Source organism: Nitrosopumilus sp. b2 (genome assembly GCF_014078535.1).
GTDB lineage: Archaea > Thermoproteota > Nitrososphaeria > Nitrososphaerales > Nitrosopumilaceae > Nitrosopumilus > Nitrosopumilus piranensis.
The window spans coordinates 717,810-775,480 of record NZ_MU078702.1 but is presented as its reverse complement, the minus strand read 5'-3'; the positions used below and the strand labels follow the sequence as shown (position 1 = coordinate 775,480).

58 protein-coding genes, 1 tRNA gene and 1 pseudogene (1 of these 60 only partly in view) are annotated in these 57,671 nt (G+C 35.2%); 20 read left to right on the top strand and 40 right to left on the bottom strand.

The features are described 5' to 3' along the window. Nucleotides 1-234, top strand: partial view of a universal stress protein gene (locus tag C6989_RS04610; RefSeq protein WP_182126469.1) — the 3' portion only. Its footprint begins 195 nt before the window's first position; only the last 234 of its 429 coding nucleotides appear in the window; its start codon lies beyond the left edge, outside the window; it ends in the stop codon at nt 232-234. A gap of 243 nt (nt 235-477) precedes the next feature. On the opposite strand, the gene C6989_RS04605 is transcribed toward C6989_RS04610, so the two are convergent. Genes C6989_RS04605 through C6989_RS04595 form a run of 3 tightly spaced genes read right to left on the bottom strand, consistent with a single transcriptional unit; the run spans nt 478 to nt 2,906 of the window. Next, nucleotides 478-906 carry a hypothetical protein gene (locus tag C6989_RS04605; RefSeq protein ID WP_182126468.1) on the bottom strand — a complete coding sequence of 143 codons (429 nt, stop codon included), beginning with the start codon at nt 904-906 and terminating at the stop codon, nt 478-480. A gap of 15 nt (nt 907-921) precedes the next feature. Further along, nucleotides 922-1,350, bottom strand: coding sequence for a universal stress protein (locus tag C6989_RS04600; RefSeq protein WP_182126467.1), 429 nt, complete (start codon nt 1,348-1,350; stop codon nt 922-924). 5 nt (nt 1,351-1,355) lie between these two features. Then, nucleotides 1,356-2,906: a YncE family protein gene (locus tag C6989_RS04595; protein ID WP_182126466.1), complete on the bottom strand. Its 1,551-nt coding sequence runs from the start codon at nt 2,904-2,906 to the stop codon at nt 1,356-1,358. A gap of 163 nt (nt 2,907-3,069) precedes the next feature. On the opposite strand from C6989_RS04595, the gene C6989_RS04590 reads away from it, so the two are divergent. Together C6989_RS04590 and C6989_RS04585 are read left to right on the top strand one after the other, a co-directional pair. Beyond that, complete coding sequence (locus C6989_RS04590; RefSeq protein WP_182126465.1) at nt 3,070-3,684, top strand: cupredoxin domain-containing protein; 615 nt, start codon at nt 3,070-3,072, stop codon at nt 3,682-3,684. A gap of 361 nt (nt 3,685-4,045) precedes the next feature. Beyond that, nucleotides 4,046-4,924: a PEFG-CTERM sorting domain-containing protein gene (locus C6989_RS04585; protein ID WP_182126464.1), complete on the top strand. Its 879-nt coding sequence runs from the start codon at nt 4,046-4,048 to the stop codon at nt 4,922-4,924. A 78-nt stretch (nt 4,925-5,002) separates the two neighbouring features. Here C6989_RS04585 and C6989_RS10220 read toward each other — a convergent pair whose 3' ends face one another. After that, on the bottom strand, nt 5,003-5,125 hold the full coding sequence (locus C6989_RS10220) for a hypothetical protein (RefSeq protein WP_255464636.1): 123 nt from the start codon (nt 5,123-5,125) through the stop codon (nt 5,003-5,005). Between the two features lie 108 nt (nt 5,126-5,233). Between C6989_RS10220 and C6989_RS04580 the strand changes: the two genes are divergently transcribed. Next, entirely contained in the window at nt 5,234-5,953 is a 720-nt protein-coding gene (locus tag C6989_RS04580; RefSeq protein ID WP_182126463.1) for a proteasome assembly chaperone family protein, read from the top strand. Between the two features lie 48 nt (nt 5,954-6,001). Here C6989_RS04580 and C6989_RS04575 read toward each other — a convergent pair whose 3' ends face one another. Beyond that, on the bottom strand, nt 6,002-6,412 hold the full coding sequence (locus tag C6989_RS04575) for a cupredoxin domain-containing protein (RefSeq protein ID WP_255464653.1): 411 nt from the start codon (nt 6,410-6,412) through the stop codon (nt 6,002-6,004). A gap of 229 nt (nt 6,413-6,641) precedes the next feature. Here C6989_RS04575 and C6989_RS04570 point away from each other — a divergent pair, with 229 nt between their 5' ends. Then, nucleotides 6,642-7,847, top strand: coding sequence for a cation:proton antiporter (locus C6989_RS04570; RefSeq protein ID WP_182126461.1), 1,206 nt, complete (start codon nt 6,642-6,644; stop codon nt 7,845-7,847). 135 nt (nt 7,848-7,982) lie between these two features. Here C6989_RS04570 and C6989_RS04565 read toward each other — a convergent pair whose 3' ends face one another. The 9 genes from C6989_RS04565 to C6989_RS04525 all read right to left on the bottom strand — a co-directional run bounded on the left by C6989_RS04565 (nt 7,983) and on the right by C6989_RS04525 (nt 15,683). Continuing rightward, entirely contained in the window at nt 7,983-8,162 is a 180-nt protein-coding gene (locus C6989_RS04565) for a hypothetical protein (protein WP_182126460.1), read from the bottom strand. A gap of 113 nt (nt 8,163-8,275) precedes the next feature. Next, nucleotides 8,276-8,698, bottom strand: coding sequence for an MreC domain-containing protein (locus C6989_RS04560; RefSeq protein ID WP_182126459.1), 423 nt, complete (start codon nt 8,696-8,698; stop codon nt 8,276-8,278). Between the two features lie 127 nt (nt 8,699-8,825). After that, a complete protein-coding gene (locus tag C6989_RS04555; RefSeq protein WP_182126458.1) occupies nt 8,826-9,101 on the bottom strand; it encodes a hypothetical protein in 276 nt (91 codons plus the stop codon). 521 nt (nt 9,102-9,622) lie between these two features. Then, on the bottom strand, nt 9,623-10,288 hold the full coding sequence (locus tag C6989_RS04550) for a hypothetical protein (RefSeq protein WP_182126457.1): 666 nt from the start codon (nt 10,286-10,288) through the stop codon (nt 9,623-9,625). Next, complete coding sequence (locus C6989_RS04545; protein WP_182126456.1) at nt 10,285-10,899, bottom strand: hypothetical protein; 615 nt, start codon at nt 10,897-10,899, stop codon at nt 10,285-10,287. The genes C6989_RS04550 and C6989_RS04545 overlap by 4 nt, the downstream gene beginning before the upstream one ends. A 3-nt stretch (nt 10,900-10,902) precedes the next feature. After that, nucleotides 10,903-12,126 carry a hypothetical protein gene (locus tag C6989_RS04540; protein WP_182126455.1) on the bottom strand — a complete coding sequence of 408 codons (1,224 nt, stop codon included), beginning with the start codon at nt 12,124-12,126 and terminating at the stop codon, nt 10,903-10,905. Further along, complete coding sequence (locus C6989_RS04535; RefSeq protein ID WP_182126454.1) at nt 12,123-13,484, bottom strand: hypothetical protein; 1,362 nt, start codon at nt 13,482-13,484, stop codon at nt 12,123-12,125. The genes C6989_RS04540 and C6989_RS04535 overlap by 4 nt, the downstream gene beginning before the upstream one ends. Nucleotides 13,485-13,578: 94 nt before the next feature. Continuing rightward, nucleotides 13,579-14,634 carry a hypothetical protein gene (locus C6989_RS04530; protein ID WP_182126453.1) on the bottom strand — a complete coding sequence of 352 codons (1,056 nt, stop codon included), beginning with the start codon at nt 14,632-14,634 and terminating at the stop codon, nt 13,579-13,581. Nucleotides 14,635-14,831: 197 nt separating this feature from the next. Then, a complete protein-coding gene (locus C6989_RS04525) occupies nt 14,832-15,683 on the bottom strand; it encodes an ArsR/SmtB family transcription factor (RefSeq protein ID WP_182126452.1) in 852 nt (283 codons plus the stop codon). Nucleotides 15,684-15,772: 89 nt separating this feature from the next. Between C6989_RS04525 and C6989_RS04520 the strand changes: the two genes are divergently transcribed. The 3 genes from C6989_RS04520 to C6989_RS04510 all read left to right on the top strand — a co-directional run bounded on the left by C6989_RS04520 (nt 15,773) and on the right by C6989_RS04510 (nt 19,182). Continuing rightward, complete coding sequence (locus C6989_RS04520) at nt 15,773-16,222, top strand: hypothetical protein (RefSeq protein ID WP_237087719.1); 450 nt, start codon at nt 15,773-15,775, stop codon at nt 16,220-16,222. A 50-nt stretch (nt 16,223-16,272) separates the two neighbouring features. Beyond that, nucleotides 16,273-18,798 carry a sialidase family protein gene (locus tag C6989_RS04515; RefSeq protein WP_182126451.1) on the top strand — a complete coding sequence of 842 codons (2,526 nt, stop codon included), beginning with the start codon at nt 16,273-16,275 and terminating at the stop codon, nt 18,796-18,798. Nucleotides 18,799-18,987: 189 nt separating this feature from the next. Further along, entirely contained in the window at nt 18,988-19,182 is a 195-nt protein-coding gene (locus tag C6989_RS04510; protein ID WP_148702911.1) for a cupin domain-containing protein, read from the top strand. 1 nt (nt 19,183) lies between these two features. Here the strand turns inward: C6989_RS04510 and C6989_RS04505 are convergent, their stop codons facing one another. Then, complete coding sequence (locus C6989_RS04505; protein WP_182126450.1) at nt 19,184-20,323, bottom strand: glycosyltransferase; 1,140 nt, start codon at nt 20,321-20,323, stop codon at nt 19,184-19,186. Between the two features lie 82 nt (nt 20,324-20,405). On the opposite strand from C6989_RS04505, the gene C6989_RS04500 reads away from it, so the two are divergent. Beyond that, nucleotides 20,406-21,941, top strand: a complete 1,536-nt coding sequence (locus tag C6989_RS04500) for an ArnT family glycosyltransferase (RefSeq protein WP_182126449.1) — start codon at nt 20,406-20,408, stop codon at nt 21,939-21,941. Nucleotides 21,942-22,209: 268 nt separating this feature from the next. Here C6989_RS04500 and C6989_RS04495 read toward each other — a convergent pair whose 3' ends face one another. The 3 genes from C6989_RS04495 to C6989_RS04485 form a co-directional block, all read right to left on the bottom strand. After that, complete coding sequence (locus tag C6989_RS04495) at nt 22,210-22,605, bottom strand: histone (RefSeq protein WP_182126448.1); 396 nt, start codon at nt 22,603-22,605, stop codon at nt 22,210-22,212. Between the two features lie 466 nt (nt 22,606-23,071). Next, the gene (locus C6989_RS04490) at nt 23,072-24,793 is read right to left on the bottom strand and encodes a cache domain-containing protein (protein ID WP_182126447.1); all 1,722 of its coding nucleotides are present in this window, start codon (nt 24,791-24,793) and stop codon (nt 23,072-23,074) included. Between the two features lie 44 nt (nt 24,794-24,837). Further along, nucleotides 24,838-26,715 carry a DUF4377 domain-containing protein gene (locus tag C6989_RS04485; RefSeq protein WP_182126446.1) on the bottom strand — a complete coding sequence of 626 codons (1,878 nt, stop codon included), beginning with the start codon at nt 26,713-26,715 and terminating at the stop codon, nt 24,838-24,840. Nucleotides 26,716-27,838: 1,123 nt separating this feature from the next. On the opposite strand from C6989_RS04485, the gene C6989_RS04480 reads away from it, so the two are divergent. Further along, nucleotides 27,839-28,372: a hypothetical protein gene (locus tag C6989_RS04480; protein WP_148702905.1), complete on the top strand. Its 534-nt coding sequence runs from the start codon at nt 27,839-27,841 to the stop codon at nt 28,370-28,372. Between the two features lie 48 nt (nt 28,373-28,420). Here C6989_RS04480 and C6989_RS04475 read toward each other — a convergent pair whose 3' ends face one another. From C6989_RS04475 to C6989_RS04460, 5 genes are all read right to left on the bottom strand, one after another. Then, nucleotides 28,421-28,630, bottom strand: a complete 210-nt coding sequence (locus tag C6989_RS04475; RefSeq protein WP_148702904.1) for a hypothetical protein — start codon at nt 28,628-28,630, stop codon at nt 28,421-28,423. Nucleotides 28,631-28,965: 335 nt separating this feature from the next. Continuing rightward, the gene (locus C6989_RS04470) at nt 28,966-29,217 is read right to left on the bottom strand and encodes a hypothetical protein (RefSeq protein ID WP_182126445.1); all 252 of its coding nucleotides are present in this window, start codon (nt 29,215-29,217) and stop codon (nt 28,966-28,968) included. A 137-nt stretch (nt 29,218-29,354) separates the two neighbouring features. After that, nucleotides 29,355-29,453: an excalibur calcium-binding domain-containing protein gene (locus C6989_RS10115; protein ID WP_255464635.1), complete on the bottom strand. Its 99-nt coding sequence runs from the start codon at nt 29,451-29,453 to the stop codon at nt 29,355-29,357. A 227-nt stretch (nt 29,454-29,680) separates the two neighbouring features. Further along, complete coding sequence (locus C6989_RS04465; RefSeq protein ID WP_148702902.1) at nt 29,681-29,863, bottom strand: hypothetical protein; 183 nt, start codon at nt 29,861-29,863, stop codon at nt 29,681-29,683. 34 nt (nt 29,864-29,897) lie between these two features. Then, nucleotides 29,898-30,500, bottom strand: coding sequence for a nitroreductase family protein (locus C6989_RS04460; protein WP_182126443.1), 603 nt, complete (start codon nt 30,498-30,500; stop codon nt 29,898-29,900). Between the two features lie 299 nt (nt 30,501-30,799). Here C6989_RS04460 and C6989_RS04455 point away from each other — a divergent pair, with 299 nt between their 5' ends. Further along, nucleotides 30,800-31,813, top strand: coding sequence for an NAD(P)/FAD-dependent oxidoreductase (locus C6989_RS04455; protein WP_182126442.1), 1,014 nt, complete (start codon nt 30,800-30,802; stop codon nt 31,811-31,813). Here the strand turns inward: C6989_RS04455 and C6989_RS10215 are convergent. Further along, nucleotides 31,810-32,079, bottom strand: a pseudogene (locus tag C6989_RS10215) (peptidase); the annotation flags it as partial. The gene C6989_RS04455 and the pseudogene C6989_RS10215 sit on opposite strands and share 4 nt — an antisense overlap. A gap of 499 nt (nt 32,080-32,578) precedes the next feature. Beyond that, nucleotides 32,579-33,283, bottom strand: coding sequence for a YkgJ family cysteine cluster protein (locus C6989_RS04445; RefSeq protein WP_148702898.1), 705 nt, complete (start codon nt 33,281-33,283; stop codon nt 32,579-32,581). 31 nt (nt 33,284-33,314) lie between these two features. Between C6989_RS04445 and C6989_RS04440 the strand changes: the two genes are divergently transcribed. Continuing rightward, complete coding sequence (locus tag C6989_RS04440; protein WP_148702897.1) at nt 33,315-33,635, top strand: hypothetical protein; 321 nt, start codon at nt 33,315-33,317, stop codon at nt 33,633-33,635. 46 nt (nt 33,636-33,681) lie between these two features. Next, nucleotides 33,682-33,772, top strand: a tRNA-Gln gene (locus C6989_RS04435). 20 nt (nt 33,773-33,792) lie between these two features. Here the strand turns inward: C6989_RS04435 and C6989_RS04430 are convergent. The 10 genes from C6989_RS04430 to C6989_RS04385 form a co-directional block, all read right to left on the bottom strand. Continuing rightward, a complete protein-coding gene (locus C6989_RS04430) occupies nt 33,793-34,392 on the bottom strand; it encodes a 30S ribosomal protein S7 (RefSeq protein ID WP_148702896.1) in 600 nt (199 codons plus the stop codon). 2 nt (nt 34,393-34,394) lie between these two features. Continuing rightward, a complete protein-coding gene (locus C6989_RS04425) occupies nt 34,395-34,832 on the bottom strand; it encodes a 30S ribosomal protein S12 (RefSeq protein WP_012214737.1) in 438 nt (145 codons plus the stop codon). A gap of 3 nt (nt 34,833-34,835) precedes the next feature. Then, on the bottom strand, nt 34,836-35,300 hold the full coding sequence (locus C6989_RS04420) for a NusA-like transcription termination signal-binding factor (RefSeq protein WP_182126440.1): 465 nt from the start codon (nt 35,298-35,300) through the stop codon (nt 34,836-34,838). Between the two features lie 54 nt (nt 35,301-35,354). Then, entirely contained in the window at nt 35,355-35,678 is a 324-nt protein-coding gene (locus C6989_RS04415; RefSeq protein WP_148702894.1) for a ribosomal L7Ae/L30e/S12e/Gadd45 family protein, read from the bottom strand. Between the two features lie 74 nt (nt 35,679-35,752). Beyond that, complete coding sequence (locus tag C6989_RS04410) at nt 35,753-37,393, bottom strand: tetratricopeptide repeat protein (protein WP_255464634.1); 1,641 nt, start codon at nt 37,391-37,393, stop codon at nt 35,753-35,755. An 81-nt stretch (nt 37,394-37,474) separates the two neighbouring features. Then, the gene (locus C6989_RS04405) at nt 37,475-38,653 is read right to left on the bottom strand and encodes a hypothetical protein (protein WP_182126439.1); all 1,179 of its coding nucleotides are present in this window, start codon (nt 38,651-38,653) and stop codon (nt 37,475-37,477) included. Between the two features lie 37 nt (nt 38,654-38,690). After that, nucleotides 38,691-38,924, bottom strand: a complete 234-nt coding sequence (locus C6989_RS04400) for an LSm family protein (protein ID WP_182126438.1) — start codon at nt 38,922-38,924, stop codon at nt 38,691-38,693. Between the two features lie 13 nt (nt 38,925-38,937). Continuing rightward, entirely contained in the window at nt 38,938-42,729 is a 3,792-nt protein-coding gene (locus C6989_RS04395) for a DNA-directed RNA polymerase subunit A' (RefSeq protein ID WP_182126437.1), read from the bottom strand. Then, nucleotides 42,729-46,076 (bottom strand): DNA-directed RNA polymerase subunit B, encoded by a 3,348-nt coding sequence (locus C6989_RS04390; RefSeq protein WP_182126436.1) that lies wholly within the window; start codon nt 46,074-46,076, stop codon nt 42,729-42,731. Before C6989_RS04390 ends, C6989_RS04395 begins: the two co-directional genes overlap by 1 nt. Then, nucleotides 46,077-46,328, bottom strand: coding sequence for a DNA-directed RNA polymerase subunit H (locus C6989_RS04385; protein ID WP_148702889.1), 252 nt, complete (start codon nt 46,326-46,328; stop codon nt 46,077-46,079). It abuts the gene before it with no gap. 180 nt (nt 46,329-46,508) lie between these two features. Here C6989_RS04385 and C6989_RS04380 point away from each other — a divergent pair, with 180 nt between their 5' ends. From C6989_RS04380 to C6989_RS04365, 4 genes are all read left to right on the top strand, one after another. Then, nucleotides 46,509-47,345 (top strand): PEFG-CTERM sorting domain-containing protein, encoded by an 837-nt coding sequence (locus C6989_RS04380; protein WP_148702888.1) that lies wholly within the window; start codon nt 46,509-46,511, stop codon nt 47,343-47,345. A gap of 107 nt (nt 47,346-47,452) precedes the next feature. Further along, nucleotides 47,453-48,313, top strand: coding sequence for a PEFG-CTERM sorting domain-containing protein (locus C6989_RS04375; RefSeq protein ID WP_182126435.1), 861 nt, complete (start codon nt 47,453-47,455; stop codon nt 48,311-48,313). Nucleotides 48,314-48,435: 122 nt separating this feature from the next. Further along, complete coding sequence (locus C6989_RS04370; protein WP_182126434.1) at nt 48,436-49,257, top strand: PEFG-CTERM sorting domain-containing protein; 822 nt, start codon at nt 48,436-48,438, stop codon at nt 49,255-49,257. A gap of 69 nt (nt 49,258-49,326) precedes the next feature. After that, a complete protein-coding gene (locus tag C6989_RS04365) occupies nt 49,327-50,130 on the top strand; it encodes a PEFG-CTERM sorting domain-containing protein (protein ID WP_182126433.1) in 804 nt (267 codons plus the stop codon). On the opposite strand, the gene C6989_RS04360 is transcribed toward C6989_RS04365, so the two are convergent. Genes C6989_RS04360 through larC form a run of 3 tightly spaced genes read right to left on the bottom strand, consistent with a single transcriptional unit; the run spans nt 50,127 to nt 53,308 of the window. Beyond that, on the bottom strand, nt 50,127-51,293 hold the full coding sequence (locus C6989_RS04360) for a cysteine desulfurase family protein (protein WP_182126432.1): 1,167 nt from the start codon (nt 51,291-51,293) through the stop codon (nt 50,127-50,129). The two genes, C6989_RS04365 and C6989_RS04360, sit on opposite strands and share 4 nt — an antisense overlap. After that, the gene (gene larE / locus C6989_RS04355) at nt 51,290-52,087 is read right to left on the bottom strand and encodes an ATP-dependent sacrificial sulfur transferase LarE (protein ID WP_148702883.1); all 798 of its coding nucleotides are present in this window, start codon (nt 52,085-52,087) and stop codon (nt 51,290-51,292) included. The genes C6989_RS04360 and larE overlap by 4 nt, the downstream gene beginning before the upstream one ends. After that, nucleotides 52,088-53,308, bottom strand: coding sequence for a nickel pincer cofactor biosynthesis protein LarC (gene larC, locus C6989_RS04350; protein WP_182126431.1), 1,221 nt, complete (start codon nt 53,306-53,308; stop codon nt 52,088-52,090). A 90-nt stretch (nt 53,309-53,398) separates the two neighbouring features. Here larC and C6989_RS04345 point away from each other — a divergent pair, with 90 nt between their 5' ends. From C6989_RS04345 to C6989_RS04335, 3 genes are all read left to right on the top strand, one after another. Continuing rightward, nucleotides 53,399-54,313, top strand: a complete 915-nt coding sequence (locus C6989_RS04345; protein WP_182126430.1) for a malate dehydrogenase — start codon at nt 53,399-53,401, stop codon at nt 54,311-54,313. A 33-nt stretch (nt 54,314-54,346) separates the two neighbouring features. After that, complete coding sequence (gene larB, locus C6989_RS04340; RefSeq protein ID WP_148702880.1) at nt 54,347-55,123, top strand: nickel pincer cofactor biosynthesis protein LarB; 777 nt, start codon at nt 54,347-54,349, stop codon at nt 55,121-55,123. A 72-nt stretch (nt 55,124-55,195) separates the two neighbouring features. Continuing rightward, on the top strand, nt 55,196-56,776 hold the full coding sequence (locus C6989_RS04335; RefSeq protein WP_182126429.1) for a B12-binding domain-containing radical SAM protein: 1,581 nt from the start codon (nt 55,196-55,198) through the stop codon (nt 56,774-56,776). Here C6989_RS04335 and C6989_RS04330 read toward each other — a convergent pair. Next, nucleotides 56,771-57,094 (bottom strand): hypothetical protein, encoded by a 324-nt coding sequence (locus C6989_RS04330; RefSeq protein ID WP_182126428.1) that lies wholly within the window; start codon nt 57,092-57,094, stop codon nt 56,771-56,773. The two genes, C6989_RS04335 and C6989_RS04330, sit on opposite strands and share 6 nt — an antisense overlap. 48 nt (nt 57,095-57,142) lie before the next feature. Further along, a partial coding sequence (locus tag C6989_RS04325; RefSeq protein ID WP_342751987.1) for a CFI-box-CTERM domain-containing protein occupies nt 57,143-57,671 on the bottom strand: 529 nt, incomplete at its 5' end.

The following is a 57,671-nucleotide window of genomic DNA, read 5'->3' as shown; positions in this document are numbered from 1 at the left end:
AATAAATTTTTAGCAAAAGCTGAAACAGATGCTGCAAAAAATGGAATTTTACTGTACAAAAAAATACTTTATGGGGATGAAGGGCAAAAAATACTCAAATATGCACAATACAAAAACTTTGATCTAATCGTTATTGGTTCAAGAGGAATGAGTTCCATCAAGGAAGTTTTTCTTGGAAGTACCTCAAACTATTTGATTCATAAATCCAAAATACCTGTACTGTTAGTAAAGTAAGTTCAGTAAAATCAATTCCACTAAAACATCAACTGATAATTTAATTTTCTATCCAGAACGGATATGGAAATTAACACAACATTTGCATTCTTTTGTTAAATATTCATTTTCAATACAATGACCACATAGTCCGCATTCACAATGTATACTCATAATTACATTACACATTTTACAGATATAATGGATCTATATTTCTAAAATATTCAAAAAAATTGATTTTCAGGCATGATTTTCAAGCATGATTTAACAATTTGCAACATTGCATGTGATTTGATTTAGTTCATCCCATTGATTATCAATAATAGCAGAGATTATTTTTCCATCTACAACAGATATTGCAATTACATGTAAAGTAATATCTTCAGAAAGATCCAAATTTGTTCTATCGCCATAACCTATATGAAGTGTTTTGAATTGTCCTTTCAAAATATATTTTGATTCAGAGGCATTATCTGAAATTATTTTAATTTCTAAAGAATCAGAAATACCATCAAAAGCAAATGTAGGGCTAGTTACAATGAATTGTTGAGTCAAATCAATAATTTTCTGAGAATCATTTTTAGTTATGCCATTAAAATAATTTTGAGTTACCTCAGAATCATAAACAAAAACTGTTGTAACAATTGCAACAAGAACAATTCCTGCTACAATTATTACACCTTTAAAAAACATATAAAATCACATCAACTATTTTACTATAGTTACCGGAGCCTTTGCTTTGTGTAATACAAAATTAGAGGTACTGCCAAAGAATAGTTCTTTAGGAAATCCCATTCCACGCGAGCCTATTACAATTTGATCAATCTTGTTTGCAGGATTATTAGCAAATGTAGTTAAATCAATACCAGAAGTATGGCCAGCAATTACAATTCCTTCAAATTCAATTTTGTTTTTTTCTACTTTTTTCTTGGCAATATTCATTAACGCTTTTGCTTTCTGCTTCCATTTTTTCATTGGAAGTATAGGTGCACGAACAGCAGAAAAAGCACTAAAGCTAGTATCGCTATGGACACCAACAATAATAGTATCAGATTGTTTTGCAAACGAAATTGCTTTGTCTAATCCCCTAAGTGAATTTTTAGAACCATCTAAGCAAACCATAATTCTCTTACTCATATGATTTATTCCAGGATTACGCCCCATCCACGCTCAACTAGTTTCTTGGCAGTTGCTGGAAATGTACATGCAATTTTTCCTTTCATGCTTTCAATCCAGACTTTGCCTTCACAAACAATATCATAGCCTTTTGATAAGGATGGTTCTTCTGTAGGAGTGCCACTCATAGTTCCAAGGGATTCACGTGTCTCTATTGAGATTTTACTACCAGAGATTGTGAGAATTTCAGAGCCAGGCTTTACACTTAATGAAACAATTCTATCATTGTTGATTCCCTCTGATTCTTGATGTTCTACAATTGTTCCATCAATAGATACATCAAATGGTGTATCAGCATCTAGTAATTTTGAATCTAAGACATATCTAGGAATGTTAATGGTAAGTTTTCCACCATCATCAGTTCCAACATTCATTTTAAGTTCAGCATTTACAACATCTACAATAGGATTAGAAACAGCTACATCAATTCCATGAACATGAATCATTCCTGTAAGTGCAGTTGGAATTTGTAATGTCAATACGGGTAGATAAATTGAATAAGATATAGGACCCAGTGCAAGTACACTATCTTCAGATTTTAATGCAACATAGTAATTATGGGAATTTGAATCAACTGCAATATCCCAAGGATTAGAGTGTAAAGTTAGTTTAGATAAAATTTCATTTGTTTGACCATCAATCTTTACAATTTTGTTCTGTGTCAAGTAAGAAGCATATACCATATGATCTTCAGTATCAACTGCAATTGCCTTTGCCTTATCCCCCAATGGAATAGAATCAACAATTGCTTTTTCTAGAATATTAATTACAGTAATACATTCACATCCTCGATTTGTAACATATGCAAAGTGATGCAATGGATCAAGTTCTAATCCCCATGGACCTCCGGACATTTTGATGGTTTTTGCTACTTCGTGTATCGGCATCACAGAATATTCATCAGTTACATCTTCTAAGAAAGTAATTTCATTTCCAGCAAGACTCGCAACCATTACAGTATTACTAATTGGATCTGCTTTTACAGTAAAGGGGTGTCTTGGAACTGAGATACTTTGAGTAATTTCATCAGTTTTAGTGTCAATTATATGGATTGAATGAGTATTGTAGTCTGCTACGTACAATAACTCGTTAGTGGGGTTATAATCAAGTGACCATCCACCAGTTACAAAATGAACATCAGACCTGTGTCCATATGGCTGATTTGATGTTGTAGGATAATCGATTTCAGAATCAGGTAAAGGAATTGTTTTGATTATAAATTTTGAACTTAGCGCATAAACATCAATTCCTCCGCTCTCAAAAGGTGCAGCATAAATTTTGTTTTTATCTGGAACTGCTGCAACATCCATTATTCCAGAAGAAGATGTTGTAATAAAACCAATATTTTCATTTTTTTCAATATCAATTATGTCAATGTGTGGGTATTGAAAACTAGAGACATAAAGAAATTCATCAGTCATAGACATTCCCATTGGATCTTTAGATACAGGGATTTTTTCTAATACATGATGTGCAAATGCATTTTGGCTTATAGATAACGAGAAAATAACTGCCAAGGTCAGGATCATTAAAGGTAAAATCTTCACAAATTTGTTTAATCATAATATAATAAAAGAACAAAATATAATTATCAAAAGTGGTTTTGGACAAATCACAGTCATTTTCATTTTTGGTAATTAGATAATTACTTTAATGTGGCAAAAAATTAAATTTTTTCACATGACATCAATCGATAAAATGGCCATAGCTTGGTCACTTGGAATTGTTGCAATTTTTGTTGCTTTGGCAGCTTCAGGAGATTCCCTTCAAGGAATTGCAGACGTCAAGGCACCTGAACCAGTAGTACGGCCAGGAACAATAGAAGAACCAAGCTATGAAGAAACAAAGCCCAGAACAGATCCATTTGCAGATCTTGCTGCGGAAATAAAAGGACAAAGCAAAGAGACGACATCAGAATCAATGTCAAAACAAGACAAAGAACAGAAAATGATGAAAGAACAAGAAAAGATGAAAATGCAAGAACGAGAAAGTCCCAAGACTATTAATGTATCAATACCATCTGGAACAGCAGCACCAGGATGTGAAGAGACTAACGAATGTTACATTCCATATGAAGTTGAAATCACAGTAGGAGACACTGTTAGTTGGTCAAATGATGATACTGCAGCACATACAGTAACAAGCGGTACACCAACAGAGGGTCCTGATGGAGTATTTGATAGTAGTTTGGTTATGGCCGGAGCAATCTATGAGTTTACATTTGAACAAAAAGGAAATTATGATTACTTCTGCATGGTTCATCCTTGGATGACTGGAATTGTTCAAGTAAACTAATTTTTTATTTTTAATATTCATTCTTGAAAAACAAGATCAGGTATTAAATAAAAATAGAAATAACACATGTTGGCGAAGACGATAGTTCTGAAGCTTTGTCTATACTGCCAAGAATTAAATTTGAAATGTCCTCGTCAAAATTTTTTAAAAATACTAAATTTTGAGTTGAAAAACAACTGACAATGTTAAATAAAATTAAAACAATTAGATATTGACGGGGGCGAGTAATTCATTGCTTGGTATTCATGAGTAGTGTTGTGCTATAATGAGTCCTCGTCAAAAATAATTTCTATGGTTGTATCACTTTTCGTAAATGATAATACTAGTGGGGTTTTTATGTAAATGACAGATATAATTTACAATGAATAAAAACACAACAACCTCTCTTTTTGTGTTATTTGCCATAGCAATAGGATTAGTTGCAACAACACCTACTGCTTTTGCAGATCACTCAGAAGTTACAGTTGAAGCTGCTCTAGGTTCGGGTTCACCAGGTTGTGAAGAAACTGCTGAAGGATGTTACATTCCAACGGTCGCAACAGTTGATGTTGGGGGCGTCGTAATATTTTCAAATCCTGATACTGCAGCACATACATTCACATCAGGAAATCCAACAGATGGACCAGATGGAATATTTGATTCAAGTCTTGTGATGGCAGGTAGTTCTTATGAATGGTCCCCAACAGAAGTAGGCGAATATGATTACTTTTGTATGGTTCACCCATGGATGGTTGGAACAATCATAGTACAAGAAGTCGAAGCAGTTGGAGAAGAAGACGATCATGGTGACGATCACATGAATGATGCAGGCCACTTGATGACAGAAGCATCTGCAACAGGTATGATGTCTGATGGAACAAAAGTTGCAGTATGGACTACAGAACCAATGGCAGGTGAGATGATGGAAATTCATGTAGAATTTGAAGATTCAGAACACGTTAACCACGACATCACTGTTACACAAAATGGTGAAACAGTACTAGATGACATGGGTGCACATCATCATGAAGGCTCAGGTATGCATACAACAGCACCACTAAGTTCTTCTGATCCAGTAAACATCACAATTACATTCCAAGGTTATGGTGTCAATGATCCTAAAACAGGACCAATTGGTGAAGAAGTAGTATTCACAAACGTTGTCCCAGAATTTGGAACAATTGCAATGATGATACTAGCTGTTGCAATCATAAGCATCGTAGCAGTCACTGCAAAATCTAGAGTAATTCCAAGATTTTAGGAATTCATTCTTTTTTTATTCTAAAATTAAATCAACACATATCAACAGTTTTTAAAAAACTAAAAAAAATTTAGTTTTTTAATGTTTTTCATGAATTGTATGACGGGTACCGTCTGGATGAACACATTCACCATTTTCATGTTTGTGTTGACTTTTGTCACCACTGCATTCACCATGATTACAATTACATTCTTCAGTCATGACAAACAGTACAAATGTTTGTTAAAAAGCATATCGTGTATTTTCAAAATTGATTTTAATGATAGAGTTTTTCCAATATTCTTTTATGTTTGATTTACAATTTTTTGTATGCCAAAATCAAGCATCAAGATTACAGAAATTGAAGATTTTGATATAAAGGGAGGCTATGTTGTAGATGGATTTTCATATGATGGACATGCTGGAAGTATTGCAGCAGAGTCAATGATTAGAACTTCTGATTTCAAATTTGTAGGATTCATAGATTCAGATTCTTTTCCATCAATAGGAATCATAAGGGATGGAATTCCAACATATCCTGTAAACATATTTGTAAATGAAAAGCTCAAAACTGCAGTAATTATATCACATCTTCTTTTGTCTGAATCGTTTTCAAGGGATATTGCAACATCCATTTTAGAATTTGCAAGAAAACACAAATGCAAGCAGATCATAAGTAGTATGAAATTTAGAGAGAAAAAGAGTTCAAAAGATATTACTGCAATAGGAAATACCGAAAATGCAAGAAAAATTTTGAAAAAACTTGAGATAGGAGCAACCTTGAATGCAACCATGCCTGGAATTCCAGGAATGTTACTAGTTCAAGGAAGATTCTCTAATCAAGATGTGATAGTTTTGATATATCCTGATGGAAAAAATGAGAATTCTGATTTGGAATATGGAGCAAAACTATGTTTAACGATTGGAATGTTAATTCCAAATTTACCATGTAATCTAAAACTAATTGAAGATGAAACGGTAAAAGCTGAAAAGATGATCAAAAAAACACAAAAAGATACAAGAAATATCAAAGATGTAATGTATGGATAGTGTTTTTAATACATTCTCTTAATGAAAAATCAGATCATATTAGAAAAATCATATCAAGTCATTCCAGATTCCTGTAAATTCATCACTAGGAATGACACTTTTTACTTCAAGTAACCCCAAATGTTCCAGTCTTTCTCGTTTGTCAAAATATTTGTAGACGCCTTCTTTGTCAGGATAAATTGTGATTGTATCTTGTTGTCCTGGTTCTAGCAAGTCTGTTTGAACATTTAATCCCTCTATGTAGAGTCTATGATGAGTTTCACCATTATTTATCACAGTTAGAACATATGCAAAATTAGTTCGGGTAATCAGATGAGGGTTTGGCTCTCCACCTACACCTAAAATTCCTCTTAGATGAACTTGCCCATCTACTTCCTCAAAAACAACTGTTTGCTCAACTCGTTCTTGCCAAAAAATCGAGACATGACGAACGTTTCCTTGTCCAATAAACCCTATCATTACTGTCAAAGAAACAACACCTATCAAGATTACAGCAATTATCAATTTTTTGTCTTTTGAGCCCACATAATTTTTTTGATATTTCTGATATTTACTGATGTTGGTAATAATCAATATCTTGAATCAGTATTAGTTTAGGAAAAACAGACAATAGTAGATCAGAGTCTAATTTTCATCTCTGCAAATAGAATCAGGGTTTTATTAGAAAATCATGTAGAATTTACAACAAATGGTATCAGAGTTTGACGTAGTTCCCACAATTATTGGGGTTTTATTCCTAGTTTTTCCAGCATTGCTTTTAGGCAAAGTATGTTCCCATTTTAAAATTCCAGAGATTATCGGATATGTTTTTGCAGGAATCATCCTAGGCCCTACAGCAATAGGAGGGATAATTCCAATTTTTGAAAAGCCAATTGTAGAACTAAATGAGGTAATGCTTGCCTTGTGGCAAATTTCAGGAATTATAATCTTGTTTTCAGCTGGATTGCATTTTACATTTCATGATTTAATCAAGGCAGGACCAAAAGCTGCAATAATAGGAATAGGAGGAGTAGTCATTCCACTAGTGTTAGGATATTTTGTTTCACTTCAGATGGGACTTGATTGGACAGTTGCCGTAATTATTGGTGCAACACTTAGTGCAACAAGTATTGCAGTTTCTGTAGTAATTTTAGAAGAATTAGGAAAAGAAAAAACCAAAGAAGGAAAAATTTTAATTAATGCAGCGGTACTAGATGACGTTTTAGGATTAGCAATTCTTTCAGCAGTAATTTCTATTGTATCTCTTAAAACAATTCCAACAATTGAATCAGTTGTGATAACTACAGTTATAGAGATAGGATTTTGGATTTTGATTTTACTTGGAGCAGTGTATCTGTTACCAAAAATAGTTCATATTGTTTCAAAAACACATCCATCAACCCTTGAGGCCAGAGGTATCAGACAAGGAGTTGCATTGGGTTCAGCATTTGGCCTAGGGGCAATAGCTGCAAGTGCAGGCTTGAATCCAATAGTAGGGGCATTTGCTGCAGGAATGGGATTAGCAGGATCAAAGCTAGCAATACAAGTGCGAGAATTTGTAGGTAGGCTAAAAGTGATAGTTGCACCATTGTTTTTTGCAATCATAGGTGCACATGTAGACATTACACAAATCTCATCAATTAACTGGATTTTGTTTGCAGTAATTTTAGCAGTTGCAGTAATTTCCAAAATTATTGGTTGTGGAATACCTGCCACTCTTTTAATGAAAAACAAAAAAGGATTACGAATAGGATTTGGAATGATTGCCAGAGGAGAAGTTGCTTTTATTGTAGCAGGTATTGGATTGGCATTTGAGATATTGACAGATGAGATTTATTCTACTATTGTATTTGTGATTTTAGCAACAATATTTATCGCACCAATTTTACTTCGAAGTTCTTTTAAAGAGAGTTGATTTATTCTTCAAATTCATCGCAACTACAAGCAATGCCATAACAAGCAGTTTGCTTTTTGTTTTGCAATTATCTCTTTGTCATTTAACATATCATATAGATCTGATGCTTTACCATTGTACATAACAGCAAGAGCATCATTCTCCAAGGATTCGTATTTTTGCAGCTTTTTCGTAATGTTTTGCAGCCTTGTCATAATACTCTAGTTGTTCATGGTATTCTGCAGCCTTTACTTGGTGAAATGCATCAGATTCATCATCACCTGAATGAGAGGCGTCATCAATGAAAATAAGTTCAGATAATGTGTCAACATTCAAAGGAAATTATGACTTGGCAATATTCAGTTTGTCATTAGGAGGTGTAGCGATAATTTTAGCAATAATAGATATGACAAAAAATATGTCAAGCTTTCTGAATAATAAAAAAGGAATTATTGAGATTTTAGGTTAACCAATGTATCTAAGATAACCTTCATCTGTTCCATGATAATTTGTTGAAGATCATCTATTCTTTGATTCAATTGCTTTATCTCATTTTTTAGTTGATGATTTTCTTGTCTAAGTTTTTCAAGTTCAGATGAATCGGAATATCCGCTTATTTCATCTCTGTAAGAAGATTCATCATCGTATCTGTCATCATCATCGTATCTGTCATCATCATCGTATCTGTCATCATCATCGTATCTGTCATCATCATCGTATCTGTCATCATCATCGTATCTGTCATCATCATCGTATCTGTCATCATCATCGTATCTGTCATCATCATTACTTTCACTTGCAAAAGCAATACCAGTAGGCACAGAAATTACAATTATGGATAAAAGTAATAATAAAACGATATTGTATTTCATTAATTTTTTAGAATGAGAAATCTTATTTTAATAGCATGTAAGATTCTCTATTTTGAAAATCAGAGATCAGTTTAGAAAAATAACCCAAAACTTTGTGTTAAGATAAAAAAATTATAGGAATAAAGAATTACTTTGTTCCTTTATTTTTGCTTGCTCTGCTACCTGTTCCCCTATTAGTAATTCGGGTCATTCCTTCTGTAGAAGGTCTAGGTTTTGGTTCGGCCAGATCCTTTACTTTAGTGGTTCTAACTCCCCTACCCAAATGTAATGTTTTTCCTTTTGGAACTTTTTTCATTTTATCTTGTTCGACTTTTCGATATGCATCACCTGCCCAATTTTGTGGGCCTTCATCCTTTTCATATGCTCGGGTGCCTCTACTACCAACTTTGTGAACTTTAACCATGCATAAAATAGTCAAAATTGTTATTTATCCAACAACTACTATTACCACAAATGATTTTCATAAATGACAATTGTATGTGATTGTTTTATTTTCATTTATCACAATTATGCCAATAAAGACAAATCAAAAAATCTATTTGTCATGCATGTTACATATGGAAAAAACTATCCAAGGAGAGAAATCAATTGGATTCTAGTGTGCTACAATGTATCTTTTAATTGGATATATTGCTACTGCATTTTTTGTAAGAGGTCGCAAGGGAAAATACGCTGCCATGGGAAGAGAATAATCCCCCTCTTTCAATTTTTTAATTTTCACGAAATAGTATGGTCATATAATCTTGAATTTGATGGCACGAATGCTGAGAACGTGTTCCGGAAGGAATCATTCCATGTTGTAAACATTCAAGGTAAAAACCCCATGGAAAAAACATGACTAGGATCAAGTTCAGGAACATCATAGACAGTTCCAAAAATACTCACAAACAATAATGTAGTTATCAAAATTTTAATTTTCATTTTTTATAAATCTCCAAAATCAAATACCAAGCTTTGCTGCATTATATCAGGATATTTGCATGGAATTCCCTGCTCAGAATGTGCCGTAGTATGCCACGTTACAAAATAATCAATGTCATCAATTGTAGTTACACCAAGATATTGCACCATCATGACGATAGTACCCTCATCATTATGACAATGAGAGATAAACGAGTCAAAGGGCTCAAGAATCATAGAATATTCAAACTCACCAATTGAGTGTTTTGAGCCGTTAATGTCAGTATAAGAGTAATTTTTGTCCTCAAGAATTATCAATACAGAGTCTTTATCAAGTAGTTTCATATCAGATATTGTAAAATAATCTACCCCTTTTGAAACAGGATCAAAGTGCATCTCTCCATCTACTCTGTTTTCTCCATAAATGACAGATATTCCAAACCCTCGATCATCTATTCGTGGATGTTTGTAGCAGAATTGATTTTCATTGGGACTAGTATAACATGAGGAGTCTTGTAAATTTTTTATCTTTGAAAAAATCTCACTGTCATCAGAAAAAGACATCTTGTTTATTGTAAATGATTCAAGAGGTCTCCAACTTGGAATGTCTTCAGGTTGGATTACAATCATGCCAAGTATGGCAGATACCAAAATTCCAACTACCAGTATAATCCCATATTCAGTTTTCATTTTCTATTTCTCCTAAAATATACAAATGCCATTACTGCAACAACTGGAATCATCAAGATACCTGCAAAAACAGTCATCTGTTTTTGAAAAGTAATCTCATCCCATCTCTCCAGTTTCTTTTCGTGTATGATTTTTTGGTTTTCTTCAAGTTCTTTACGCTCTTCTGGCAAAAGAGATTCATAGACAAATTCAGTTGTCTGAAATCTAATTTCAGCATCAGATTGGGCCAATTTTTTTACAATATCTAATGTAGAGTGAAATGCGTGGAATTTTGGCCAACATGGATCTGTCATTAATGATAATTCTTCTCGATACACAAACACAACATACTCAAATCCATCTTCAAACTGATAATCCCAATTTTCATTAACAGTTACTGAGATTTGCTCAATTGCATTTCCCTTAAAGGATTCCTGAATCTGAAAAGTTACAACAGGCATGCGAGAGTCCAATGTTAGATAGTTTTTGTCTAATACCATACCATGAAAAACATAATCAGATGAGTCATAAACATCACCAAGATTTGGAATAACACACGAAAGGGAATAAGATTCTTGAAATCCAAACGAAATCAAAACCAAAAAAGTCAGAATTAAAAACCTAGTCTTCATTTTCTAATCTCTGCGATAAGGGTCTTCTATGATTATTGGAATATCAAACGGCACTAGCTGTTCTGCCCTACCTTGGTAGTATTGTACGGCATCAGGCAACATTTCGTAAACAGCAGATCTCAAGCTAACCTTCAGAGCATTATCTGCATTACCTATGCCCATTCCGGCTGCTGGAATCTCTGAGATTTTCAGTATTTCTCTGCCCATACGCAATTTGTCTTCTAATGGCAAGTCATCTACATCATCAGCTAAAACTACAACATCTCCGCTAGTATGCGAATCCCACCATAACGGATTCTCAAAAGTTGGTGCGATTCTTGCATCCCATTCATAAATTCCCGGCTTGTCAAAAATTATCTGTTCATTTTCAAAAGGGGGTATTGCAGATCCAATCCATGCTAGTTCATGTTCTCTTGGTATCTCACCAGTACCTGACTCTTGTATTCGTATAGTTTCAGGAGTATTATTTACAAAATGTACCATATTATCATCAACATGAATTATCAAAACAGGTGGTATTGATTTTGATTTATTTTCGTCTTCAGGAAAGATATGGATTTGCTGTGGATGATGTATGATGTCTGTTATGGATAGTTCCTTGCTAGTATCAAAAAATGTCAGTTGCGTTATGGCATAAAAGCTAACTCGGTTGGAATGTGAAGAAGATTCTACAAGGTAAGAGTTGCCGTCAGTTGCATTAATCACAGAAGTAAATCCAACATGAGGAGGTAATGATAGCAAAGAGTATCCTTGATGCACAGTAATGTCATCATTTGCATTGACTATGCCTACTTGATTCATTACTTGTATTATTTCATTTTTAACTAACAGTTTTCCAAGTTCTTCATAAAATTCGTCTTTGTAAATTTCATAGTTGGATTTTAGTTCCCAGTCCCAAGCATCTTGCCATTGTTGTACATTCTTGCCAAGATAGGTATCATCTATCACTTGAGTTGTTTTGTAATATTTTCGATGATCGTGATTTGGATTTACAAATTTTGTATCACCCTGACGTAATATTTCTGGAGTATCGGGATTGTCACTTTGACTCTTGTTACTAGAATCTCCTTTTATGATTGGATTTCTTTGAGTTAGATCAATTTGTTCTTCTTTTAATGTAGACTCAAAACTGTTTTTTGAATCGTTTAAAGGCATCTGAAATGCAACTCCGAAAATCACAGAAATGACAATGACAACTCCAATTATTATCAAAAGCCTAGTGTTCATTTCTCCCTCCACTCACAAATGTTGTTGTTTATGTAATGTGTAGAGTTTTCCCAAGAATATTCTGGCTGAGGACATCTTTCCATGGTATCAGGATTTGTCTTTGTTCTTTCTTGACAGGCACAATTGCCAAAGACTCCTTTTAGTCCGTCAGGAGTATTGTATTCATTTTTTTCAAACAACTCCTCCAGTACATTCCCATTCAAATCAACATGTTTTACATACCAAATATCGTCAACATATCCAATCCAAACTTCAGTGTTATCGTTTAACTCATAGACATAGATGTGAATTCCACTCCCAATGTCCTTGTGAGGTTCACCAAATTTTGAGAATATGGTGTTGATGTCATATGAGTCGGATAATGTATGTTTGAAATCATCAAGCGTTGGAACTATTTTTTCCATGTATGATGAAGTTGCATCTTGTTCCAAGAAAACATCTCGCGACTGGACGGCCATGATAATGTTGCTGACCCAACCTCTTTTAATCAACTCAAAAACTGTTTCAGATTTTACACAAGCAGGACTGTCATCATATCTTTGAGTTAACTGAAGATCTCCATTGCATTTTATTTCAGAGAATGGAACTCCAGACTTGAATTGTTTTAGTGGCGGCTCTGCCAGTACAGAGAAGAACTGATTGCTAATTGAAAAATTAGACATTACTTTGTAAACCCTACCATTTAGAAGATAGTTTCCAGTATCTGGCGTAAACTCCCACTGGGCAACTGATAGCCATTCGCAAGGTTGTGCTTTTCCAGTAACGGTTTGATTCAGTACAATGTTCTTGTATGTACCTCCCACTTGCTTGCTGATAAACACGTCATATTCCAAACTTGCACCAGACAATGTTCCCATGTCTCTTTTAGCTGTAAATTGCATGAGGGAGTTTGCAGTAAAGTTGTCTTGTTTTTCAACACCATTTTGCATCATGATGTAATCGCTTCCAATCATACGTGGTTTTGTGATTACAGAAAACGTATCGCATTGCTTTGGAATCAAAAACGATTCTTTTGAATATGTGCTAGTGCCATCGAATGACTTTACATAAAATAACACCCTGTCCCCAATTTCAAATCCCTCATACGGGAAAAGCCTGCCAGGAGTACTTACTGTTGGCTGTCTCACAGTCAGGGTTTCTGGAATTTGCGTATTTTTAACAGATTCTTCCACATATACAGTGTATTCATCAAGGATTAATGGAAAATCCTCATTATGTATCGGTTGTTCAAGTTCCAACTTGTTTACAGACGTTATGATTCCAACAAAGATTGCCTGACTTTCTTCCAGCAGTTCTTCTGGAGACTGTGGAAGCCATATGCCATAGGCAGTGCTAATTGTAAAAAAAGAACCCACCATAAGAAAAATTACAAAATACTTTACACAGTATGAAGTATTGATCCATTGTTGAAAAAGGCTACTGATGTTTTGTAACAAACCTGTTTTTTCTAATTCAATCATACCTACTATCAATAAGGGAGTTCATTCTGTTTTGACACGTCTTTTGCAAATCACCATCAAGCCTATTACAAAATTCACTTGCCTTTTCATCAGATACAAATCTTGTAAGTGACTCTATTGCACCAATCACACATTGTTCTTGGTATTGAGGAGGAGTTGAAAGACACATCAGTTGAGTATTATCTAAAACATCAAAGTTATCTTTTGTAAGATGTGCTGCCACTCCTTTGTAGCAGATACCAATGTATCTTTGATCTTCAATTCCAGAGCATAGCGAATATGCATTTTGTAAAATATAGTCTGTTTGAATTAGAAAGTAATTTGCCTGATACCGATGGCAAAGCGTAGCAGCTTCTGCATTTTTTGTCCCATCTATTTGGTTGCACGGATAATACAAATCGGATTCATCAAAATCTCCTTGTCTATTTTCGGCATATTTTGCAATGTTTTGCATAAACAAGCCGCCATTGCACATGTATACCTCATTCCACGTATCAAATTCATTGCATCTCTCAAGTGCCTGAGTTGTATCATAATCATATATCTTAATCAGGCTATGACCCATGCCATGAATGCATTCTTTTTTTGCATCATCACCTAATGCATCACCTATAGTTTTACATGATTCTCGGATATCTACTGACTCAATTGGAGTTCCATCAAGCATGTTTTCAATTTGAATGGTGTTTTCAACTAGTCCATGCATAATTCCTGATGCACACCTATAATCAGAGATGTCTGATGCCATTTCCAAATTACGGCCTACATATCCGTAAAGAAATTCTCCAAGATGGTGAGCAGCAGGATGACAGTAAAAGTCAGCATCAACATACAAATCCACTAAATCATCAATTGTCAAAAGCACTGTTTGGGTAGAATTGTTTTGAGACAACTGGTACATCATGTCAATTGTACATTCATCATCATCATAACATGATTCAAAGATAGAATCAGCATAAGATGTTGGTGTGGATTGTGTACTAAAAACAAAAGTTGCAAAAAACCCAACTACAAGAATTCCTACAATTATTAAAAATAAAGAATTCATATTCGTATTATCTCAGATTCTTGTCTTCGTTTGTTTGAACGAGTAGAGTATCTCACACGAATATTACAACAAGGGCATCGCAAGAATTTTTCTTTAAAGAAATAGTCACATATCTTACAATAACATCCACCTGTTTGATACGCAGAATGTCTAGGAGTTGATTCAGATTTGCAGCAATTTCCCTTACACTGATTCAATTATGATACCTCACTGAATGTTTGTTTTCTTTTATGATACCAACGTGACAAAATTCGTTCAACAAGTATACCACACGCAATAACTGCAATTGGAATTAGAATTGAGAAAAACAAAGGTTCTGCAGATTCTACACCAGCAGTACTAAATGGCTCTGGATATACAGTTCTATCCATAGAAATGGAACCTGTAAGAGTTGCATCAGAATCTGAAAAATCAGAGATTTCTATTCCTGAATGTGATGGTTCAGGTTCAGGTTCAGGTTCAGGTTCAGGTTCAGGTTCAGGTTCAGGTTCAGGTTCTTGATTGTAGTTCAAAATTATATCTTCATCTGAATCAGTATTTGATTCAGATAGTCCCCATTCATTACTTACTATTACATCAGAGTCAGCATCTATTCCCTCGCTATGTGGTTGTTGAGTCAGTACAGCAGTATTACTGTCAGGGCGTACTGTAACCCACGAAACAAATCCTGCCAATCCAATTGCAATAAACTTTGAAAACTTTTTCAGTGAATCAATAACAGAATTTTCAGGTTCCTTTGATGGAACAATTAAGAGTGATTGATTTGTTGCAGCATAATATTTCATCTCATTTCCTTTAACTGACTTGCCGATTCTACTAACCTGGACTAGTTGAGCTGATTGCATTCGCTTGATATGATGAGTCACTAGTGCAAGGGAAAGCCCAGTACTTTGTGCAATCTCATTTAGACTCATCTCAGTAGTGGTGTTTAGAAGATTCAAGATTTTCCTGCTTGAATCATTACCAAATATTTCACCTACAAGTTTTACTCGTTTATCATGTGTCGATATAATCTCAATATCATCATTTTCGTCTTTTTTTGAATCCACAAAAAAATACTTTTTTCATAGTTTATGAATTAATTGGTAAAATTTGAATTGAATCAAACATTATAAATAAAATACAAATACAATTTATGATGGATGTAAGTTTAACCAAACAAAAAAATCATCTAGTATTTGTACTTGGAATGTTTTCTGTAGTAATGGTTTTTGCAACAACCCCTCTCTCCTTTGCAGAATCACAGGATATCATTCCATTAGATGAGAACAAAAGTCTAGAAAAAATTGTTACAAAAATGACTGTTCCAAAAGACAACACCCTACCATGGGGAACAGTAAGAGGAACCATAAACAATCCTGCTTACGAATATCCGGTAATTATCCAGTTCTTCAACGAAGAAAGTGGCATCATACCAGTTCATGTGGCTCAGGTAGGCGTGAACGGAGATGACACCTACGAATACAAGTTTAGGGTAAGGAGTGTAGATTCTGATTCAGGCAAGGTCACAAATATCTTTGAAGGGGATTACACGGTAAAGATCTTCAAGGTTGTAAAAGCACTGCCAAATAATCTAGACACCATCTAATTTTTTTTATCATGATAAAGTTTACACGAGCGTCAAAGTGCAATAGTAAAGTGAGACAAGAAATCATACTAGCGGTATTTGTGATATTTTTTTCCTTTGGAATCACATCAGCAGAAGCATACCATAATGAAAAAACATCAAGAGGCAGCAACGATCCTAACATTGCAGTAAACGGAAATGATGCATACGTTGTTTGGCTTGAGAGCAACCACCCCAGTTTTGGGGATGTCTACTTTACAAAAGTTATAGATGGAAAAACAATACAAGAGTCAATAAACATTACAAATGGAACATCATTTTATCCACGACCACAAATTCACGTATATGAAAATAATGTCTATCTGTTATGGGAAGACAGAAATTCTGAAGATGGAGATGACCAAATATTTTTTGCAAAAAGCAACGATGATGGAAAAACATTCAGCAAACCAAAATCAATTCCGCAAAACAATCAGTCAATTTTTCGTCCTGCATCAGTACAGCAAGTAAATGATATTGTCTATGTTTTTGGAAGTAATTGGGATAGAGCAACCAAACAAAACAGTATCATAGTTATGACTAGCAATGATTTTGGAGATACATTCTCAGAGCCAACAGTTATCTTTAACCATGAACAATCAGACCAAGAGATAACAGTAAAGATGTACGAGGATACAATTTACATTTTATCTGATGACAGAAATGACTTTGATGAGAAAGGTTCGTTGTATCTTAGAAAAATTTTGCCTAACGGTAAACTAACTGAAATAGTAAATGTCAATGGGGGCAAGACATCAGTGACTCATCCCCAGTTTGCAGTGTTTGAAGAAAACGTCTATGTCTCATGGAGAGAAAGAGTGTTTGAGAAGGGAGATGGGGGAATTACTGAGAGATGGTATAAGGTATTTACAAAAAGCCATGATGGTGGAAATACATTTGACGAGATAATTACATTTGATTCTGATCCAAAGTCAATTGATACTGTAGGTATAGAAGGTGATTTTGTATTTGCACATAATGATTCAGTGTATGTTTTGTGGAAATCTGAATATTGGGATGGGAAAACTCAAGAATTTAAGATATATCTTGCATATAGTACCAACAAAGGCAAAGATTTCATCACAATGCAAATACCATTAAATGAAAAACTAGCAAATCAGGGATACATTACAACAATGCTAGAAGAAGACACTCTATATCAAATTGCAATTACAAAAAAGAATCCACCATACGATGATGCAGCAGTGTATTTTACATCAAAAAATGACAATGTTTACTCAGTACCAATAGACATTCTAAAAGACATTCAAACAAGAGTTGGATGGATGCCAAAATTTGCAGCAGACAAAAACAACATTCATTTTGTAACAGAGGGAAACAATAACAAAAATTGTCTACTCTATTCATTTAGCAGTAATAAAGGTCAATCATTTGGAGAGGTTATAAATCTCAGTCCAAATGGGTCCGACCATAATTGTTTTGGCAAAAAACTAGACAATAAAGCACCAATCAAACAAGTATCTTTAGGTATCGAACTTTCAGATGTGCAATGCAAAGAAGACCGTACTGTAGGATATATTTTATCATTAAGAGAGCGAGACAGTCAACCAGTATGTGTTAGTGCAGACAGTTACGAGGAACTAGTAAACAGAGGGTGGCTCTTAGAAGATGGACAAGAGCTTTTATCATTGCATGCTGCAAAAAAATTCATTCAATCTAGTCCTATATTTTTGTCTGCAGGAGATGAAGAATCCATTAATCTTGATATTGTAAATGTAAGAAAAACAATTCCTCCAATTGTTACAATCAATGGAACATTTGTAGTATCAAATGTTGAAGACATTCCCAGTGATGGGCCTTTCCAGAGTGTAATTGAAACACATGAGACAAAAAATATTACAATACAAATAGCACAGATAAACAAAATACATTCAGCAATAATTGACGGGGAGTGGGATGAGATCAACCAAGATTATGTAGAAAATATTCCAAAAGAGAATACATTTCACGAGTATTCTCCAGGCCCAACATCTCGCATAGTATTAGAAATTGGCGACGTAATTAACAAAAGAGGAATGATTCCAATTACAATTACAGAAATATCTGAAAATGTTAGAGGCAGTGCAACATTTTGGCAGTTTCAGCCATTAAGACATGATGGAGATAATCGTGGAAAGACATGGGATTTTTTGCCAGAATCTCATCGTCAAGGATGGGGATTCTTTGACGAGAATGGAAATGATGCATGGGATGATTCTAAAATTCCAAGAGACAGGTATGGAATTCCTGCTGATGGTCACAGATATCCCATGTTTTGTGGAGATCAAAGAGTAAATGTTGAATCAGCACATCCATCTGGAATTCCAATAAAACCAGATGTGAAAACTGTAATCATAAAGTCAGGACAGATGGGATATCTTCCAGATTCAGAGGGAGTTTATAACATAAGATATGGTTCGTTATTTGAAACAGACGTAGAATTCCCAGACAATGCCAAAATAATTGAAAATGAATCAATGCTGTGTATCATGGAAAATATTCGAGAAGATGCAACTCATGCATACTATACAAATCTAGTTTTTAAATTTGAAGAATAAGAAACTATGACTATCAAAAATTGCAATGGAGTTATAATGTTAATTCTATTTGGATTAGATACAAATGAAAGTCAACAAGCCATGAGGGTTTTTTGAGCAACTAACAGATAACGAAACCACTATCAAAATAATCACCATACTTGCAGGTAACAGAACCAATCTTCAATTCCATGAACAAAGATCTGAAAAATGGTAGTTCTAAGTGGAGAAGGATATGCCATATTAGAAGAAAAACAAAATATACAGACAGGAGACGAAATAGTAATTCCAAAAAAAGCAGTTCATAGACTAGAGGCAATTATAGACATGAAAATCTTGGAAATATCATTTAGAGTATTTGATGAATTAGATATTAAAAGATTAGAAGACGATTATGTAAGATAATCTAGCTCCAGACTTTTTCTCTGAATGTCCATTTCTTGTTTAGTACAAAGTTGCTAAATGCTGCAGTCCCAACTGCCAACACTAATGCTACAGGATACGACAAGCTAAATCCATCTACCAAATAATACACCATTCCAAGTTGAACTAGTGCACCAATTGAGCTAAACCCTGCAAACTTTCCATACTGGATTGCAGTTTTCTTTGGCGCAAAGTCTCTATCTTCAAATGTCCAATATTTGTTTAGTACAAAATTACTGGTAATAGAAAACACAATTCCAAGAATAGTAGCATGAAGATACCACATATCAAGACTAGATGAAAACAACAATGATGCCAAATAATTTACACCAAGACCTGATGCTCCAACTGTAAAGAATCGTGCAGCCTTTGAGAGAAACCTAACTGAAACCCTTTTTTCTGTTTTTCTTACTTGTCTACCATATCTATACAGTTTCCATACAGACTTGCAATAGTCAATAATTGTGGATGTGTCAAGTTTGCTTGAGCCTTTCTTTCTATCGGTAAAGGTGTATGGTACTTCTTCTACTTTTACACCATTTGCTTTAACAAGTAATTCTAATAACATCTTGTAACCGATAGCATCAAACTTTAGCCCTTCTGTGATTTTCTTCCTAAATACAAAAAATCCAGACATTGGATCATCAGAATTAATCCCTAACCCTTTTTTTGCAATTTTGGTTGCAATCTTGCTCATCAATTTTCTTTTAAATGGCCATCCTTGAATTGCCCCTCCTGCAACATATCTTGAAGCCACAACAATATCACACTGTGTCTTTCTCAGTGTTTCTAGCATCTTTGGTATTATTTGTGGAGGGTGTGACAAATCAGAATCCATTACAACTATTGTATCTCCATTGGATTTTTTTAGACCATCTAGAATTGCCGAACTGAGACCTGATTTTGTTTTTCTATGGATAACGGATACAGAATATTCTTCATTTCCCTTGATTTTTACATAATCTTCAACAATTTTTCCTGTTCCATCAGGAGAATTATCATCAACTACTATTGCCTCAAGATTAATCCTTGGAAGATGTTCTTTGATTAAATCCAACACATTACAGATATTCTCAGATTCATTGAATGTAGGAATAATCACCGAGACCTGATTTTCTGTCATTGTGTATCTGATTTAGTTCTAGAATGGCTCTATTTCATACTAGCTGAATCATTATTAACTTAGGAACAGATGAACAAAAAGAATGTCCACATTACTTCAAAACAGGGCAAGAATCTCAGGACTAGTCTTCATTGCCGCAATTCTGTTTGGAATTGTTTCAGTTGGAATCTTGTATCTAATTGATGAAAATTCATTTCTGTATTATGGGGATGCAGTGTCTCATTTGTACAGTGCAAGAAGGTTTGTGGACAGTAATGATCCAGGAATCATTCAGATGGGAACAGTTTGGCTCCCATTACCCCATCTTATGATGTTGCCATTTTCTTTGATAGATTCTTTGTTTAGTTCTGGACTTGCAGGATTGGTGAATATACCATTGCATGCAATGACTTCAGTTCTCATTTACAAGATAATACTAAAACAAACCAGTAAGCCATGGATTGGAATTATTGGGGGTATTCTTTATGCATCTAATCCTAATTTACTATATCTAGGCATTACAGCAATGACCGAAGCTCCTTTCTTGTTATTTTTTGTTGCATCAGTGTACTTTTTACAAAAATGGGTGACTGAGGATCTCAATCTAAAACTCATTTTGATTTCATCTGTGTTTGTTGTACTCGCCACACTATGCAGATATGAAGCTTGGATTCTTGCACCAGCTATCGTATTGTTTGCATTATTTTTTGCAATAAAGACTAAAACTAGTTCTAACAAAATAACAATCATACTAGTTTCACTAGTATCTTTTACCGGAATAGTTTTCTGGGTAGGATGGAATTTGATAATCTACCAAAATCCTTTTGAATTTGCAAATGCACAATTCTATGCAGCATCATCACAAGCAGTTGAAAGACCATACAGAGACTTTTTGTATCTTCAACCACACAATGTGCTTTACATCTATGGTGCAGCAGCTGGAATGATTGCAGGACCAATCCTTGCATTTGCAGCAGGAGGATACTTTTTGCATCTAAAGGAGAAGATAAAGTCCATTCCAAGCTCTGTGTATTTTTACATGTCTTTGCCTGTCTTGTTTACACTGTTTACCATGTTCATTGGCATAGGGGAGATGAGTCAATGGTGGTTTAATTCACGATTTGCAACATTTCTGTATCCTCTTGCAATAGTATTAGCACCATTATTGTTGATGAAATTAGAAAAAATCAACAAAAAAACTATTTTGGGATTTGTGGTTGCAGGAATGTTTGTATTTCAGATCATCACTCCAACATTTGGAGTGGTAACATATCTTGACGCATATGGTGGATGGATATACAAGCAAGCACCATTTGCAAAACATACAGCAGATTTTCTTTATGACAATTATGATGATGGAAAAGTTTTGATCATGACAGGATCATCACAAGCACATAGAATAATGATTTCATCAGGAATTGAATTGATTGATTTTCATGAAGGAATTGAATCGTTCCTGCACAAACCATATTTCAAAGAACCATGGAATCACAACAAATGGATTATTCTTGGAGTGGAACCTGACTCCGACTCTGCAAATGCTGCAAAATTCTGGACAGATAACATTGAACAGATAAAAACACACTATGAACTTGTCAATGAAAATCAGTACTACCAGGTATTCAAATTAAAAACATAGACTAGTTATTGATAAATGAGAATTTAGTTTGAATCCTATAAGATTTGAACTGGTTTAGTGAGAAAAGTGGTTCGTAGGATAGGATTAATTGGAATAAGTTTGGCAATCGTTGTTGTCACAATTGTTTCCGAAATGAGAAAAAATGGTGACTAGCTAAACGAAGTGTTATGGAAAAGCAGTTCCACCTAGCACACCATATAACATTTCCAACTATAGCATTTAAGTTGATTATAAGTAAAAAATAAAGATATGGATTCCCAAAAGTAGATTAACGTTTTGTTTTTCGTTTTGCTTTTGATGCTTTGTTCTTAGCAGTACGTTTTGCTTTAGGTGCTGTCTTTTTTGCGGTACGTTTTGCTTTTTTTGCAACGCGTTTGACAGTACGTTTTGCTTTAGGTGCTGTCTTTTTTGCGGTACGTTTTGCTTTTGATGCTTTGTTCTTAGCAGTACGTTTTGCTTTAGGTGCTGTCTTTTTTGCGGTACGTTTTGCTTTTTTTGCAACGCGTTTGACAGTACGTTTTGCTTTAGGTGCTGTCTTTTTTGCGGTACGTTTTGCTTTTTTTGCAACGCGTTTGACAGTACGTTTTGCTTTAGGTGCTGTCTTTTTTGCGGTACGTTTTGCTTTTTTTGCAACTTTCTTGATTATTTTTTTGGCAGATGCCATACATGAATTCAATTCTAATAGAGTTTAAATATAAAACAGATGTACAAGTTGAGCTTTTGTTAATTTTATTTTGTTAAACTACAATGAATTTTAAAATATTGGACCATGATGTATGAAAATCAATTACCGTCATTGAAAAGTTCTTCTGATATTTTGTATTTTATGCACCAATGTATTCGATTGATCTAAACGGATGTTTTGTTATTTCATGATGCATATTGGCATAAGATTCCTTGGCAAATGACAGATCACACCGATAACATTTCCATACATTCATCATGAACAATATAGAAAAATTTTGTATTTAACATCAATGAACGATTTGTCATTTTTAATATCTCACAAATAAAATCAATATCTCGGAGTTCAATCGATTTAGCCTTAAAAGAACCTAATCAGATCAAGATTCTGGGTTTACATGTCAAATGCTGTTTAGGGAGTATTGACCCAACTAGGAAAAAATTTGTTACTTTAGCGAAACTACAAAAATAGTATATTCCAATCCTTTGATTATACTTCGGGTTAATTTAGTAAATTTGAAACTGAGGTCTTTTGCTTTTTCGTAAATAGAGTAATCAACGACTACAGTGTTAGGTAGTGCATACTGATTAATCATAAAGACTGTATTTACTGGCTCTCCAAAAATATCATCTAGTACAGAATCGGAGGTCTTGGCTTCATTAACTGTTCCAAATGCAGAGCTTATTCTATAAGACATGCCAGGAAGATTCTCAGATTTTGTTTTCTCATCTAGTTCTTTATCTAATTTGGTCAAATCCAGACAACAATTCAATGTATTTGATAGAGATTTTTGATCATCATCAGATATTGGGAAATAAAACAATATGGCATCATCTATAATTTTGATTGGTATTCCTTCATATTTTTTGATAATTGGAATTACTGAATCCGTAAAGATTTTACTGTAACGTCTTTTTTTGTCTTCAGAAAGGGTTTCCGTTAATGAAAGTGAGCCTACCAAGTCAATTAGACAAACATAGCCTTCTCTTTTTTGCTCAGAGAACTTTAAGAGAATATCATCTTGTCTTTTAATCAGGTTTTCACGTTTTCCTATTGCAGAAATTGTTTCCTGTAATGTCTCTGCCATATCATCAAAAGATGTGGATAGTTGTTCAATCTCATCATTTGTTTTGAGGTTTGTTCTTACATCAAAATTACCTGAAGACAGTTCTTGTGCAGCATTGCGAAGTTTTAGAATTGGCGTAGATATTCTCTTTGAGAGAACAAATGTAACAATACTTGCAATTACCATAAGAGTTATACCTACAACGAGTATTCTGTTTTGAAGTTCTGTTATTGGCTTTAGAATTACTGCTTCATCCACTTCAGTTAGTAAAACAAATCCTAAATCAGGTTTACAATAAGAATAACCAAAAATATCAACATCTCTATAATCTGTATATTCGGCAGCCTCTACGTTATTTCCTTTTTCAAAGCACTCAGACACTGCAAATGTGTCTACTTTTTGATTAAATTTGGCATTTTCAAAAAATATTGATTCAGAAATCATCATTTTATTTTCATTTACCAAGTATACTTCCCCTGAATCATGCAATCCAAATCTGTTCAGCAGAATATTGTCAAACACAGAACTACCCATCGTGGCAATCATGACTCCGTCTTGATTTTCATTTTTGTCATAAACGGGAATAGAAATTTTGAGCAAGCGTGTCTTGTCTATATCTTGAATAAATTGTACAGTAGGCTGGCTTACTTTGTAATTACTTTTGACATAAGTAGTAGGATCAATTTTTTCATTTAAAGAAAATATTGGTTTTCCTCGCATATTGATTATCTGAAGATCTCGTATTCCAGCTTCAAACTCGTTTAATTGAAATGAATTAAACTCATAATGCAGTATTGGGGATTGTTCATCAAGAATTCTATCAAATGAAGTATCATCCAAGGCAGGTATCAGCACATCAAAGGCATGTAAAAGAGACTCATTTTGTGAAAATTCTTGTAATTTGTTAATTCTTGATTCAATGATTGATGTGATTGTATTACCTCTTGTTTCAGATTCATCCTTTAGAGATTCTTTGAAATCTTCTTTGATAATAGAATCTACAAAATTATACGCCAATCCAGTTGTTACTGCAATTGATGTAATGCTGATGGTAAGTACTAAAACTATGAGTTTTGTACTGATACTAGTAAAGGTCTGCATCTAGATTTATGGAATATTTCAAAGTATTTTAATTATGAACTAGTCTATTTAGATTCCAAATAATCAATCATTGCAGTGCAATGATCTACCATAAATGCATCCAAATTTCCTAGTCTTCCCTCCCATTGTTGTATAGTATTAGTGGTACAAGTATCAATTGGAACATCTGATAATGCTAAAGCATTCTTTGCATTTTGTAGTACATCTAATGTGAACATCTTGTTTGTATCAACATGTTTCTTTGTTGCAAGAAGATTTGTATGTCCTGAAATAAGTACATCAAAATCAAAAGTTTGTAAAACATCATGACTTTCCAAGTAAAGTTCAATGTCTGGAGTTACACCAAATGCACGATAGGGTGATTCGGCAGGTCTGAACAAATCAACTAGCATTGCTATCTTGTGATCAGGCAACAAGATCAGCATATTTCCCTTTGAATGAAATTCTCCAAGATCATGGAATTCAATTGTTTTGCTACCTATTTCTAAAGTGTTAAAATCACCTTCAAAAATTTGTGTAGGGAATGGTCTATTAGGATCATTGTCTGATTCTAAAAGTTTAGCAGCATCTTTGTGTGCAATGAAAATTACATCTTTGGAAAATATTTCTCCTGCAGCACCTGTATGATCCTGATGGTGATGCGAATAAACCATGTGAGTTATTGGCTCATCAGTAACTTCGTTTATTGCTTGCAGATATTTCTCGCCAATTGGTTTAGGAGCATCAAATGCAACAACTCCTTGTCCTGTAGTCAGAAACATTGTCTGATAGCCACCTCCAACAAGCCAATAAACACCACTTGCAATTTCAGTTACTGCATATCCTTTTTGTTCATCTTCAACTAGGGGTTTTGATGTATACTTCAAAGCATCATTAAAAATTCCAGAGGTGTTATCAGTCATATTTTTACATTCACCCTTACTTTTCATTGTAACATGATCTGCATTTAGTGCACACATGTTGCCATACGTCTTGTCATTAACTCCACATACTGGAGCAAATTCCAAAGTACATGCTACAACTGGTGGCTCCAAATACCATCCACGTTCTACAAATTTGTCAACAGAAGATGGCTGTACACATACAGGAGTAATATCATGCTTGAATACCAGTTTGAACCCATCTGCACATACAACATCACTTGCAGCAATTCCTGCATTGCCTTGATGTAGGGGTTTGAGATAGGGTTGCTTTACTCCATCCACAACACAGACTTTACCCGGATATATCCCAGGACCACATCTATCATTTAAAACACATATCTCTCCAAGTGAAACAAATCCTGGAGCACATAATCCCTTGTATGGAATGTGTTTTGCATATGACTTTTGATCTAAGATTTCAAGTAATTCATATTTTTTACTTGATGCATCAGCAGGAGGATTTTCAATATCAGTGACTTTTACTGAAATTTTGTATGACTTTCCTTCAGTATAATCAAATCCTTTGATTGAATCATAAAAGTTCTGCCATCTAGAATTAGGATCCTCACGGATTTGCATGCATTTCATAGGCCCTACCCCAACACAATCAACCAGATTTGCGCCAACATAGAAAATTTTAGTTTCAAAAGGCATCTCCAATCCAAGTTCCACTTGTACTTGACTTCGTAATTCATCAAGCTCTTCTATTGGAATCTGCAGACTAACCATCTTTCTAATTTGGTTCATCAAGACCAATCCTTCTTGGTTGTGTGTTAATTGTTGTCCTGTTTCTTCAAATGCATAATATGCTTTCATAATTTCTAAACGTTGTTTTGTATCATCTTCATCTGGATTGCTCATCCAGTTTTCAACCATTTCTTTTAGATTTTGTTGAGTAATAGAAGAATTTACAGTTGAAGTTGCTTCTTGTGCAAAAGACTCTGATATTCCAAATAATCCCAAAGCAATCATTGGGAGTATCATCCAAATTAGTTTCATAGTATACGGTAGAAAATGTACTTTAAAGGTTTTGATGAAAATCAAGTTGTACCAAATTCAAAGGAGCAAACATTCCAAGAATCTTGAAGAAAAATTTCTAAGCAAAGATGAAATGATGATGTCAATTCATTATAATTTCAAATTAGTTCAAGTCCATTACAGATTTAGGAAAAAAATAGACGTAGGGATTAAGAAATTAACGATTGCATGGAGTAATTATTCCCTTCTCAACTAGTTTGTTGAAAATAGGAAAGTCCATAAATTTCAAAAATTCATCAGTGCTACATTCATTGTCATCATTTTTGCCGATAAAAACAGTGAGCCATCAGAATCACAAATGAATGTATATCATTTGAGGAAATGTCGTGAGATTTGAGCACTGTATGTGCTGTGGAAGGCAATTTGCTGATAATTCAGGTAGTTATTGTTCTTATCAATGCGAATTAATTGCATCTATAACAAAAAAGAAATTTTATCTCAAAAAAGATCTCAGATGAAATATTTTGTTCTCAAATTCAACACAATTGTGTGCCTGGGGCGAGTTTTGTGAAATTAGTTTGATGCCGCACCATTTTGTTTATAAATAAATTTAATTATAAAAATTATTGAACAAGTAATTCTTCCTGTTTTAACAAGTATTCTTGTTTTAGGTACAATTGAATTATCTTATGATTTCTTTACAGATCCTGATAAAAAATCAAGATTTTTGACTAACTTGCGCAGTCCTTTGAGCAATACTCACTGGAACGATTAACAAATTTTTCATTGCATGTTTTGCAGGTTTTCTCCAATAACGTATCTTCTGCAAACAGTTTTTTTCTAATCTTCTTCATTGTTTCAAAAGAGATCAATGATTTTTGTATTTAAGAAAGGGATTTCTTGATTAATACACATACGAAGTTAACTGGTTGACTTTATCCTGACAGAGAATAAAAGATTCACATCTAAAATACTAATTTTTGATTTTGATTTTGGAGGATCAAACATTGGTAAAAAGAAAAAGAAAATCAACTACCGGTGAATAATAAGAAAAACAAGAAGCATGTCTCAAACTAAATTATGTCCATGTGTAAAAATTGAGACGTGTTTCTTTTCTTATTATTGTTTGATACATGTGTGAATCATGCAAAAAATTATGGTTTTTCTTTTAGCTGCCATGCTATTTGGAAGTTATTTTTTGCCTGATTCTTTTGCAACGTCTTTAAAAAAATCAGACGAGATACGTTGCACAAACATATATCCAAAATTTTTAATTATGGGGGAAGATGGATTTCAGAAACGATATCCAGCTTATCCCATAATGGACAAATGTATGATGTTATTCAAAGATCCTAATTTCATAGAAAAAAATAATTTTAATCAAAAGAAATCAAAGATATCTGAAGTTTCATCTAATGCAAAAATACTAACTGTAATCAAAATTGGCCAAGAGAAATTTCTTACAAAATTTAACATGTGCTACAATGAAAATCAAAAAACAAAATACATTCAAATAATTACAGATAAAGAGGAAATAGTTGGAAAATCTTTTAGATTACATAATGAGATGTGTCCATCATTTTGGATAGAGATATACGCTAATGATCCACAAAAAACACTATTCTCATGGGATTACGAGCATAAATACAATCACAAAATAGAACGAAAGATGTTATGAGATATTTTAAAAAATAAATGTCCACGAATGGTAATAACAAGCACAATACTATTTTTTAAAAAATTCTAATTCAGATAAAATGAGGGCCCGTTTTTTGCGCAGATTCTCTAGGTTTCTCTCAAGTCTATGTATTGTCTCTGAATTTTTATTGCCAAGTTTCTTGATTTCAGATTCTCGATGTTCTTCTAATTTTTGAATTCGACTATCAGTGTCAGCTAATGCTTTTTTGAGTGCTTGGACATCTTTTTCAAAAGACAAACTAGAATTATTTTGTAATATTAGCAAATTAAGAGCTTTGAAAATACGAAATATGACTAAAATAATCTAAAAACTAATCAGAGGATAATTTCTTGGTATGGCCAGGATCATTTTTAGATATTTCTTTGAATTTTTTCTCATTTCTAAGATGTGTGCATCTCTACAACTTTCATGACAAAATTTCTTGTCTTTGCTTTCAAATGGTTTCCCGCAATGATGACAATTGGGTATTAATGTTCTTAACAAATTTTTTATTTTTTAAAAAAATTTGTACACATATCAAATCAAAGAATTGAGTCCAAATACTAATTTTTGAAATAGATTTTGTAATATTCCTAAGGGTTTAGAGTATAGTCTCTGTTTTGCCATTGTGCTTGCTGATATTCTGTTCCAAAGACATCAAGGGACTTTGTAATGCAATCTTCTTGCTCTTGGCCCTGTGAAAACAAACTCTTGCAGTCCTCAACTGCTGCTTGCAGATTTCTCTGATCTCGCTCTGTAACATATGCATCATAGTTTGAGCTGCCCATCATTCCAATAATTATTGCAACAACAAAGACAATGATTAGTGGGATTACTGGTTTCATCGTCCCACAGTATAAGTCACATACAACACAATGGATACTATAGTGGATACGCCAAGAATTATTGCCATCTCTTTTTTAGAAAATACTGCAGTTCTGTAACTCAACAAGAAAAGCTACTATATCACAGAATTTAGGGTTTAGGTTTCACAACCAATTCCGTCTTTGTCACCATCAAAGTTGTGAGGATCTGGTTGCAGTAGAGTAAATTTCTTGTAAACTACATCTATACAGTTCAAGTCTGATTGGGGAGATGGAATACAAAAGTCAGGATATGATGGATCACAGTTATTTTGATTTTTCAGTGCAGGAGTTGATCATGTTTGAACATCAGTTGTTTTCCTTCAAGACAGATAATATTGTCAACGGATATCCCGGCAAACTTTTGGTGGTGTGGTTTTAGGTATTCTTTGAGAGTGCCATTCATCATGCACATCTTTCCAAGATATGCACCGGACCACATCTGTCATCTAGCACACACTCCATCAAGTTGTGCAAACCCAAGTGCACACATACCCATGTATGATTTGTGATGTCTCATGTCATTGATCATTTGATTGTGTCCAGAGTATTCAGGGGGAGATGGGGCAAAGATAGGAAGTGGAACTAGTAAAACAGATGCAATTACAAAGACTAGGATAGTCTTCACAGATTTCATTTACAATTCTTTCAATTAAGAACATCTAGAAAGAGTTCTCAAATGCGACCTCATCTAGAGGCAACTGACCACCTCGCTCCAGTGCAGGTGCTGCCTTTTTGCCAACTACAACCATCATTACAATTAGATGGTTCTCTGGCAATTTGATGATTTTTGCAAGCTCGTCATACTCAAATCCTACCATAGGACAAGAGTCAAGTCCCATGTCTCTTGTTGCAAGCATTATTGTTTGAGCTGCCATGCCACAAGAGCGGATTGCCTCATCGCGTTCTGCATGAGGATCAGAGGTGTACTTTCTCTCTAGTGCTGCTTTGACATATTCTTGCTTTTCAGTTGGATGATTCTTCCAGTAGCGTAGCGGTTCAGTCTTCCATGCAGACATATAACCACACAAAACAATTACCAATGAACCGTCTTTTGGTTGAGCTTGTCCACGAGCTGCAACTGATATTTTCTCTTTAACTGATTGATCAGTGACATAGACAAATCTCCAGTTCTGTTGGTTGTAGCTAGTAGGAGACAAGAGCACATGCTCCATCAATCTTTTAATATCTTCAGGACTCATCTTGTAGTTTGGATCAAACTTTTTGATTGCACGTCGAGTCGATATTGCTTCAAAAACATTCATGGAGTCATGCCAAGATTAATCTAAAATAAATTAAACGAAAAGACAATCGAGATTAAGATCAAGACCAAAAATGTGTCTTGATGACATCTCTAATCACTTAAGATCAGAAACGGTTGTACTCTGATGAAAGTGATTTCATCTTAAGGCCTGAAACGTTTGATTCAGACGACAGACTTGTCTTTTCTTAAGAATACTATGTGTTTTTGTTATTTAACCGACGCTAATAATTTCTACTAGTGGTAAAGGACCCAAACAAATTCAGATAGTCTATTTATTACACTATAGAGATTCACAGATTGTTGAAGATTGCAGTAATGGGTATGGGGGTAGCTGGTTCTTATCTTATGGCCAGACTAAAGGACTCTGAACATGACGTTACAGGGTATGAGTTAAACCCAAAAGAAAGACACGATTCTATCTGTGCTTGGGGCACAATCAAACCAGTGCTTTCTGAATACTGCAAAAAGACTGGCAGAGATTTTAATGACTTTCTGATCCATGATGGAAAAAACATGCACGTCAAGATGAACAATGACGTAAAGTTTGACATTGGTCTGAAAGGATTATGCACATATGACAAACTTGGACTGATTAAAGATTTTATCAAAGACTCCAAAGTAATCTATGGCAAACCACCAACTCTAGAGGAGTTAGAAAAAGAGTATGACATGATAGTTGACTGTACTGGATTTCACAGAGTATATCTGCCAAAGCTCAAAGAAGATTTCTTTTTGCCAACATACGAATACAAAGTAGAGTATGAGGATGGAGTTCCGTATGATGACTTTTACATTGAGCCATTTCCTGGCATGTCAGGATATTTTTGGTATTTCCCACTAGGTGAGAAGTGGGCCCATATCGGAGCAGGCGATTACAATAAGCAACACATCAAGGCAACTGATGACTTTCTAAAAAAGCATGGCGGCAAGGTTCTCAAAACAAAGGGAAGGCCAATTAGATTGGCAACTCCGGACAGATGCAAGCCATACTATTCAGGAAAAGTTGTAGGTGTTGGAGAGTCAATTGGAACAATCTATGCGCTGTTAGGTGAGGGAATCATTCCATCAATGCAATGCGTTGAGATATTTCTTGAGAACATGGATGATTTTGCAGCATATGAAAAGGCAGTTGAAAAACATTACAAAGTGTATGCCAAGGTTTTCAATTTTGTCCGAGCAAAGATACACAAAGACTTTAGTTTTGTAAAAGCACTTCCAGACTTTTTGTCAATATTTAGATACATGAAAAAGAACGAAGACAGGTTTGGAATGGATATTAAAATTGCTGACTTGATGAAAGTGGCAAAGGCCTAGTTTGATATTTTCATAAGTCCTTCTTTGATTAGAAATTGAATTCCTTGCACAAAGGAGTTATCATCAATTGAGCCTTCTGCCCACCATTCTGCATTAGTCTTAATCCAGTCAGGAATTGTGTTACTAGTAGCAGAGCCTTGTGCAGTTGGAGGTATCTCCATTAGTCCTTCTTTGATTAGAAATTGAATTCCTTGCACAAAGGAGTTATCATCAATTGAGCCTTCTGCCCACCATCCTGCATTAGTCTTAATCCAGTCAGGAATCTTTGCATTAGATGCTCCAGCAGATTTCATATCACCAGACACTTCAAATGCGATTATTGCAACTGTTGCCTTTGAATTTCCATATTGAGCCTTGACGATATGTTTTCCATCATTGAATTTTTCACCTAGCGATACATTATGAGAAAATGTCATATCTTCATTTACAGATACTTTTTGAGTTACAATAAGATTGGATTTTGAATCAAAAATTGAAATTCTTAAACTTCGTTCTTCATCATATTTGTTAACAGTTCCAGAAAATGTTACGGACTCACCAAGTGAATAAGACTCATTATCAGAGTTTATGTCAACTGTAAAATTATTGGAACTGCTTTGTACAGGAGGGCCACCATACCCCAAGACCTGTTGGCCTGAAGTTGCCACAAATAGAGATACTATTGCAACGATGAGAATTTTGTTTAATTTCATAAGTGATATAATAGATTTGTCTCTTCATTTAAAGGATTAGTAAAGGAATTAAATTTATTTGAGGAAATGATTTCTAACTAAAACTAACAGACCCAAATCCTTCGCGGTTTGTTCTATTTGATGCCATGTTGTAATCATAAATTATCTTTGAATATTCCTTAAACTCTTCTTTCATTGGTTCTAGATCTTCTGCAAGATAAAATCCCGGACAGTCTCCAGTGAATTGGTATGTTGCATGAACTCGTGGCTTTCCTTTCTCGTTTTCAAGCCAGCTAGAAAACGGATACAGATAACACACTCCAGGACGGTCAGGATGCATAGAGCATCCACCTTCCTCATCTAGGAATCTACATGAGATGTGGGTTCCATCATCAGCTGCAGTCTCATCTTCTTTTCTTTTAAGGTTGATTGTTGTCATTGTAGTCATTTGCCCTGAAGGTCCCGGTTCAGAATAGGTTACAGTCAGTGTTTCATTTTTGATAAACTCTGAAGGCTTTTGGTATTTTAGTCCTTTTCCAATTGTAATCAAGTCATCTGAAGTAAGTGGCAGTCTTCCTTGTCTGTCACAGCAGTTATGACAGTCAGGCCAAAAGCATTTCCAAAGAATAAATTTTTTTTCTGAATTAAGATAAGGAATATGGAACACAACATCTTTTACCTTGATTGGTCTGTCAGAGACATCAGTAATTTTTCCAAGCATAAAGTTTCTCAATATTGGGTCAACATCCCAATCTTTTTGCAGTAAATCTAGCGACTCTTCAATCTCCTTTTGGGACAATAAGTTATAACATCATTTGCAGATGTTATTAATGTTGAGTGAAAAAGGCAAGTATGCTTCAGCAACTGAGAACAGGAGATTTGTCTGGGCAGAAATTATTTGGCCTTTAATTCTAGAGTTAAACGATGTTGCATTTACTCTAAAACAATTCCAAGACAAGCGAGATAAAATTTGCAAAGAACAAAATCTATCAATCAACATTCCATCAAGGGGACTTGCATCACTGCAACAAAAAGGAATTCTACTCAAAGAAGGAACACTTTATTCAATTCACTACAAGCTTATTCCCTACATGAGATTGAAAGCAGGATGTGATTACGCAACTGCAATCAGAGAAGTTAGACTAAAGTGATTGCAACAAATGATTATATTCTAAACATTCAAGATTTCTTTCAAGTAGCCCGATAGTCTAGCGGTCAAGGATTCTGCCCTCTGGATCTCACAAAGTGGATATAGGCGGAGACGGCAGTTCGAATCTGCCTCGGGCTACTGGAATAATTTCTAAAATTCTATCTTGATGCTTGTGCGATTCTTTCTAGTTCGTTCTTTTTCTTTACAGAAGGAGCGTTAGGATCGTTGTCGGCAGCCATGATTAGTTGTTCTGCCATGTGCTCTTCAATTGGTTTTGGATTGGAGAATGTAGATTCTTTGATTGCATCAGCAATGAATCTCAAAGCCAAGTCAACTCTTCTAATTGGTGCAACATCAACTGACACGTGGTAAACTGTACCACCATAAACAATTCTAGTTGTGTCCTCGTTAGGAGCTGAATTCTCAACTGCTCTAACTAGTACCTCTACTGGATTTTTTCCAGTTTTAAGTTCGATAATTGTAAATGCTGTTCTAACGGTATTGAGAATTTTGGTTTTCTTTCCAGTCATTCTGCCGGTGTTCTTTGCATATTTTTTACCAAAGTGCATTGTCTTGTTGATTAATCTCTCAACAATGTTGACATCGGCCTTGTTGAATCTCTTGAGTGCAGAACGACCAAATGTGTATGGCAAGATTTGTTTTCTTAAAGAGATTGCAGTTTTAAGGCCTGGGTCTTTGACTTCGATATCAGATAAATCCCATTTTCTAAACAGTAACAAGTTTTTTGTTTGTGCCATTTCTATCTCCTTGGTTTCTCCTTCTTTCCGATTACTAGTTCATGAAGTGATGTACCATTTACTTTGAATACTTTGAATCTAACACCAGGAATATCCCCCATTGCACCGCCTTGAGTTGCACCCATTCCTTGAATGTGAACTTCATCGTGTTCATCAATAAAGTTCATTGCACCGTCTCGTGGCAAGAATGCAGTAACTGTTTTACCGTTTTTAATTAATTGAACACGAACACATTTTCTAATTGCAGAGTTTGGCTGTTTTGCTGCTACGCCAACTTTTTCTAAAACAATTCCCCTTGCTTGTGGAGCGCCACCAAGTGGGTCTGCTTTTTTATCAATACCTAATTCTCTTCTCTTGTAAGTTGAGATTGCCCATCTCTGTCTCTTCTTTTTTGTAGTTAGAACTCTGCCTGCAAATAATCCAAGTGGTGATTTTCTCATACTCTACATCTCCATAGTTTGTCTTTCAGGACTGTTAATCAAGACACTAGTAATATCAAAATATCGTTTTGCAAGCATTCTTGCCTTCTCAGCATTTCTGCCCTCTCTTCCTACAACAATTCCTTTCTTTCTTGGGTCTACCATAACGATTGCCTGTTTTGTCCCGTCTGCCCGCGTATTTATTTTTACTTCAGATATCAGTTTAGAATTAAGCAAATTAGACAAAAATTTTGCTGGATCCTCATCAAATTCTACGAGTTCAACGTTTCTCTTTACAATGCTTTGTAGGGATTTGATGTGCATTCCTCCCTTACCAATTGCAAGTCCCATCTTTCCTGTGTTAACTACAAAAATTACTCTATCTTGTTTCTCATCTTCGACACAATCACGTGCTGTTGCACCTGTAACGTTTTGGAACAAAGACATCATACGCATTTGATCCGTTGTTAGTTTGATTGATTGTGTCATAATTGTTAATGTCTCCAAACAAAAAATGGCTCATTTAAACTTTCAAGGCTATGTCTAATCATTTTTTTCCTCAGCTTCTGTATCTTTTAAAATTGATTTGATGTTTGCGTCATCGATTGATGTGAATGAAATTGTTGAAATTCTAAATTGCAAGCCGCACAATCTGCCCAATGCGACTGAAGTTCCTTGGAAGTTTACTAAAGGTATTTTTTCTTTTTTTGCATCTGATTCAATTCGCTCAATCATTTCTTTTTCTACAGATTGAGACAATACAATTAGCTTGGAATTTTTTACAGAGTTTAAAACTTGTTTACTGCCCATTGTTAACTTGCCTTCCTTTCGGGCATCCTTCAAAGATTTCTCAAGTATCTTACTCATGTTTTTCCTTAAGTGCATCGTCTCAACAGGGCTTTATAGGTTTATGGAAAAATTATGCACACACAAAAGTAAGATCATTCAACAAAACCAAACAATGATGAAAACACACGAGTTAATTCTTCTAAAATGTTAGTTAGTTTTTCTTTTTTATTTTCTACAGGAATTGTTTTTTCAGGTAATGGTTTTTCCTTAAATGAATTTTCAATTTCAGGTTCAGGCATTTTGATTTCCACAATAGGTTCTGGGATTTCAGACTTGAGTGATAGAGCAGTATTGAGATTTGTTCTTGCAGTATAGTAGTTTGGATTCTCTTCTAGAATTTCATTGTAAAGTAAAATTGCATCATCTAGATTTCCAAGAGTTGCCAATGCATTTGCTTTGTTATGTTTGGCAGACAGAAAATCAGGGTCAAGAACAATGGCACGATCATAGTATGCTATTGATTTTGATACATGTCCAATCTTTCCTAATGTAGAGCCTTTGTTTACAAGAGCTTCTACATTATCAGGATCTTCAATTAAAGATTCGTTAAAAAATTTCAATGAATTATCGAACTGACATAATCTGTATAGTGCAGGTCCCATTCCATCATAGTAAGATATGGAATCAACAAAAGTACTAGAGTCACATTCAAGGTTTATTTGATTTAGTAATTTACCAAGTTCAATATCTTCAACTGAAAGATTATCGTGCTCTTCATTTTCTAAAATATTTTCTTTTGATTTATTTTTTGGTTGAGTTTCTTTTGATATAATTTCTTTTTTAGGTACTGGCTTTTCTTTTGTTATGATTTTCTTTTTTGAAATAATTTCTTTATCAATAATATCTTTAACAGGTTCTGGTGATTCTTCAATTATTTTTGTTGGTGTTTCTATTGTTTCCTCAACGGTTTCTGGTACAGTTTCTTGTATTGGTTCTTGTATTGGTTCTTGTATTGGTTCTTGTATTGTTTTTTCAACAGAATCCTTTGTAGCATCTACTGTGTCTGTAGTTTCATCTACAGTTGTTTTTGTTGTATCCTCAAGTGACTCTGTTGTTTCCTCAACTACACTTTTTGTTGGAGGATTTGCAGAGTATTCAAAGAAATGTTTGGTACTAGTCTGTGCATAATGAGCTTTGATAGAATAAGTTCCTTCAGATTTAAAATTCACACCGTCTTTAGCTAGAAAGCTTGCAGAAAACTCCAGATTGTCATTAATGTTTCCAAAGTAAAATCCAACAGGGGTTCCAAACGGATCATGAACACCAATTAGGACAGTAGGTGAATCCAAAGATGAAACAGTTCCAAAAATTTTGATTGTGTTGTTATCAAAATAGTGGTCTTTTTCAGTATAAACTGATACAATTTCAGGCACTATAACCTCCTGCGGAGCAGTTTCTGCCTCTACTGTACCTTGGATTACAAAATTATGTTCTTCAGTTACTTTGCCATAGTCAAGTTTTATGAGATACTCTCCGACTATCTCATAAAATGGTGAATCTAGGAAAATGGTTTTTGAGAAGCTGCCATCTGATGAGAGTTCTACGTTGTTTGCAGACAGAATCTTTCCAGCAGGATCAAATATGCTCATTGCAATAACTGGCATACCAAAATCAACAATCTGGCCTGATATGACAAGTGAATCACCAGTATGATAACTGCTCTTATCAAAATTCACATTAAATGAATCAGCAAAGACATCAGATAGTGCAAGTGGAGCAAATGCCAGTAACACTAGAGATATCCCCAGAATAAATCGAATCACAATAAAAAAAACGTAATTTTCTATTTAATAATCACGTATGATTGATACTTTTCATTCAACGGATATTGATCTTGTCATGGGGTTTGATAATGCAGTTGGATCATTTAGCGAAGTCCAAACAAATGTTTCAATGCTATAGTCCCCAGAATTTTTTGGTATCCATGATTGAGATACATCAAGATTTTGTCCAGGAGACAACTGACCTTTTATCCAAGAAAGAGATTCCACATAGTTTTCAGAGTTTTTTACTTGAAAGAGATAAACAAACTTTTGATCATACTCTTGAGTATTTGATATACTTCCAACAATCTGAACTTGATGATTTGAAGAAAGAGATGATATGCTTTTTCCAAAGCTATCAGAGATGTTGATTGCAGAGTTTTGCAGTCGTTGGGTAGAAGGAACAGATGATTCTACTTGAGAGCTAGCCTGAAGTTGCAGATTATCTGATATTGAATATGGTTTTGGTAGTGTATAGTCATGGTATTTGGCAGAAATTATATCGCTTGGAATTGCATAAAGTCTGTTTCCACTAGATGCGGAGTTTTGAGTCAAAGATATTGTGGCAACAAAAGAGCCAGAACTCTCAGATGTCTCAATTGCATTTGCAGTAATTCCTCCAACATCAGAGTCTGAAAATACTTCTATTGGAATTTGATCAATTGCCTCAGGGTTTAGATTCATGTCAGGATCAATTACTCTAACCAATACTGATTCCTTTGAGAGAAAAACATCATTTGTAAATTCAATGGCTCCAATATTCCACGATACTGGAACTGATTCAGACAGTATTACACCATCTGCAAACTCAAATGATACTGTAACTCCAGAATCCCTTTCAACTTCCAAGAATCCACTTGTTGGTCCACTGCCTATAGTTCTAGGATTAGTATCAAAGCTGCCATCACCGTCTGCATCATGCAAAAATCCAGTAAGAATAATTTCGCCAGTAAATATTCCACTTGCCACATTGGTCTCAGTTAGTCTGTAAGGCTCCAGAGAATGACTTCGCGTTGAAATTTTAATTGGATTATCCGTATCATCACCTATTGAATCAATCAAGTCTTTGTCTGTATTCCAGCTTGGTGCAATTACTTTGATTTTGATTTTGTCAGTCCACGAGTAAATGGGTCTGTCAAAAAATATCGGAGCATATGGTTTGTCATAGTCTGGAATCTCTTGAGCAGATGCAAGTGGCAAAATAAAAATTAAAAATAAAAAATCAAGCAATCACTTTTGATATGGTAGAGTTAAGATTTATGGTTTACTAGTCTGACTCTTCATCAGGCAAAGATATTGCCAAAATGTTGTCACCGCGAAGCAATATTTTGCCTAGTGGTTCTGGTTTTTCTTCAGTAATGTCTTCAGCGTTTTCTAGTGTAAGGTTCATGTGAATATCAAAGTCTTGCAGTACCCCTTGAACTGTCTTGTTGTTTCTTAATCGAAGCAAGACAACTTTATCTTTGGAGTTTGCCATTAGTGTTGAAATTTCATCTGCCATAATTATCATCAAGTTATTTCTTCTTGCTTACTTGCATGTACAAGTCAACTGTACCACTGCCAATTGGAATGTTACTTCCAACAATTACGTTTTCAGTGATACCTTTGAGTTGTTCAATTTCTCCTCCAAGTGCAGCATGTGCAATTGTTGGAACGGTAATCTCAAATGCGGCTCTTGCCAAGACACTGTCTTTGGTTCCTGCAATTCCATGTCTTCCGATTTGTTGCATGTAACCACGTGAGCACATCAAGTCAGCTACTAACATAATGTATCTATTATCAACTTCAAGTCCCTGATCTTCTAGAGTACTGTTAAGTTCATTGATTAGTGCATTTCTTGCAGCTTCAATTCCAAGTGTTCCTGCAATTTCAAAGACGTTGTTTGTTCTAACGTTTCTCTTGTCAATTCCTTTTACTTCTAAGACCTTTGCAACGTTTGAACCAGTTGTCTGGATAACCCACTCATCATCTTTTTGGACTAGTGTTACACGTTCAATGTCTGGTACACCTTTGACAGTAGTGTTGAGAACTTTGTTTCTGATTGCAATTGCTGTTGCAGTATCAGATTCCTCAACTAGTTTTAATGTAATTAGTTCACCAGTTGTCTCCAACTTGAATTTCTTGTTTGATGATAGTGCTGCCTCTACTTCAGCAATAGTACAGCCTCTCTCTTTGAGCCTGTTTTCACTCAAAATTAGTTTGATTTCAGTTGCATAGTCAGTTTCACTGTCTGCAATCAAGGCACTTACTTTGGTTTGCAAAACATTTCTTGCAACATCAATTGCTTTTTCTCTTGATTTCTTTGAGTCCTCATCAAGATAAATATCCATAGTTGGCGTTACTGGTTTCTTTCTTGCATCAACTAGTTCAATTAATCTTGGAAGACCCAGTGTAACGTTTCTTTCTTTAATTCCTGCAAAGTGGAATGTTCTTAATGTCATCTGAGTACCAGGTTCACCAATTGATTGTGCAGTGATGATTCCGACTGCTTGTCCTGGTTCAACTTTAGCTTTGTTGTAAAGTAGCAATCCCTTCTTACATACTGCCTCAATACCATCTTTGCTTAATCCAGATTCTAGTAATGCATCAGTTACAAGTGAGGTAAGTCTTGGGTTAAAGGTCTTGGTGTATTTCTTGGCCAAAGTTTCAATCTCGTCTTTTGTTGCCTTTTTGCCAGAGTCAACAATTTTCTGAGATTCAATTAATCTACTTGGGTTAAATGCCTCACCATGATCACTCTTTTGAACATCAATTCCATCTTCACCATAAAGGAATTGAACAATGTGTCCGTGTGGATCTCTTACTGTTCCATCATATTCTAATCTAATGTGTTCTAATGCGTTGATCAATCTACGCTGCATGTAACCACTTTGTTGTGTTCTGACTGCAGTGTCTACAAGTCCTTCACGACCACCCATTGCGTGGAAGAAGAATTCAAGTGCAGATAGTCCTTCTCTGTAATTGGATTTTACAAATCCATGTGCATCAGGATTATTGTCATGTTCTTGATAGTGTGTCAAGGCTCTGTTGTTGTAGCCTTCATGAAGTCTGTTACCTCTTCTCGACTGTTGTCCAAGGGCTCCTGCCATCTGACCCACGTTAAGTGATGAGCCTCTTGCACCAGTAGTAGCCATGATTTTTCCTGCATTGTCTGCTGGAAGGCAATCATTTGCAGTAGAGCCTGCCTTGTCTCTGGCTTTACCCAATTCATTTACAATATAGGCCTCTAATGCTTCTTCAGGTCTCATACCTCTTGTTAGTTTCAAAGTACCTTTCTTGAATTGATCAGTCAAGTCATCTACAGTGTCATAAGTCTCTTGAATGTCATCAAGAATCTGTTGTTTGTCTTTGTCAGGGACGATAAGGTCACCGTAACCATAACTGAAACCATAGTGAGTGATGAATTGTTTTACCATAATGAGAATAGAGTTGAGGAAGCTTTTTCCTACGGCATTGCCATAGTCTTTTGCAATTCTATGTAGTACACTTTCTGGTTCTTCTGCGCCAATTGAAGATTTGTCAATTACACCGCTGATTAGTTCACCATTTTTAATTACAACATCTTTTGCTTTTCCCTTTGTTCCCTTGGACCACTTTGATGTAATGACATAGTTGAAGTCTTTTGGCAAGAACAATGAGAAGAGTTGCTTTCCAGTATATGCCGGACCGTCTTTTGTTTTAGTTGCAGGTTTTGGTAATGGTTCTGTGTAACCGCCAAGCATTGCAAGGTTTGAGAATTCTTGAATAGACAAAATAGTATCGTCTTTAGTTAGAAGGTATGCACCAGTTACAAAGTCTCTTAGGGCACCAATGATTGGACCGCCATATCTTGGAGAGATCAATTGATCTTGAACTCTCATCAAGAGAATTGCTTCTGCACGTGCTTCTTCACTTTGAGGAACGTGAAGGTTCATCTCATCACCATCAAAGTCTGCGTTGTATGGTGGACAAACTGATGGGTGAAGTCTGAATGTCTTTCCGGGAAGTACACGGACATAGTGTGCCATGATTGACATCTGGTGGAGTGATGGTTGTCTGTTGAACATGACAATGTCACCGTCTGCAAGATGTCTTTCTACCAAGTATCCAATCTCAAGTGTTTCAGCAATTGTAGAGCGGTCCTCTACGAAATCAAGTCTAATCTTTACTCCGTCTGGTCGGACGATATAGTTTACGCCTGGGAATTTCTCAGGTCCATTAATTACAAGTTTTCTCATTCTCTCAATGTTCCATTCTGTTACAATTTCAGGAATTGTTAATTTCATTGCAACTGTCTCTGGGACACCGACTTCGCTCAAGTCCAAGTTAGGATCAGGAGAGATTACAGTTCTGCTTGAAAAGTCAACTCTCTTTCCAGATAATGAACCTCTGAATCTTCCCTCTTTTCCTTTGAGTCTTTGAGTCAAAGTTTTGAGAGGACGTCCAGAACGATGATGAGCTTGTGGGATTCCAGATACTTCATTATCAAAGTATGTTGTTGTATGATATTGTAACAAATCCACCAAGTCTTGAACGATTAGTGGAGGAGTTCCTGCATCTTTGCTTTCTTTTAGTCTCTGGTTAACCCTGATGATATCTACCATCTTGTGTGTCAGGTCATCTTCTGATCTAATTCCAGTCTCCAAAATAATTGATGGTCTAACAGTTACTGGTGGGACAGGAAATGCCTGCAATACAAACCATTCAGGTCTTGCAGTAATTGGATCATATGATAATAATTCTAAATCTTCATCAAGGATTTGTGAGAATCTTTCTCTAATTGTAATTGGAAGTAATCTGTGTTCTCCGATTTCTGTTTTTTCGACAAATATAGTTGGTTTGGTAAAAATTAACTCGTATTGTGTTTTACCACAGTGAGGGCATTCCTTTGCTTTCTTTGCTTTTTCAATGATTTGTTCTGGAATACGTTTTTGAGAGATTACAGTATATGCTGCATGTTTTTCTTTGATGTTTCTAAAGACATCCAAGTCTTCTTGAGGAACTTTGAGTCTTGCACAAGAACGACATGTTGATTGCAGTAACTTGTAGATATTATCAATAAATGCAATATGCAAAACAGGTTCTGCTAATTCCAAGTGTCCAAAGTGTCCAGGACATCTTGCTGCAGTATTTCCACATGTAAGACATTTTTGTCCAGGCTCTAGTGTTCCCAGTCTGCCATCCATCAAACCTCCCTGAACAGGCATTCCATCTTCATCATAAGTTTCAGGAGCAGTGATTTCTGCAACAGAATATTTTCTGATTTCAGTTGGAGACCAAACAGAGAATCTGATTCCATCAATTGCTTTTACTGCTTGAATCGACATTATAGTTTCTCCTTGATTAGTAATCTTGGTGCGACATTGAGACTCTGCATCTCTTGTAAGAGTAGTTTGAATGCATATGCAACTGAAACAGAGGAGACCTTTGCTTTATCGCCACATACTCTGCATACATACTTTCTTTGTTTAACATCATGGTAAGCAACAAGACCACATCTCTCACAAATAAAGATATCAGATTTATCAGACTCATCAAGTAGTCTGTCTTTTAGAATCATAGAAGCACCATAAGCAATCAAACAATCTCTCTCCATTTCACCGAATCTAAGGCCACCACCTCTTGCTCTTCCTTCTGTTGGCTGTTTAGTTAACATCTGAACTTGTCCACGTGCTCTTGCATGAATCTTATCTGCAACCATGTGGTGTAGTTTCTGATAGTATACAACACCGATAAAGACTTCAACTGGGAATGATTTTCCAGTTCTTCCGTCATACATTATCTCTTTACCAGAATATTCAAAGCCATGTGCATCCATTACTTGTCTTACCTCATCCATCTTCTCTCCAACAAATGCAGAACCATCAAATCTCTTTCCACGTAGTGCTGCAGATTTTCCACAGATGGATTCCATCATCATACCAACTGTCATTCTAGATGGGAATGCATGTGGATTAATCAAAACATCAGGAGACATTCCACTTGCAGTATATGGCAAGTCTTCTGCTTTAGCTAAAATTCCTAAAATTCCTTTTTGTCCGTGTCTTGATGCAAACTTGTCACCAATCTCTGGAATTCTCATATCTCTTGCTCTAATCTTGTACATCTTTCCGCCTTCATTTGATTGAGTCATAACTACAGTATCAACAACACCAGTTTCTGACGGTCTGACGCCAATTGAGGTATCCCTTCTATATGGGCCAGATGATTCAAACTCTCTATACTCTTCCATGAATCTTGGAGGACTAGTTTTTCCAATCAAGATATCGCCACCTTTTACTGGGGCTTCTGCTGCAACAACACCGTCTTCTTCTAATAGTCTGTATGCACGTTCTCCCTTGTAACCTCGGATATTATCCTCAGCGTTTGGAATTTCAAATGCATCACGCATTCCGCCAGGATATTGTTTTGCTTCAGCATCATAAATTCTAAAGAAGAATGTTCTTCCAAGTCCTCTATCAACTGATGCCTTGCTAAGAACAATTGCATCTTCAATATTGTAACCATCAAATGGCAATACTGCAACTACACAGTTCTGACCTGCTGGTCTGTCTTCTAATCCCAAAAGTTTCATTGCTTTTGTATTGACAATTGGAACTTGTGGATATAGCATAAAGTGCTGTCTAACGTAAGTACTTGTATTCATCATCGGTGTTGAGAATCCCAGACTCTGTTTTGCCATTGCAGACTCGTATGTATTTCTTGGAGACTGGTTGTGTTCAGGATATGGAATTATTGAAGCTCCTGCACCAAGAATTGCTGGTGGGAAAACTTCAAGATGAGTATGCTTCTTTGTGTCTTTTTCATCTAGTGTGACATAGCAGTTCTCTTCTTCATTTGCATCAATCATTTCAAGTACGCCCATTCTCAAAAGATCAGTCCATGAGATGAGTTTCTTTGAGATTTTATCTAACAAATCAGAAGTAAGTAGTGGTTTGTTATCTTTGATAATAATTAATGGTCTTAGTACACGTCCTGCATTACAGTTAACGTATAATCTTCTTGTAGAACCTTCAATTTCAGATTTATGAAATGATACACCAACATGTGGGTGAATCTTTGAATTTCTTCTCAAGTCCCTTAGAGATTCTGCAAGTTGTTCACCGTCTTTATAATATCCAATTAATCTACCATCAACAAATATTCTAGTCCCATCTTTTTTCAAATCTTCTTTGGCATCAAAAAAGTGAACAGTTCCAAGGTCATAGAGCTTCTCTATAATTTCTTCAGATGGTACGTTTACTGAAATGATTCCAGATAATGCGAGATTTTTTACAAGACCACAATTTGATCCTTCAGGGGTTTCACTTGGACAGATTCTTCCAAAGTGGGTTGCATGCAAGTCTCTTGCCTCAAAATTTGGCTGGGTTCTACTAAGAGGAGATTGAATTCTTCTAAGGTGACTAATAGTTGAAAGATAGTTAGTTCTATCAAGTAGTTGAGTTACACCTACTCTACCTCTTCCCCAGTTTCCAGTGGCAATTGCATTGTTTAGTTTATCAGTAATAATTCCCGGACGAATAGCAGCAGCTACAGCATTAATTCCACGTTTTTGGCCTGAGCGTTCTAGTTGGTATTTCATGTCGCGGACAAGATTTCTAAATGCAGTTCTAAACAAGTCTGCAAGCATCTGACCTGCAAATTTGATGACTTTGTTTCCATAGTGATCCTTGTCGTCAGGCTTTATCCAACCAAGTCTTAGTTCTAATAATTTACAAGCAGCTTCTCCCAAAAATTGTGCCTTTTCTTTTCTGTTTTCAGGATGCTTTCCCAAGTGAGGTAACAGACCCCAATCAAGCAAAGTCTCAGCACGTTTAATCTGAAATTCTTCAAGCATTCCCGGAGCAATTCTCTTACTGATGTAAACGATAGCGTCTTTTGCAGTTGGAACATCACCTGCTTTTTCAAAAGAGCCTTCTAATTCATCTTGAAGTTCATCTACCAAAGAAACTGCAGCTGCAATCTCTCTGTCTGATTCTAATCCAAGTGCTCTCATCAAAGTAACTACTGGAATATCAACTGGAGAGCCAGGAATTCTGGCAACAATTAATCCATCATTTTTCATGACAAGTTCTAATTTTGCACGGTAACCAACAATTGAAGAATATACTTTGGCTTTGTGTACAATGTTTCCGCCAACTGTTTCTCGGTCAACAATTATTTTATTGTAAGAAAGATCTTCTAGCCCAACAATTACTCGTTCAGAACCATTGATGATAAAGTAGCCACCAGGATCGTTTGGGTCCTCACCATGTTCAACTAATTTTTGTGTAGAGAAATTATGCAAGATACATGCATTTGATTTTGCCATAACTGGAACATCACCAATATGGACAAATCTTGATTCAAGAATTTTTCCATCTTCTACAACACTTGCCTCCATCATCACTGGTGCAGAATAAGATACGTTTCTCAATCTAGCTTCAGCTGGAGTGATGTGTGTAATGGAGCCATCAAGTTCCATCATTCGTGGTTGTTGAAGTTTAACTTTGCCTAGCTGAATCTTGTAAGGGTATTCAGCATTTTCAATATCGATTTGTCCAACTTCGTTGATAATACTTTGTAGTCCTCTTTCTAAAAATTCATCAAAGGAGTTTAGGTGTTGACGTGCAATGCCCTCTCTCTTCAAAATATCTTGAATTACTGGCCAACGTTTTGTAGAAGGATCTGCCATCTATACTTCCACCACATATCGATAATAGAAACTCTCACCAGCAGTTGGGCTTTTTCTAGTGATCTTTATCATATCACCAGGTTTTACACCAAGTCCCAAAATTGCAGGATCGTTTACAAAGATTAATGGTAATTCAGTTGGCTTACAATTGTATTTTTTTAAAACTTCTTCAGCTTCTTGTTTTGAAATGATTTCATGCTTTGGAACATAGATATGGTCAGGTACAAGAATTTGGTTTTTCTTAGTTGCCAATTACAAAACCCCCACGTCGAACATTAAATGTAACAGTAATGAATACACACAAACTGTCAAAATCTCACGCTCAGGTTAATATATATCTAATCTGAAATTCGTCAAGAAAATTGTGTTTTTTCTATTTTGTCAACTAATCTTTTCACAACCTTAAATAGTAGAAATTTAGGCGTAAGAACAATGAAATCACAATTGATGGTGTTTGCCATATCTGCAATTCTTTTTGCAAGTATTGGTACGTCACCAGCATTTGGACAAATACAAAATACGATTGTTGTTACCACAGATAAAACATCATATTCAGAAGGCGAAGTCATCATGGTAACAGGTGAAGTTAGAGATCTATATTCAGGAACTCCTGTAAGTGTTATTGTCAAAGCACCTAATGGCAACTTGGTCTCAATTGCTCAAGTTACAGTTGGCGCAGACAAAAAATTCAGTACTGAAATTACTGCTGGAGGTTCATTGATGAGAGCAGAAGGCTCATACACAATTACCGTTCAATATGGTAGTGTGAATAGATCAGATACAACATCATTTGAATTTGGTGGTTCTACGGTAGTAACACCACCAAAGGATACAGGCAAAGTTACAGAAAAAACTGTAACAGTTGAGGGTTCAACAGATTTGATAGGGTATACGATTACAGGGGCAAAACTACTTGGAATCATGCCTGACTTTGAAGCAAAATCTTTGATCGTATCAATTGATGCCACTAATGACGGTTCAATCACAATGACAATCCCTAGATCAGTATTAGATGCTACTATGAATGGTGCAGATGAGGAATTTTTCGTTCTAGTTGACGGAGAAGAAGTAGACTTTGATGAAATAAAAACATCAACAGATAGAACATTAACCATATCATTCCCAGCAGGATCTGAGGAGATCGAGATAATCGGTACATTTGTAGTCCCAGAATTTGGTACAATCGCAGCAATGATTCTAGCAGTAGCAATTATCTCAATAATTGCAGTATCTGCAAGATCAAGACTTAGTATTATACCAAGATACTAATTTCATCTTTTTTCTCTTTTTATAGAATTGTGTATTATAGATGGGTTAGATGATAAAATTACTTTTTAAATATACATAAATACCAAAGCAACTTGGGTGAAAATAGGATGAATTTAAAACGTTCTACAACATCAGTGGTATTTGCCGTTATGGCACTGTCATTAATTTCAATGACTGCAATTCAGCAAGACGCATTTGCTCAGACACAAGGAATGTCCATTACTGCTAAAGCAGATAGAAATTCAGACACCATTACTGTCACAGGTAAAACAGTTTCAAAGTTGACAGATGTTACATTTAGAGTAATATCTCCAAGTGGAAATAACGTAGTTGTTATTGATCAAGTTTCACCAATGAGTGACGGAACATTTGAGACTAAATTCAAAATAGGTCCAACATGGAAGGAAAATGGATTTTACACAATATCAGCTAAACAAAGCTTGCAACAAAATTCAATTTATACATTGGACGTTGAAGTCGAAGTAGTAAACGGAATGGCCAAAAAGACATCAGCAACTGAGTCAAGTTATAGTTCAGATATATTCGTACCATCTGGACCAAATATTGCTAAAGATGCAGGATTAGAAATTCATGCAGATGCCGTTATAGGATCTTCAACTATTGAAATCTCAGGACAAACAGACAGAGTTAGTCAAGACGTAACTTTGACTGTTACTGCACCAAATGGAAATAAAGTATCCATTGGGCAAATCACACCAATGCTAAATGGCGAATTCAGTACCACATTTAACACAGGTGGTCCGCTATGGAAACAAGATGGTTTCTATACTGTAACTGCAAAACAATTTGACGATCCAAAATACACTGCTTCAACCGAAGTCGAAATTGAAGACGGAGTAGTAGTACCAGAATTCGGTACAATCGCAGCAATGATTCTAGCAGTAGCAATTATCTCAATAATTGCAGTATCTGCAAGATCAAGACTTAGCATTATACCAAGATACTAAAATCACATCTTTTTTCATTTTTTAAATATACATAAATAGAGACAGGTTCAATTTGCAACAAGATGAACAGCCATACGTCGTTTGCGCTACTAGCCATTTTGACTGCAGTCGGTACTTTAACCATGTCATCAGCATTCGCAGAACTCCCACCAGCATGTGTAGGATGTTCCAACAGCGAGGCAAGGGCAACATCAAATGAGATGTTGCTTAAAGAGATCCCAGTATCTGTTTGGACAGATAAGAAGGATTACAAACAAGGTGACATGATTATGGTAAATGGGCAAGTAGCAAATGTAGCATCTGGATTTCCAGTTACAATTACTGTTGTGAGTCCTCTAAATTCTGTTGTTGCAATTGATCAAATCAATGTAGCAAATGATGGAAGTTTTGAGACCACATTAAACACAGCAGGTGCAATGTGGAAATACGACGGTACCTACACCGTTAAGGCAAACTATGGCAGTGCTGATAAAAAGAGCAGTGTCAAAGTCAAATTAACTGGTGGAATTTCGCATACACCAACATATGAAACACCTACAACGTCCAAACAATGTGGTGCAAATGAATTAACTGCAAATGGTTATTGTGTACCATTTAGCATTACAGGTGGTGCAGTTACAAGTGCAACCCTCAATACAGATGACAACTCAATTGTTATCAACATCAATGCCAAAAAGGATGGAACCTTAACAATAACTCCATCAAAGACAGTCCAAGACGGTATCTTCATGGTACTAGTTGATGGACAAGAATGGGATGATGTTGAGATTGTTGCAAACAAAGTAACAGTCATGTTCCCAGCAGGAACTGAACAAATTGAAATTATTGGTACCTTTGTAATACCAGAATTTGGTACAATCGCAGCAATGATTCTAGCAGTAGCAATTATCTCAATAATTGCAGTATCTGCAAGATCAAGACTTAGCATTATACCAAGATACTAAAATCACATCTTTTTTCATTTTTTCATTTTTAATAGTAAAAGAAATATACAAACATATCATTGAAAATTTGTGGATTCTAGGATATTTTATGGATTAATTTCAGTACTAATAATTTCGACAGGATTTGCTTTTGCTCAAGAGTCATTAATTTCGGTTCAAACAGATGATAAAAATTATGACGAAGGAGATACAATTGTCATATCAGGAAAAGTCACAACAGTAATAAGAGAAACACCAGTAACACTCCAATTATTTACAGAGGGCAATCTAGTAGATATTGCACAAATTACGGTGGCTCAAGATGGAACTTATTCTCATACAGTTATTGCAGAGGGACCATTATGGAGTAAGGCAGGAGATTATCTAGTCAGAGTGTTATATGGAGAAGGAAATATTGCAGAATATGAGTTTAGTTTTACTCCAGAAACAGAGTCAGTTGTAACTACAACAAATTTTGAAGTTGATGCCGGAAGTCATGGAACGTTTGATGTAGAATATACAATCAAAGGTGGAACAGTCAAAAACATGATAGTTGATTCAGATATTTTTGCATTAATTGTTCAAGTAGATTCAACTGATGAAGGGGTAATAACATTAGATTTACCAAGAGAGTTTATTGGTGCTGAAAAACAAGATGGAAAAGATGACACCTTTATCATTTTAATTGATGGTGTAGAGGTAGCATATCAAGAATCAATGGTACACTCAGATTCAAGAGTAATTACAATAAATTTTGAACAGGGAGATTCAGATATTGAAATTATTGGTACCTATATTGTTCCAGAGTTTGGAACAATTGCAATGATGATCTTACTAGTTGGAATAATGGCAACAGTAATTCTTACTAGAAACAAATATCAGATTAAAATTTAGGTTTTAGAAAAAGAATATTTTTCTTTAAATGGGGAAACTGCTCTTAACTCTTCTACAACTTTTTTTAAAATATCCACTGTTTGCTTGATTTCTTTTTCATCATTGAATATTCCAATGGTCAGTCTTAATGAACCAGTGATTTGTTCATGTGAGAAACCCATTGCCTGTAAAACATGAGATGCCTTTTGAGTGTGTACAGAACAAGCAGAGCCAGTAGATGCTGCAACACCATATTCATCAAGCTTGATTATTAGATCCTCACCGTTTACACCAAGAAAAGTAAAATGGGCATTATTTGGTAAATGATGTTCTAAATTCCCATTAGCAGATACTTGAGGAATTTCATTTAGTACATTTTGAACCAAGATGTCTCTGAGGTTTTTCATGCGAGTTATGTTTTCAGAGAGATTTGTTTTTGCAAGTTCGCATGCTTTTCCAAAACCAACAATGTTTGCAACATTCTCAGTGCCAGAACGTAAACCGTGTTCTTGACCTCCTCCCAAGATCATAGGATCAATTGAGATATCTTTTTTGACATACAATGCTCCAATGCCTTTAGGACCATAGAGTTTATGAGATGAAATTGAGAGTAGTTCCACGCCTAATTTACCAACATCTATTGGCACTTTGCCCACTGCTTGTACTGCATCAGTATGAAAGACGACATCGTGATCATGACAAATTTTAGCAATTTCAGATATTGGCTGGATGGTTCCAACCTCATTATTTCCAAACATAATTGAAACAATTCTAGTTTTTTCAGAAATGTGATTTTGTAGGTCGGATAGTTTAACCATACCAAATTTATCAACGGGGAGATAGATTACATCAAATCCATCTTCAGATAATTTTTTACATGGCTCTAAAATTGCATCATGTTCAATGGAAGATGTTATAATTTGACCGGAAGTATGTTTTTTCAAAATCCCCCTTAATGCAGTATTATTTGATTCAGTACCACCAGAAGTAATCAGGATTTCAGAAGGGTCAGCATTTATCAGGGATGCGATTTGTTTTCTTGCTTTTTCAATTGCTTTACGGGACAATCTACCATAATGATGAATAGATGAAGGATTACCATATTGTTCTTTAAGATATGGAAGCATAGAGTCTAAGACATCATTATGAATTTGAGTAGATGCAGCGTTATCAAGATAGATCAATCTGCAATCACATTGATTTTTCCTGGTTTATACCCTTCTTGATCAACTTCAACTGAAGAAAATCCAATCAACTTTAATTTTTCTGTGATTTTATTTAACACAATATCATTAAATGCAGAGATATCATTTTTTTCTACTTCAATTTTTGCAGAACCATTTAGATCACGTACACGGACCTGTTTGATTTTGGTTAGTTGTTTTACAACTGTTTCGCCTAATTCTATTCTAGTTAATTTTTCAGCAGTGACTCTTTGACCCCATGGAATCCGTGAAGCCAAGCAAGAGTTTGATGGTTTGTCATGAACTGATAATCCTACAGATTTTGCAATTTCTCTAATTTCTGATTTTGAAAAATTTGTCTCAACAAGAGGACTTCTAATCCCATTTTGTCTCAATGCCTCAATTCCGGGCCTATAATCACCCAGATCATCAAGGTTTGTTCCATCAACAATTACCTCTACCTGCTGTTGTTTTGCCAATTTCAACAAATGGTCGCCTAATTCAAGCCTACAGTGAAAACATCGAGTGGAATCATTTTTTGTAAATTCATTATTTTCAAGTTCATTGTAATCTAAGAGGAGTTGCTGGATTCCTATTTCAGAACAAACTTGCTTGGCTGTTTGTAGTTCTTCTTCAGAGAGAGTCTTGTAATCAGCAGTTACTGCAATTGCCAAATTACCTAATTTTTGGTATGCAGCATATGCTACAAGTGCACTATCTACACCACCAGATAATGCAATGATTACCTTATTTTTATCAGCAAACCAATTTTTCAGTTCATCAAGTTTTGTCATCTAATTCTCCATTTTTTCAATCTCTTTACGAAGTAGTGGTTCTGTTTCTTTGATTGATTTTTCAAGAGTATTTGAAATATGCTTCAAATCATCAAACTCAATTTTAAAATCTGTTTTGCCTTTAAATGATGATTTTTTATATCGCACCTCAAAAGACTGTCCATTAATTGTTAATGAAACATTATGGTTTGTTCTTGGAACGATAAATCTGTTAGAGTCAGATATGCGAACTCCCAGTGTTCCAGTTTCTAAAATTAGGGTATCAACTATTTCATCGATATTTTGATCATCACATATTATAGATACAAGATTTGTAGGCCTACCTTTTTTTGTAATTCCGTGATAGATTGAAACATCTCGAGCTCCTTTTTGCATAATTTTTTCGATGAGATTTCCAAGTATTTCACCTGAAATATCATCAACATTAGTCTCAAGAATCTTTACAGAATCAATTTCTAAATCATTTGTAGAACCTCGGACCAGTTTTAATACATTAGAAAATTTTTTAAAATCTTTTTGTCCAGCACCATATCCAATTGACTTGATTTTCATTGAAGGATAGTAATCCATGGATGTGTTTGTTAAATTAACCAAAATGCAAGCACCAGTAGGAGTTGTTAGTTCTTCATTAGCATCAGTGCCTTGAATTTTGAGAAAAGAGTTTTTGAAGATCTCAAGAATTGCACTTGCAGGATTAGACATTGTACCATGTGAAAAAGTTACACTTCCTCCACCAATAGAGACAGGCAGACAAATAATTTTTTCATCAAACAACCCCAAATCATCTAGGGCAATTGTGATCCCAACAATGTCAACTAGAGTATCAATGCTAGAGGCCTCATGAAAATGGACAGAATCCTCAGGAACACCATGAATTTTAGATTCAGAAGAAATGAGTGCATTAATACAAGATTCAGCAAATGTTTTTGCCTTTTCAGATAGTCCTAAATTTTGAGTAGAATCATTTATTGCTTTTTTAATTTCAGACCCCTTTCTTTCATGAGTGGGTTCATCAAGTTCTAAGATTAGTTGCAGAGCCTCAATTCCTCGTTTTTGGGTTTTTTGAAAATCAATTTTTTTAATAGTTGAATTTGAGAAAAATTTTTCAGATTTTTTAATCCCATCAATTACTTTGCGTTTATCAGCTCCCAAATCAATTAAAGAAGAGAGAAGCATATCTCCAGATATTCCTGCGATTTGAGGATCAATTACTAAAACCATTGATTAAAAATTATCAAAAATGCTTATAAATTCGTCTGATCGGTATGGAATTTCACTAGATTTAATTATTGAAAATTAACAGCGACTTTCATGATTACCATTATTGGATCAGGTAAAGTAGGCGGAGATGCAGCATTATTTTCTGCACTAAAAAAATTAGATGACCAGATTTTGTTACTAGATGTTGCTGAAGGACTTCCTCAAGGTGAGGCAATGGATATCAACCACATGCTTTCAGAGCAAGGAATAGATGTCGAAGTAAAGGGTTCTAACAATTTTGAAGATATGAAAGGTTCCAATATTGTAGTAGTTGTAGCAGGTTCTGGACGAAAGCCAGGAATGACTCGTATGGATCTATTGAAGATCAACGCTTCAATTGTCAAAAGTGTAGTAGATAACATCAAAAAATATGCAGATGACTCTATGATTATTCCAGTTACCAATCCATTAGATCCTATGGCATACATCACATACAAAGTATCAGGATTTGACAGAAGTAGGGTATTTGGAATGGGAGGTATGCTTGATTTATCTAGATTTAGACAATTTATTCATGAAGCAACTGGACACTCTCGAGATTCCATCAGAGCACTAGTTATTGGAGAACATGGTGAAAATATGCTTCCACTACCAAGATTTTCATCTGTGTCAGGAATTCCACTATCATCATTTTTGCCAAAAGAAAAATTAGATGAGTTGGTTCAAAACACAAAGCAGGTTGCTGCAAAAGTTATTGAGTTAAAGGGAGCAACAGTTCACGCCCCAGGAAATGCAATTTCTGCAATTGTTGAATCAGTTGTAAGAGATAGAAAGCAAGTCATCCCAGTTGCAACATATCTTGATGGGGAATATGGTCATTCGGATGTCACAATCGGAGTTCCAGCAGTTATAGGAAAGAAAGGAGTAGAAAAAATTATAGAGTTAGATCTAAACGATGAAGAGAAACAAGTCTTTAACAAAGCAGTAGAGAGCGTTAAAGGTGCAATATCAGGCATTGAGATCTAAGCCTTTTTTTATCCATAGAAAGAAAAATTATCATTGGAAATTCACGAAGTTCTAAAATCAGTTAAAGCAGGAAAGATGTCAGTTAATGATGCAAAAAAACTTCTTTCATTATATTCAATTGAAGAGATAGAAGGAATTGCAAAAATAGACATCAACAGAAGAAAAAGGAGGGGAATTCCTGAGATAATTTTTGCTGAGACAAAGGAACTTGACGAAACTAAAAAAATTATAAAACGAACTTTAGAAAAATCAAATTCCGTAATTGTTTCAAGAATAAAGAAAACAGATTATTCAAAAATCAAGGCATTTGCAAAGAGACTAAAAGTCAAAATTAAAACAGGAAAAAAGTCATCTTCGTTATTGTTATTCAAAAAACCAATCAAATTTCATGGTGGAAAAGTGGGTATTCTTACTGCTGGAACATCAGATATTGGGATAGCAGAAGAATCAAGACTAGTTTGCGAAGCAATGAATTGTAAATGCATCACAAGTTATGATGTGGGAGTAGCTGGAATTCAAAGAATTTTCCCAATTTTAAAAAAAATGATAGAAGCAGATGTTGATTGTATAATTGTCGCTGCTGGAATGGAAGGTGCATTAGCAACACTAGTCTCTACACTGACAGATATCCCAGTTATTGGCATTCCAACATCAGTAGGATATGGCTATGGAGAAAAAGGAATCGCAGCCCTTGCCTCAATGCTTCAAAGTTGCTCCTTGGGATTATCTGTTGTAAACATAGACAACGGTATTGCAGCTGGTGGGATTGCTGCAAATATTGCAAACAGAACAATTAGAAAAAAAGAATAAGTAAAATTTACAATTCTTTGAGCAAAATGACCTCGTAAATGATATATAACATAATCAAACGAAGTTTGATAGTTGGCTGGCAAACGTGTTGTACTAACTGCTGATCGTAGTTTAATGACAAATTATAGAGGAAATTTTCTGTATGGATTTATTGCGTGTGGACCATATGAGGTCCTACCAGAATGGGTTTTTGACAAAGTATTTTGTCCTTCAGTTGAAACAGATCCAATTACAGGTGAAGCAAAAGTTGCCCAAATTGGACTAAGAAGAATTGAGAGTTCATTGATTCAAGGAGGATACAAGAGAGACGATGTATTCATTGGACATCCAGATATGCTACACAAATCAATTGGACCAGACACGAAAGTTGTCGGAATTAATGTTATGGATCCATTGGGAATGGCACCAGTTACCACAACAATGTCACCAGAAAAATTGTCGTATGTTGCCATGAAATTTAAAAAAATGTGTGCAAGTATAATTCAACTCAAAAAGAAATATGATTTCAAAGTTGTAGTTGGTGGAAACGGGGCATGGGAATTAGCAAAATCAGATAGAATGAAGATTCATGGAATAGACACAGTGGTAGTTGGAGAAGCAGATGAATTGGCAGTTGATTTATTCCAAGATTTAGAAAAAAATGATGCTCCAGAATTAATGCATTGTTTTGTAAGAAACCTTGAAAACATTCCAACAATTGAAGGACCTACAATCAATTCTTTGATTGAGGCAATGAGAGGATGTGGAAGAGGTTGTGATTTTTGTGATGTGAATAAAAGATCAAAGAAAGATCTGCCAATAGAAAGATTACAGCATGAGGCAAAAATCAATTTAGATTATGGTTTTGATTCAATTTGGTTGCACTCTGATGAGATGTTGCTATATGGATGTGATAACAGGGATTTTGTTCCTAACAGAGATGCCATTACAGATTTGTGGAAGTCACTAAAAGGACTTGGCGCAAACTTTATTGGAACAACACACATGACATTTTCAGCAGTTGCCGCAGACCCTACATTGATGCAACAGATTTCACATGTTAATGGACAGGATCAATCAGGAAGATGGCTTGCAACTAATCTAGGAATTGAGACAGTTGCACCAGATATGGTAAAGAAGCACTTAGGTGTTAAAACAAGACCATTTTCTACTGATGAATGGGGCAGCGTTGTTAGAGAAGGGGCAAAAATTCTCAATGAAAACCATTGGTTCCCAGCTGCTACAATCATTATTGGTTGGCCTGATGAAACGCCTGACGATATCCAGTATACAATTGATATGATGAGTGACTTTAGAGAGATGGACTTTAGAGGATTAGTTGCACCATTATTGTATCAGGACTTTAGTGAAAAGAATTCAATGCACTTTGGAAATTTGAATGAAGCACAGTTTACCTTGTTTTGGAAATGCTGGGAAAACAATCTACGTGTAATCAACGACATCATTCCAATCATTCTTAGAAACAAGACTTATGGACCACCAATGAAAGTTTTCATGTATGGAATTCTAAAAGCAGGAACGTGGGCAATTATGAGATATCTAAGAGGATTGTGTAAGGATCTATTCAATGGAAGAACCCCTGATGAGATAATTGACAAGTATGCTAGAAGCAGATCAGTATCTGCTCCAAAAATTCAAACAAAGAAATTATAGATTTTCTATAGCAACATCTGCTATGGTATTTCGTTTTGGTGTTAATGAGATAAAGTAAACTTTGTCTGCTCTCTCAATATTGTCAACTTTTTTATATGATTTTGAAGATACATCAAACTCATATATTCCAGGTTCAAGGGTTCCTTTGACATACAACATAAGATATGTTTCTCCAGTAGAAGGACTAAGTGGAATAAATGACATAACATAATCCTTGTAGGAGTTAATCGGCATTGTATTTTTCATTGGTGGTGCAGCTGATGCCAAGTACATAAAAATATCTTCAATTGAATCAAATTCTTCGTACTCAATATGCATTAAGTTAGATAATGTGTTTCAGTATAATAACCTAGAGAAATTCTAAAATTATTTTCTTGATTTGAGAGATTTGTGAACTTTGAATCCGATCAATGCCGGTGCTGCAATGTACATTGCCAAGTTTAGTGCAATTACAGAAATTCCCAATCCCAAGACCTCAACTTCTGAACCATCTTCAGCTAAAGTCATAATTGACAATGTTGAAATCATTGGTGTGATGAATGCCCTAACTGCTTCTTGGAACATTGGGTTTTCTCTTTCCCAATCTGCAACAGTTGGTGCAAAGGAATAGTATAAAGTATTAAATCCAGTCATAAATGCAGCACCTGAAGTAGTGGACAATACTGTATTATCCCTAACTTCTCTAAGTAATTGAATTTGTGGTGCTAGTTCTGTACCATATGCTGCAGTTGCAATTAGGCAACTACCACCTTCATCTTCAGGTTCAGGAGTTTTGATTACTTGACATATTCCATTTACTAATTCAGTTCCTTCTCCACAATTTATCTCAGGTTCTGGTTCGGGTTCAGGTTCTGGCTCTGGTTCGGGTTCAGGTTCTGGCTCTGGTTCGGGTTCA

Bases quoted from the DNA above. Each gene is read 5' to 3' on its own strand.
- C6989_RS04605 (WP_182126468.1), bottom strand. From the start codon at position 906: ATGTTTTTTAAAGGTGTAATAATTGTAGCAGGAATTGTTCTTGTTGCA.
- C6989_RS04600 (WP_182126467.1), bottom strand. From the start codon at position 1,350: ATGAGTAAGAGAATTATGGTTTGCTTAGATGGTTCTAAAAATTCACTT.
- C6989_RS04590 (WP_182126465.1), top strand. From the start codon at position 3,070: ATGACATCAATCGATAAAATGGCCATAGCTTGGTCACTTGGAATTGTT.
- C6989_RS04585 (WP_182126464.1), top strand. From the start codon at position 4,046: ATGAATAAAAACACAACAACCTCTCTTTTTGTGTTATTTGCCATAGCA.
- C6989_RS10220 (WP_255464636.1), bottom strand. From the start codon at position 5,125: ATGACTGAAGAATGTAATTGTAATCATGGTGAATGCAGTGGTGACAAA.
- C6989_RS04580 (WP_182126463.1), top strand. From the start codon at position 5,234: ATGCCAAAATCAAGCATCAAGATTACAGAAATTGAAGATTTTGATATA.
- C6989_RS04575 (WP_255464653.1), bottom strand. From the start codon at position 6,412: ATGATAGGGTTTATTGGACAAGGAAACGTTCGTCATGTCTCGATTTTT.
- C6989_RS04570 (WP_182126461.1), top strand. From the start codon at position 6,642: ATGGTATCAGAGTTTGACGTAGTTCCCACAATTATTGGGGTTTTATTC.
- C6989_RS04560 (WP_182126459.1), bottom strand. From the start codon at position 8,698: ATGAAATACAATATCGTTTTATTATTACTTTTATCCATAATTGTAATT.
- C6989_RS04555 (WP_182126458.1), bottom strand. From the start codon at position 9,101: ATGGTTAAAGTTCACAAAGTTGGTAGTAGAGGCACCCGAGCATATGAA.
- C6989_RS04550 (WP_182126457.1), bottom strand. From the start codon at position 10,288: ATGAAAACTGAATATGGGATTATACTGGTAGTTGGAATTTTGGTATCT.
- C6989_RS04545 (WP_182126456.1), bottom strand. From the start codon at position 10,899: ATGAAGACTAGGTTTTTAATTCTGACTTTTTTGGTTTTGATTTCGTTT.
- C6989_RS04540 (WP_182126455.1), bottom strand. From the start codon at position 12,126: ATGAACACTAGGCTTTTGATAATAATTGGAGTTGTCATTGTCATTTCT.
- C6989_RS04535 (WP_182126454.1), bottom strand. From the start codon at position 13,484: ATGGTGGGTTCTTTTTTTACAATTAGCACTGCCTATGGCATATGGCTT.
- C6989_RS04530 (WP_182126453.1), bottom strand. From the start codon at position 14,634: ATGAATTCTTTATTTTTAATAATTGTAGGAATTCTTGTAGTTGGGTTT.
- C6989_RS04520 (WP_237087719.1), top strand. From the start codon at position 15,773: ATGGATGTAAGTTTAACCAAACAAAAAAATCATCTAGTATTTGTACTT.
- C6989_RS04510 (WP_148702911.1), top strand. From the start codon at position 18,988: ATGGTAGTTCTAAGTGGAGAAGGATATGCCATATTAGAAGAAAAACAA.
- C6989_RS04505 (WP_182126450.1), bottom strand. From the start codon at position 20,323: ATGACAGAAAATCAGGTCTCGGTGATTATTCCTACATTCAATGAATCT.
- C6989_RS04500 (WP_182126449.1), top strand. From the start codon at position 20,406: ATGTCCACATTACTTCAAAACAGGGCAAGAATCTCAGGACTAGTCTTC.
- C6989_RS04495 (WP_182126448.1), bottom strand. From the start codon at position 22,605: ATGGCATCTGCCAAAAAAATAATCAAGAAAGTTGCAAAAAAAGCAAAA.
- C6989_RS04490 (WP_182126447.1), bottom strand. From the start codon at position 24,793: ATGCAGACCTTTACTAGTATCAGTACAAAACTCATAGTTTTAGTACTT.
- C6989_RS04485 (WP_182126446.1), bottom strand. From the start codon at position 26,715: ATGAAACTAATTTGGATGATACTCCCAATGATTGCTTTGGGATTATTT.
- C6989_RS04480 (WP_148702905.1), top strand. From the start codon at position 27,839: ATGCAAAAAATTATGGTTTTTCTTTTAGCTGCCATGCTATTTGGAAGT.
- C6989_RS04470 (WP_182126445.1), bottom strand. From the start codon at position 29,217: ATGAAACCAGTAATCCCACTAATCATTGTCTTTGTTGTTGCAATAATT.
- C6989_RS04460 (WP_182126443.1), bottom strand. From the start codon at position 30,500: ATGAATGTTTTTGAAGCAATATCGACTCGACGTGCAATCAAAAAGTTT.
- C6989_RS04440 (WP_148702897.1), top strand. From the start codon at position 33,315: ATGTTGAGTGAAAAAGGCAAGTATGCTTCAGCAACTGAGAACAGGAGA.
- C6989_RS04430 (WP_148702896.1), bottom strand. From the start codon at position 34,392: ATGGCACAAACAAAAAACTTGTTACTGTTTAGAAAATGGGATTTATCT.
- C6989_RS04425 (WP_012214737.1), bottom strand. From the start codon at position 34,832: ATGAGAAAATCACCACTTGGATTATTTGCAGGCAGAGTTCTAACTACA.
- C6989_RS04420 (WP_182126440.1), bottom strand. From the start codon at position 35,300: ATGACACAATCAATCAAACTAACAACGGATCAAATGCGTATGATGTCT.
- C6989_RS04415 (WP_148702894.1), bottom strand. From the start codon at position 35,678: ATGAGTAAGATACTTGAGAAATCTTTGAAGGATGCCCGAAAGGAAGGC.
- C6989_RS04400 (WP_182126438.1), bottom strand. From the start codon at position 38,924: ATGGCAGATGAAATTTCAACACTAATGGCAAACTCCAAAGATAAAGTT.
- C6989_RS04395 (WP_182126437.1), bottom strand. From the start codon at position 42,729: ATGTCGATTCAAGCAGTAAAAGCAATTGATGGAATCAGATTCTCTGTT.
- C6989_RS04390 (WP_182126436.1), bottom strand. From the start codon at position 46,076: ATGGCAGATCCTTCTACAAAACGTTGGCCAGTAATTCAAGATATTTTG.
- C6989_RS04380 (WP_148702888.1), top strand. From the start codon at position 46,509: ATGAAATCACAATTGATGGTGTTTGCCATATCTGCAATTCTTTTTGCA.
- C6989_RS04375 (WP_182126435.1), top strand. From the start codon at position 47,453: ATGAATTTAAAACGTTCTACAACATCAGTGGTATTTGCCGTTATGGCA.
- C6989_RS04370 (WP_182126434.1), top strand. From the start codon at position 48,436: ATGTCATCAGCATTCGCAGAACTCCCACCAGCATGTGTAGGATGTTCC.
- larE (WP_148702883.1), bottom strand. From the start codon at position 52,087: ATGACAAAACTTGATGAACTGAAAAATTGGTTTGCTGATAAAAATAAG.
- larC (WP_182126431.1), bottom strand. From the start codon at position 53,308: ATGGTTTTAGTAATTGATCCTCAAATCGCAGGAATATCTGGAGATATG.
- C6989_RS04345 (WP_182126430.1), top strand. From the start codon at position 53,399: ATGATTACCATTATTGGATCAGGTAAAGTAGGCGGAGATGCAGCATTA.
- C6989_RS04330 (WP_182126428.1), bottom strand. From the start codon at position 57,094: ATGCATATTGAGTACGAAGAATTTGATTCAATTGAAGATATTTTTATG.